The following is a 55,738-nucleotide window of genomic DNA, read 5'->3' on the forward strand; positions in this document are numbered from 1 at the left end:
TCCTCTGCCTTCATTTTTAAGCTCTTTAAGATAGATGTTTTGTCTTTTTGCCTCATCATAAGCTTCATCTTTTGTTATAAACTCAACTTTTGCTCTTTTGCCAAATTCGATAAGAGAATTTAAATTTAAGATATCTTTTTCAAAGGCAACCGCGATCCCCGGCTCACTGCTAGGCGCGCTTTCTTTTATCAAAAAAGCTTGTGCAAATTTAATAACCTCATCTCTTTGAACTTCGTTAAGATAGGTGCTAAAGCACATTGAGCTGTTGTGCGAAGTGTAATTTACTCTTTCGTCAATTAGCAACTGATGGCGACTTATAAAAGAACATTCACAAAAGCGGTCATTTATAAATTCAGCTATATTTTCAGTAAGCATACCAGTGGATTTAGTATATCCTATTTCATCGGTATCATCAATGGCAATATAAGTTTTATACTTCAAGTTTATATCCTATTTTATATTTTAAATTATAGAATTTTAGTAATTAAATTTAGATAATAGAATTTAAAAGAATTAGGCATATAAATTTATAAGCCTAGGATAAAAGCGAATTATTTTTTAGTATCTTTTTTTAGATCGTCAGGCGAGATAGGCTTGCCAAGCAAGAAGCCTTGAGCGTATTTGATACCGAATTTTTTAACTTCGGCTAAAATTTCAGGAGTGCTTACAAATTCAGCTACTACATTGTAATTTTGGCGATTGGCAAAATCGATGATGGTTTGCATTAGATACCTGGCGTTTTTATCAAAAGGAAGCTTTTTGATTATAGAGCCGTCGATTTTAATAGTATCTATATCAAGCTCTAAAATTCGGTAGTAGTTTGAGTAGCCGCTACCAAAATCGTCAATTGCGATTTTAGAGTTGTAGCTGCTTACTTTGTGGATAAAATCATTTACCGCTTCATAGTCATCTACACCTTCGGATTCTAAAATTTCAAAATAAACATGCTCAGGATACGAGCAAATTCTAAGCTTTTGTTCTATAAGATCACGAATTTGGGAATTGATGATGTCGCTATTTGAAAGATTCATCGAAAATTTAAGATCGGGAAACCTTTCAACCAGTCTAAATACATGACCTATGACTTTTTTAGTTATGTCGTTATAAAGAGAAATTTTCTTAGCGATATCCAAAAATTCCCCAGGATAGCGCATCTTGCCGTGTTCGTCGATGAGACGCACAAGAACTTCGTAATATTTAACCTTAGGATTTTTTACGTTAAAGGATATGTCATATACGCCTTGACACTCCACGATAATGGTATTGTTATAAATAGCGTATTCGATAGTTCTTGACATGATTTGGTTTTGATAATACTGCTGCTCTATGTGGCTGTTTTCGGTGTAGTAATAAACATCTTCACCTCTATACTTAGCCTCGTGGTGAGCAAGCATAGCTTGAGTTAGGCGGTTTGTCTGAATAGTATCTTGCGCCAAACTAACGCCGATAGTGGTTTTTATGTTCGGGATAAACTCTTTTTTATCATCGACTACGATATAAAGGTCGTTAGCTACGAAATAATCTTTAATCCTGCTTATATCTCTTTGGACATTATTACCGTCATACCAGATACAAAATTCATCAAACTGCACTCTATAAACGCTTGCATTTATCTTATAAGTATCAATACAAAGCTGGATTGTATTGGCAAATGAAGTGATAATAAGCTCTATCGTCTTTGTCTTGTAAAAGAAGCGAAAATCCATAAAGTTATTGATATTTATATAGATGATCATACCGCTTGGATGCTCCGTAAGCCTTTGCGTAAGACCAAAATAGCTACCAAATCCAGTGAGCCTATCATAAAGAGCCTTGTTTCTAAGCTCGATATCTTTTTTCTCAAGCTCTTTTGCGTTTAAAATTTCTTGAGTTCTATCAAATTTTACCGACAGATAGCCTTCTCTTTTGCCCTTTTCATCAAACAAAGGAGAGAACATAACTTGCTCATAAATCAAATCGCCGTTTTTTGACTCCGTTACATACTCATTGCATCTCCAAATTTTATTGCTTTCTAAAGTTTTGATGATATCTTCGTAAAATTCATTCACGTGAGTATGGGATTTTAGTATGTCGGTGCTTTTTCCTATAACCTCTTCGGGCTTATAGCCGGTAGTTTCTTCAAAAATTTTATTTACATATTTAATTTTTCTATCTGTATCTATAAACATAACCGAACTAAATATATTATCGATGGCTTGATGCAGGTGGTTTGATCTTTTTAATATTCTTTTGCTTTTTAAAAATGTAAAAAATATCAAAATTATCGATATGGCTATGAGTAGGATAAAAATTCTGGTCATATTTTTTAAATTCGAGATGGACTTGTTGATATATTGCTGACTTTCTACAACAAGCTTATCAAGTTGCTCTTGCAAATTTAGTCCATAAATTTCATTTAAAGTTATCTGCGCCTCTTGATAATACTCTACAAGCTCCTTGGCTCCATGCAGGAAGCTTATGTCGTGCTTATTAAGCTCCGCTCTTTCAAAATACTCGCTTAAAAGCTTGTATGGTTTTTTTAAATTTGCGTTTATATCATATCTAAAGAGCAAAATGCTAGGCATAACGCTATCAAAATAACTGCTTCTATAAAGATCTTTAAAGATTATATCGTCATATATGAATTTGGCCAGTATAGCAACGGAGTTAAAATTATCTATCAAATTTATTTTTTTATCGAAAATTTCCTTGACTCTTTCTATGGTTTCAAGATTTACCGGAACTTCGTTAAAGGATTTATGCTTTTTAGTATATAAAATTTCATTCACGATACCGCTAAAATCATTAGTTAGCTGCATCATTTTATCGTGATCGGCTTGCAAAAACGTCTTATCTAGTATAAATTTAATCTCTTTATTTATCCTAACCAGATCGGTTATATAGTTGCTCCACCTATAACCTTCCAAAACATCTTTGTTTGCCTTATAGGTTATCATAGCACCCATAAATAAAATCAGCGCCAAAGACAAAAACAGCAATTTTAAAAATATAATTTTGTTTTTCATTTTAAAATTTCAGGCTTTTCGCCGCTTAAAGTAAGTAAAAATTTATATATAAATTCCATCTCTTCATCAGTGATGTCCTGAGATACCTGAAGTCCTGAAACATGCCTGATCGCCTCTTTTAAATTATCCTGCTTACCGTTGTAAAAATACGGAGCCGTTTTAGCGATATTTCTAAGTCCGGGTACCTTATAATACCCCGTCTCGGCTTTAACTGAATTATCGTCAAGCTGGACGTTATAATATACATTTGCGCCCAAATTTCTGCCGCTATGGCAGTTTATGCATCCGACTTTTTTAAACAGTTCAAAACCTCTTTTTTCATCACTACTAAGGGCGTTTTCATCGCCTCTTAAAAACTGATCGAACCTTGCATTGGGAGTTATAAGAGCTTTTTGAAATTCCGCTATAGCATCAACTATATTTTCAAAAGTTACTCCCTCATCATAAACGGCATAAAACTGGCTTCTATATTTAGCGTTGGAGCTTACTTTTTTTACCACGAATTCCTTTGTGCTTCCAAGCTGATTTAGATCGGTTATGCTCTCTATGACCTGATCTTTCATATTTCTTACTCTACCGTTTTTGAAAAACAAAAAATTCGACGCGGCATTTAGCACGGTAGGAGGATTCATATAGCCGCTTATGGAAACTTTGATATTGTGATCTATCGTACCGCTTGTATTCCAGTAAAGATTATGACATCTTTCACAGGATATAGTTCCGCTTGGGCTAAGTCTAGTATCGTAAAAAAGGTTTTTACCAAGCTGCGCTTTTTTATAGTCATATTCAATAGACTCAATCGGAGTAAATAGCTGATTGCCTGCAAAAAGCGACATAGACATTAAAAATATCAACAAAAACCTCAAAATACTCTCCGACAAAAAATTATCCGATTATATCCTAAAACACCAAAAGTTTCATTGAAGAGCTGATAGTTTCTGTTATTTTTCCGTTTATACTTTGCTTTTCAAGTTCGTTTTTAAGGGATTTTTCATTAAATTTAATTTCGCCGATTTCTAAATGCCAAGTAACATTTTCGTAAGCTTCCTGCAAACTCAAATCCTTGCTTCTTACCTCTTCAATAATCTCTGATTTGAAAGGAATTTTTTGCATTTGCAAGTGATACTCAAACCCGCTTGCTCTATCAAACCACCCTTTTCTCTCGCCGTAAATTTCATAAAATTTATTGATTAAGTCCGAATTTCTAGGCTTGTTCCACCACAGATAAACTCTTTGCTTGCCTGCACTTGTAAATTTATCAAAATCCTCCACGGTTGCGATCGCAGGACTCATCGTGCTAAAAGCTATATCGTAAATTTGATCAAGCTTAAAACTTGTCCAATCGCTCTCAACTATCCTTAAATTTGAGATACCGAATTTGCGAGCGTCATCGCTCATAACCTCAAGCATCTTGGTCGAGAGGTCAAGACCTGTTACGTTTTTACACATTTTAGCAAGATGAAGAGTTTTCACGCCTGTTCCACAACCCACATCTATAAGAGTTTTTTCTTTAAAGTCTATTCCGTATTTATCTAACTTATCAAAAAATTCTTTTTGAAATTCGTTAAGTTCGCCCTCATATCTTGAGTAATTAGCCGCTTTTTTATCCCAAGAGCTCTTCATAAAACCGCCTTTTTAAAAATTTGAGTTACAATTGTATCAAACAAAAGGACAAATATGAGAATTTTTAGCTACAAATTTAAAGTAGGCAAAGAGGCCATAGACATAAACAACCACGCAAACAACGCATACTATCTTATCTGGATGCAAGAAGCGGCTTTTGCGCACTCAAATTTCGTAGGAGATACATTTGAAGAGCAGCTTAAAAACAACTCGACTTGGGTTATAAAACGCAACGAAATCGACTATTTAGAGCAAATTTATTTAGGCGACGAGATCGAGATAAAAACATGGACAAAGCAGGCTAGAAAAGTTAGTTCAAACAGATTTTACGAATTTATAAAAGACGGCAAGATCATAGCTAAAGCCATAACCACTTACGTATATTTTGACCTTGACAAAAAGCGTCCAAAGGCGATCCCGGGTCATCTTGCGGAGCTTTACGGCGAAAATGAGGAAATTTAAAAGCAATCGTCGCAAATTCCCTTTACGACTACGCTTTTAACGTGGCTTTGGTTTAAATTCGGCATATCGATATTTGTCATCTTTCTGCAAACATCACAGACAAAATACGCCTTTGCTTCGCCTGCAAGCTCATAGAAATTTTTATGGTTGTTTTCGTTTTTTACGATAATGCCTTTAGCTTCAAAAATCTCCATCGAGCGGTAAAATGTCGTTTTATTGGCCTTAATTTTGCTTAGAATTTCATCGTACCCAAGCGGAGTATCGGCGCGAGATAAAATTTCTAAAATTTGCAACCGAAGCGGAGTTGCCTTTATATCGTTTATCCTTAAGAGCTCTTGAGGCGACATCTCATCCTTTCGTTTAATCTCAAAAGCTATCATACTAAAATTTATATAAAAAAGCATTAATTCGCAACTAAGTTGCTTTTGCTATACTTCCCTAAAAATTTTGAAAAAAGGTTTAAGATGAAGAAAATTTTAGCTTTTTTATGTTTTGGCGCGCTTGCATGCTTTGCAAAACCCGTCGTTAGCGTAAGTATATTACCTCAGGAATTTTTCGTAAAACAGATCGCAGGCGACACGGTTGAAGTAAATACCATGGTATCTTTAGGAACCGATCCTCACACTTACGAGCCAAAGCCAAAGCAGATGAAATCTCTTGAAAACAGCAAACTTTATTTTGCCATAGGCATTGAATTTGAAGAGGTTTGGTTGCCGAAATTTCAGCAGTCGTTTCCAAAGCTAAAATTTATTTTTACTCAAAAAGGGATAGAAAGAGTCGCTATGCAAGAGCATGAGCATGAGGGGCACGCGCACGATAAAAAAGAGCATTGCCACGAACACAACGGAAAAGTGCATTGTCATAGCCACGACGGGCTTGATCCACACATCTGGCTTGATCCGGTGCTTGTAAAAACTCAGGCTAAAAACATCCTAAACGGACTTGTTAGAGTTTTTCCCGAGCACAAAGAGCTTTATAACGCAAATTATGAGAAATTTCTCGTTAAGCTAGACGAGCTTGACAAATTCATCAAGGACAAGCTTGCAAATCTTAAAAACCGCGAATTTATCGTGTATCACCCATCTTGGGGATACTTTGCAAAGCGCTATGATTTAGAGCAAATTTCTATAGAAGTCGAGGGCAAAGAGCCAAAACCTGCAGAGCTTGCAAACCTCATCAAGGAGGCAAAAGAGCACGGCGTAAAGGTCATCTTCGTAGCGCCTCAGTTTTCTAAAAAATCGGCAAATTTAATCGCAAAAGAAACGGGTGCAAAGGTAGTTGAGATAGATCAGCTCCCGCTTGATTGGGAGGCTGAGCTTAAAAAGACAGCCGAAATTTTCGCTAAGAGTCTTTAATGATGAAATTTGGGCGCATACTGGCCGCACTTACGCTTTTTGCGTCCATTGCCTACTCGTGTGCGCTTTGTGCGCTTTACACACCCACAGCTCATGCGCAGATCAAATTTGACGCATGGAGCGACACGATTAAAACAGCTACGATAACATGGACGTTTTCAGAAAATTTCACCGAGCTAACCATGCAAGGATACGACGAGGATGCCGATAAAAAGCTAAACGAAAAAGAAGCTTGGAATGTCCAAAAGTCCTTGCTTGACTACATCGTGCCGCGCGGGTATCTTACTACGGTTAGCTTTTATGACGGCGAGGGTGCGAGCGAAAATTTATTCGTCAAAACAAAGAGCCAGCGCGTTTATATCGAAGAAAACAGGCTAAATTTCGAGTATGTTTTAGAGCTAAATTTAGAAATTTTGCCTCGCCGTGTGGTTGTGTTTGAGATAATCGATCGCGAAGGATTTTTTAACTTCAAAATCGCAAATAACGAGCCTTACAGGATAACCGAATCCATTTTCATAGTGCCAAATTCAAATTTAAACACCGTGTTTTTTGAGATGAGCGAGCAAAAACCTAAAATTTCAAACAAAGACAAGCCTGAGCTTAGCTCGCTTGTAAAAAACAAAAATTTAGAAGAGATTGACGCGATAGACGAAGCGAAATTTAACTCTCTTGCTAGAACCACGATAGGATTTTTAGACAGACTAAAAGAGCTCATCAAAGAAAACTCAACCGCATTTGAAGCTTCGAAATTTGCCCTCATCATGCTTTTTAGCTTCGTCTACGGCTTTTTGCACGCAGCGGGCCCGGGACATGGCAAACTGCTTACGACATCGTATTTTGCGGCAAGCGGAGGCAGCTACTTAAAAGCTTTTGGCTTCTCGCTTAAAATCGGCATTTTGCATGTGCTTGGCGCGCTCATGTTGGTTTGGATTACCATGAGTTTGCTTGAAAGTTTTGCGGCAAACGTAGCAAATTCCGCTGCAAATTTGACGACTAAAATTTCAGCCCTGATCATCATGGCGATCTCTGCTTATATGATATTTACGAAGCTAAAATCGCTCAAGCCAAAGGTTCATAACTACAAATTTAGCCCTCACAAGGCAGACTGCGGATGTGCGGCTTGTAAAGCAATGGAAGTTAAGCCAAAGAGCCTAAACGAGTGGTTTGTAGCGCTTGCAGCCTCGCTTGTGCCGTGTCCTGGAACTATCATCGTCTTTATACTTGCGTTTAGCTTAAATAGCTGGCTTATAGGCGTGATGAGCGGCGTTTTTATGGCGCTTGGCATGAGCGTAGTTATATTTATCGCGGCAGTCTTTGGCACGAAGGTAAATGCGCTCTCAAAATATAAAAATTTAAAAATTTACTGCGAATTCCTAGCTCTTTTAGTGATGTTTGGCTTGGGAGCTTTTATGTTTTTTATCGCAGGCAGGATATCGGTTTTATGAACGGAGTTAAGATAGAGAATTTATCGTTTGGATACGATGAGAATTTGATATTTGAAAATATAAATTTAAGCTATGATATCAAGGATTTTCTAGCTATCATAGGTCCAAACGGCGGGGGCAAATCAACCCTACTTCGCCTTATGCTAGGGCTTTTAAGACCTAAAAGCGGCGAGATAAAGATATTTGATAAAAACCCAAGCGAGGTTAGCAAAACCATAGGATACGTCCCTCAAAACATCTTCATAAATGCAAATTTTCCGATGAGGGTTTTAGAAGTGGTGCTTATGGGGCGAATCGATAGGAAAATTTTCGGCTTTTATACAAAAGAGGATAAACTAGAAGCGATGAAAGCGCTTGAAAAAGTCGGCATGAGCGAGTTTGTAAACTCCCGCATAGGCGAGCTCTCAGGCGGTCAAAGACAACGAGTTTATATCGCAAGAGCACTTTGTGCAAAGGCTAAAATTCTCATGCTTGATGAGCCAACCGCAAGCATCGACACCAAAGGACAAGCTGCGATTTACAGCCTGCTTAGCGATATAAACAAAGAAGGAATCGGTGTCATCTTGATAAGCCATGACGTAAATATCGCACTTAGCTTCGCTACGAAAGTTGCTTACGTAAATCACAAAATTCACATGCACGACATCGCGCCCGATCGATCCAAGCAAGAATTCATCGCTCATCTTGCACACGAGCATAATCACTTTTGCGATGTCGAGATCGCGCTTAAGGAGTGTGGTTGCAAGAGCTTAAACAAAGGGCAAAAATGCTAGAAGCGCTAAATTTGGAATTCATGCAAAACGCCCTTATGGCAGGGCTTTTAGTAAGTATCGCGTGCGGAGTTATCGGCTCGCTTGTAGTTATAAATCGCATGGTTTTCATCGCAGGAGGCATAGCGCACGGAGCTTACGGCGGACTTGGGCTGGCGTTTTATTTTTCGCTTGAGCCGCTTCTTGGAGCAAGCGGATTTGCGATATTTCTAGCACTCCTGATAGCTACTATCACGCTAAACGATAAGAGCAAAATGGACTCGGTTATCGGTGCACTTTGGGCGTTTGGAATGGCGTTTGGCATCATCTTAATCGATCTAACGCCCGGATATAACGTAGATCTCATGAGCTATCTTTTTGGCTCTATTTTAGCGGTGCCTGATAGCGATTTAGCCTTTATGGCGGCGGTTGATTGCGTCATCTTGCTTATAGTTACGCTGTTTTACAGGCAGTTTGAAGCCCTTAGTTTTGATGCGGAATTTGCCAAACTTCGAGGAGTAAAAACCACACTTTTATACTATGTGCTAGTCTGCATGATGGCGCTAAGTGTCGTGATGACGATACGCGCAGTGGGGCTTATCTTAGTCATCGCCCTACTTACCATACCGCCTTATATAGCGCAAAATTTCTCTAAACGCCTTGGCGCAATGATGCTAAACGCCACTCTCATCTCGGCTGCGTTTTGCATATCGGGGCTCTGGCTTAGCTTTGAGGCAAACTTAACAAGTGGAGCAAGCATAATACTTATAGCCTCAATCTGCTTTTTTATATTTACGGCTATAAACAGACACTAAATTTGGTTAATTTTAAAATTTGCGCTTGTAAGATAACGAAATTTAAGCTTTTTGACTCTTGTAGTAGCTTCCCACTTCACTGATTATAATTCCAAAAAGTATAAGCAAAGCTCCTAAAATCTGCCACGAGCTTAAAATTTCCCCGCCAACAAAATACCCAAAAAGCCCCGCACTAACAGGCTCAAAAGTAAAGATAAGAGCGGTTTTCATAGGAGTTGTGTAGCGCTGCATCGCCGACTGAACAAAAAATGCAAAGACGGTCGCAAACACCGAAGTTATGATAACGGCTTTAAAAAATGCATAGTTAGCCACAGGCAAAACGCTATGCGTATCAAAAACAAGAGCCGCAAAAAGACATAGAGCGGTTACTACCAAAAACTGCATGCAAACCATCTGATAAAGCTCGCATTTGCGCACAAAAACGCCCGTAAATATGATATGAACAGAATAAGCAACGGCACAAAGCACGGAGAGAATTTCTCCTCTGCCAAACCCAAGCTCGCTATCGCTTAGCAAATACAGCCCAAAAGCCGATAAAAAGGCTCCTATAAACGAATAAACATAGACTTTTTGCCTAAAAAACAGAAATACTATAAAAGGCACAAAAACTACATTTAATCCCGTGATAAAAGCGACGGTCGAGCTAAAAGTGTATTTAAGAGCAAAGGTTTGAAGCGCAAAGCCCGCAAATAAAAACACGCCTAGCAAAGAGCCGAATTTAAGAGAATTTGGGTCAAATTTCTTAACAAATTTAATCGAAATCAAACCCATTAACAGAGTTGAGATTAAAAATCTCCAAAATAAAATGACAAAAACGCCGTTGCTCTTAAGCGCTTCAGCCATCGGTAAAAACGTCACGCCCCACACGACGGCAACGACTACAAGAGCAAGATCGGCGCCAAATTCCTTTATCTTTTTCGTCATATTATGGGTTTAAATTTAAGCTAAAAGTTATTTAAAGATATTTTCAATAGCTTTTTTGCCGTAACCCACAGGATCGCTTCTAAGCGACTTTTCATTTTCGCTCATCACTTTAAATAGCCCATCAAGCGTCTTTCTCGTGATGTATCCGTTTAGATCCTCGCCATCGTTTGTTACATATTCGCCCATTCCAAGGCTTGAGGCAACCGATTTAACCGACTTCATGCTCTCCGAGCCGCCAAGAGAATTTTTCACAAATGAATTTAGCCCGTTATAAGCGGTTGCAAAGCTGTTTTGACTCATCATCTTTTCAATTATCGGCTTAAATATCTTTTCAAGCTCCTTGCTTGAATTTTGTTGCAAAAATTTACTAAAACTATCATTTCCGCCGTTCATGATCTTTTTGACATCGCTTTCACTCATGTTTTTTATAGTTTTTGAAAAGACATCGGCAGCTCCAGAAACTGCGCTACTTGCGGCTTTATTTATGGAAGCAACCAGCTCGTTTGCCCACTTGTCGCCGCCAACTTTCTTTGCCAAATTTGCAGCCGTTTGCAAGCTTGGCGGAAGCGGAATTTTAGCCGCGGCATTTTTGATAAATCCGTCATTTGAAAGCTCTTTTACGGCATACTCAAGAGCCGAGCTTACCATGCTTTTATAATCGCTCTTTGTAGAGGCTTGATTTACGGCTTTAAGCCCGTCTCCAACCATCTTACCCCAATCCGTACCAAAAGCGCTTAAAGCAAAAAATAGTGCTAAAATCACGATTTTTTTCATAATAATATCCTTTAAATTTAACCCTGCAAGCATAAATTCGGCTTGGCAAGTAGATAAAATGATATTAAATTTTGGCTTTTCATCACTTGAAATTTATCTTTATACGCTAAATTTGCGCTCATAAAATATCAAATTTTAATTCCATCAAATAAAGCCGAATTTTAATCTTAAAAAAATTAGTTTTAATGTAAAATTAGCCTTTTTCAGGAGAATTTATGGAGCTTTTATTATTAGCTTTCGCCCTTGCCATGGATAGCGTAGCGCTCAGTATCGCAAGCGGTGCAAAATGCCGCGCATTAACCGTTTCAGGGGTCATTAAAGTCTCTTTTATATTTGGCTTTTTTCAAGCTCTTATGCCTTTTTTGGGATATTTTTTAGGGCTAACCTTCGTAAGCTTCATAGCTTCCATAGATCATTTTGTCGCATTTGGCATACTTTCGTTTTTGGGTATCAAAATGATACTTGAAGCAAGAGAGCATAAAGACGAAGCCTGTTTAAATGACCTAGGACTAAAAGTCCTAACTATGGGCGCAATAGCCACAAGCATCGATGCGCTGGCTGTCGGAGTGACGTTTAGCTTTGAGAATATAGATATCATTTATACTAGTATTTTGATAGGATCTATCTGCTTTATACTATGCGTTTTAGCGTGTTATGCGGGCAAATTTTTGGGTATAGTTTTAGAAAAAAAGGCTCTTATTTTAGGCGGAGTTATACTCATAGGTATAAGCGTAAAAATTCTCATCACCCATCTTTTAGACCATGGGTTCTTGGCTCATTTAAAGCCGTTTTGATTTTACGCTTACTATTTTATAACTCCGCACTAACAGCTCGAATTTAGCCTATGCTACCGAATTTTCCGCTGTTATAATCATCAATAGCTTGGCGAATTTCATCTTTTGTATTCATCACAAACGGTCCATATCCGACAATCGGCTCATCTATAGGCTCGCCCGAAAGAAGCAAGATTTTTACATCTTGTCCGACTGCTTTTACTCTCACTTCACCGTCGCCTTTTTCAAAATTTACCAGCTGAGCCTCGCCCGCTCTTTCATTGCCGTTAAAAACAGCTTCCCCGCGCAAAACAACCATAGAAAGCGAATGTGAAGCAGGTACGTTTATAACCGCTTCTTTGCCGGAATTTATCATAACGTCCCAAACATTCATCGGCGTAAATGTGCTTGCCGCTCCGCTTACTCCATCAAATTCGCCAGCTATGATCCTTGCTTGTCCCGCACCGTCTGCAAATTTGATCACAGGAATTGATTCGCGCGATAAGTGCTGGTATTTTGCAGGAGTGTTTTTATGCTTTTTAGGTAAATTTACCCAGAGCTGAACCATCTCAAATAGACCGCCCGAACGGCTAAAATCCAAAGAGTGAAACTCCTCGTGCACTATGCCCGCACCCGCCGTCATCCATTGCACGTCGCCCGATTTTATAACTCCGCCGCCGCCACTTGAATCCTTATGTGCGACCTCGCCGCTATAAGCTATCGTTACAGTCTCAAATCCTTTATGCGGATGGTGTCCGACTCCTCTTGGAAAGTCCGTTAAATTCGGTTTAAAAACCTGAGGTGCAGCGTAATCAAGCATTAAAAAAGGATCAGTGCCACGATCTTCGCCCATGTGACTAAAAAGTGGCTGAACTAAAAATCCGTCTCCGACCCAATGTGCACTATTTGATTTGTAAATTTTATTAACTTTTCTCATTTTTTATCCTTTATTTTATTTAAAATTGCGGTATTTTAATGCAGCCTCGTTAATATATTATTTAAAATCGGTAAATAAAAATTAAGATTATTAATCAAAACTTAAACAACTCTATTTATTAACGCATATCTATAAAATTTCACCCAAATTTGAATATAATTGTAAAAATTTAAGCGCAAAAAGGCTCGAAATGTTTAATTTTATATTCTCTTGGAAGTGCTATTTCTTACTTTTGATAATCGGAGTTGGCGGATATCTCGCCGTGCCATACCTTGACGCGGCAGGCGCTCACAATGAAACGATAGAAGTGTTTAAGATACTAACTATGGCTATGGTAATGGGCATTGCCATATACCTGCTACTTGCGATTTGGGTGATACTTTTTAAAAGTATCAGATCTTAAAGCAACTAGTTTATATTAAAGCGTCTTTTTTAAAAAGCCATATATTTGGATACGAATTTAAAATTTGATATGAATTTTCAAGCTCTTTGCGTTTAGAGCTAAATTTAACTTGCCCGATTAAATTTAGCCGACTAGTTAGCCAAACTAGGAGTTTAATCCTTACTAAATAAATAAAAGCAATGCGAATTTATAAAAACGAAAAACGATTAAATTTCTATTTCAATTCCCACGGGGCAATGATCGCTTCCCGTTATATCACTAAGTATAAATGCGTCCTTAAGGCGATCTTTAAGGCTTGCCGAAATGAAAAAATAATCAATCCTCCAGCCGACATTTTTAGCTCTAGCGTTAAATCTATAGCTCCACCACGAATAAGCATCCTCTTTGTCGCCGTGAATGTGTCTAAAAGTATCGATAAATCCGTGCTTTATAACCTCATCTATCCACGCTCGCTCAATCGGCAAGAAGCCTGAAGTCTTAGAATTCGCCTTTGGATTTTTAAGATCTATCTCGCGGTGAGCGGTATTAACGTCTCCGCAAAATATCACGTCCTTGCCCTCACGCACAAGCTCATTGCAGTAGGCTAGAAATTTCGCATAAAAATCCATCTTATAAGCAAGCCTTTCATCATCCTTTTGCCCGTTTGGAAAGTATATGTTAAAAAGTACGATATTACCAAACCTATGCTCCAAAACTCGCCCCTCATCGTCGTTAAAAAACTGAGATTTTAGAGTAGCTAACGGAAACTTACTAAGGCTCATCACGCCCGAATACCCTGCTCTAACGGCCGAATTTACGCTTACATCGCTAAATCCGAGCTTGTAAATCTCGCTAGGCACATCAGCTTCTTTTACTTTTATCTCTTGAAGTCCTAAAAAATCGGGCTTATACTCATCAATCCAATTAAATCCGTCTTTGCTTGCGACCGCGCGAAGTCCGTTTACGTTCCATGAAATCAGTTTCAAATTCAGTCCTTTTTAATTGCAATTATACGCACTCAACCTAAATTTAAGAGTCTATTTTGATATAATTATTCAAAAATTTAAGGTCTAAAATTGAGAAATCAACCAAAATACAAATTCTTTAAAAATTGGAGTTACGCGATCGCAGGACTAAAGGAAATTTTTAAAAACGAAAGCAGCTTTAGGCTTGAAATTTATATATTTTTGCCCGCTTTTATCTCTCTTTTGTTTTGGAATTTCGGCGCGATTTTAAATTTATTTTTGATTTTTAGTATGGTTTTGGTTCTGGTTTGCGAGTGCATAAACTCAGCAATTGAGCGTATAGTAGATCTTGCAAGCCCTGAAATTCATCCTCTTGCAGGTGCGGCAAAAGACGCGGGAAGCGCTGCGGTAATGATATGCAACACGCTTTGCGCAGGAGTGTGGATATATGCGATTTGGGATAAATTTTGAACTCGCTTGAAAGAGAAATTTTTGGCACTTTAATCGGCGAAAAGAAATTTGAGATAATTGAGTTTTTTATCCAAAATTTAGATGAAAACGGATTTATAAATTTCACAATTGCAGAAATTTGCAATGCTACAAATTCAAGCAAACCGACAGTCATAGAAACGATAAAACTACTTGAAAATAGAAAAATTTTTAAGCGAGTAAAAAACGGAGTTTATGCGTTTAAAAATTTAAAATCTTCATAGGATCTATATTTACAATTTCAATAAAAATTATTTTGATAATAATTTTAGAAATTATTAATATACAAAATGATAAAATCTCTCACTTTTTTTAATAAGTAGATAATATAAAAATGGTATTTAAATATATGAGTTTGATCAGCAAAAAAATGATATATAAAATTCACGCCTATATCTCACTTATATTTTTTATACCGCTTGTTATTATATGTTTTAGCGGTTCATTGCCGGTTTATAAAGATGAGATTGACCACATACTAATACCTCAAAAGATAAAAACGTACGGTTCAAGCCAAAAAGAAAGGCTTGATTTTGACATACTTTTAAATTTCGTATCTAAACGCCATGAAAATAGTCAAATAGTAGGCTGGCATATAAACAAAAACACAAATACGGCTGATAAAGTTTGGCTCGTTAAGCACGGAGAAAAAGAATGGAGCTATCTATATATAGATGCTTTTAGCGGAGAGATAAAAACCGAACCAAATCCTTTATATAGCGGGATTACTGGAATCATACTAGGAATTCACGCAAATCTGCTTTTGGGGAAAAACGGTAAAATTTTTGTAGGTATTATCGGAATTTTAATCTTTATAATTTCAATTACTGGTTTTGCTGTCTATAAAAATTTTTGGAAAAATTTATTTAGATTAAGATTTGCTAAAGTCGCTATTTTTATGAGTGATATACATAAATTCATAGGAGTTTTTTCAACTCCTATCTTGCTTGCAATATCACTAACTGGAGCTTGGTGGGAATTAAGATTTTTATTTCTTCCAAAATTTGACAACTCAAATTTTATTATAAACGAACAAATTTATAATAAAAATTTATCGGTTGAAAGTATCATTAAAAGAGCCAAATCGGATCTGCCTGGCTTTAAGCTCCATTATATAGGTTTTCCTGCTTTTAATGGTGCAAACATAACTCTTTACGGGTATAAAGATGGACAAAGCTTCTTATATGATGAATATGCCAGTCAAATCACGTACGATAAGAATAGCGGTGAATTGTTATATATCAAAGACATTGATAACGCAAATTTTAAAGAAAAATTTCTGTCATCTTTTAGAAAAGCTCATTTTGGGTATTACAACGAAACTACCAAATTTATATGGTTTTTGATAGGACTTACACCATTAATTTTAACTATTTCCGGACTTTATTTATGGATCAAAAGAACAAATTTAAAAGGAGAAAAAGATGAAAAGCAGATATCTGTTTTCTAGCATAGTTGCTATGAATTTGCTATTAGCCTCGCAAATTTTAGCCGATCAAAACAAAGTATTAGAAGGTACAGAGGTTACTATCGAGCAAAGACGAGACGATATAAACTATAACTCCAAAGAACTTGTCAAAGGAACTACTAGACTCAACTTAACTTCTCGCCAAACACCGCAATCCGTTCATGTAATAACTGAAGCCAAGCTAAAAGACCTAAATATAAACGACTATCAAGTTTTACTTAGAAATGTACCGGGTGTTACTCTTAATAAATGGGATGAGCGTGTATATCCTAGAGCACGTGGTTTTGCGATAGATTATTATCTGCTTGATTCCATGCCAAGTTTTGGTGGTTTTAGCTTAGGAGCAAACGATATGAGTATGCTACCTTACGAAAGAGTAGAAGCAGTAAAAGGAGCCAACGGTTTATTGTCTGGCGCAGGAAATCCTGCAGCTAGTCTAAATTTTATACGCAAAAGAGCCGACTCTAAAGAGCTTAAGGGAAATTTTAAACTAAGCGCAGGCTCATATGATAAATACGGTGTTTCCGGAGACATACAAACTCCGGTAAACGAAGACGCTAGCATAAGAGCAAGGGCATCGTTTAGTCATGAAGACTCACGATCTTATATGGATTATTATAACCGTAAAAATACAGCTGTTTACGGTTTAGTTGATGCCGATATAGGCGACAGCTCATGGATAAGTCTGGGGAGCTTTTATCAGGAATTAAAACGCCATGGAGTTCGCTGGGGAGGAATGCCTGCATTTTACACCGACAACAACAGAAGAGAATTTAGCAAAAATCAAATTTTCTCTCAACCTTGGACAAGATGGGATATCAAAACTCTTGACTTTTATGCCGATTTTAGACATTACTTCGAAAATGAAGCAAGCTTAAACTTGTCATACTCTTTTAGAAGAGCTAATACAGATTCGAATTTACTCTATTACGGAGGAAAGGTAGGTCTAGACAATATAGGTAATATAAGTGGTCTTAGCGTTTATGCAAACAAAAGAGAGGAAAATATACACAATATCGACTCGTATGTAAATTTGCCGTATGAAGTGTTTGAATTACCGCATGAGTTTGTATTCGGTGCGATGTATAATAACTACAAAAAAGATGCAGATAGCGTAAGCAGCTACTGGAATAGTAAAAACACTCCTGCAGGAATTGCTTACACGGCAGAAACGATTATAAATTTTAACAATCTATATTTAAAAGATCCACGATTACCCTACATAGATCAAAACAATGCCGACAAGACAGTTCAAAAAGCAGTATATTTTGCTAATAAATTCTCATTACGAGATGACTTGAAATTTTTAATCGGTGCAAGAATGAGTTACTATAAATACAAAATTACGGGTGGGGTAAGCAATAGAAATTTCACTCAAGAAGTTACTCCTTATTTTGGAATAGTATATGATATAAACGATAATCACTCCATTTACGCAAGCTATACAAGTATCTTTAAGCCTCAAACTGTTAAGGATATCAACGATAAATACTTAGATCCAATTCAAGGCAAGGATTACGAACTTGGAATTAAAGGCGAGTATTTTGACGGAGCACTATCGGCTTCTTTTGGAGTATTTAAGATCATTCAAGACAAGCTTGGCGCAAAGACAGGTCTAAAAATTGCAGGCACGACTACAGATGCCTATGAGGCTAAAAAAGGCGTAACAAGCAGAGGATTTGAGTTTGATTTAAATGGAGAGATAAATAGAAATTTGAGCCTAAGCTTTGGTCTTGCACATTTTGAAGCCAAAGATGCCGAAGGTAAAAAATTCGATACCGAAGCAGCTAGAACTACTGCAAATTTATTTGCGAAATACAGTATAGAAAACTTTAGAATAGGAACAGGTTTGCAATATAAAAGCAAGATATATACAGGTAGCGGAAATAATCAGATTACACAAAAGGCTTACACCTTATCAAACTTAATGCTAGGCTATAAAATAGGTAAAAATTTTGATATACAGCTAAACATAGATAATTTGTTTAACAAAAAATACTTTGAAGGCATAGGTCAAAACAAGATGGTCTATGGCGATCCTAGAATGTTTAATCTAAGCTTTACATACAACTTTTAATCTCTTTAACCGCCTAAGACTTAATCTAAGGCGGTTATATCACAAATTTAAAATTATCAAATACAAACTAGATATAACTTAAGTTAAATAATAGAAAAAAGTAACTAATAGTTTAATATAATTTTTATATATGATAAATTTATAACCCGGCAGCAGCTATAGCTTCGGCTTGATGATGAGCGATAAGAGGCTCTATTATCTCGTCAAAAAGCCCACCCGCCATGATCGCATCTAAACGATAAAGAGTTAAGTTTATACGGTGGTCGCTTATGCGATTTTGAGGGAAGTTGTAGGTGCGAATTCGACCGCTTCTATCTCCTGTGCCTACTTGACTCTTGCGCTCGCTAGTCTCTTTTGCAAGGCGCTCAGCCTCTTGCATCTCATAAAGGCGAGCTTTAAGCACTTTCATAGCAGCTTCTTTGTTTTTATGCTGGCTTTTTCCGTCCTGATTGGTTACGACAAGTCCCGTTGGAATATGTGTGATACGCACGGCACTATCGGTTGTGTTTACGCTTTGTCCGCCGTGTCCGGAGCTTCGCATAACGTCGATTCTTAAGTCGCTTGGATTTATCTCCACTTCGCTATCTTCAACCTCCGGCATGATTGCGACAGTAACGGCCGAAGTATGGACTCTTCCCTGACTTTCAGTCTCAGGCACACGCTGAACCCTATGTGTTCCGCCTTCGTATTTTAGCCTTGAATATGCGCCGTTTCCTTTTACGAGCAATATTATCTCTTTAAACCCGCCCGTGTTGCCTTCGCTTTGGCTTACTACTTCAAATTTGTATCCGCGAAGCTCGGTATAGCGCACATAGGCGTTAAAAAGATCGCCCACAAATAGTGCTGCTTCATCCCCACCGGTTCCTGCACGAATTTCAAGGAATATGTTTTTATCGTCGTTTGGATCTTTTGGAAGAAGTAGAATTTTTATCTCTTCTTCAAGCTCGGCTTTACGGATTTCAAGGCTCTTTAGCTCATCTTTAGCAAGCTCGCCAAGCTCAGCGTCATCAAGTAGAAGTTTGTTTTCGTCAATGTCGGCTAAAATTTGCAAATACTCTTTAGAGGCATTTCTGATATCTTCTATACTTGATTGCTCTTTGGAGAGCTTGGTCATATTTGCGATATCTTGAGTAATTGAAGGATCGCTTAACAGACGAGAAAGTTCGTCATAGCGATCCAAAAACGGTTGCAGTTTATTAGCTAACATTTAAAATTTAGTGATTAAGCAGCTGTGTTTAGAGTATTTACAAGCTTCGCCAAGCGTCCAACACGGCGTGAAGCTGTTTGTTTTTTCAAAAATCCTTTACTAACAAAGCTGTGCAGGCTTTTATTAGCTTCTTTTAGCGCTTTTAAAGCAGTCTCTTTATCGCCAGCTTCTACGGCTACACGTACGGCTTTTGTGATATTCTTAAGTCTTGTGCGATAAAATCTGTTTCTTTCGGTTCTTTTTATCGTCTGTCTAGCTCTTTTTTCAGCAGATTTATGGTTTGCCATAATATACCTTTTTCATAATTTTAGTCCGTGATTATATAAAATTTAGTTTTAAATAGCGCTTAATTTAAGTGAAATTTAAAGCAGTCAAAATTCACGTATTTAAATTTGTGAAATTTTGATAGAATACAACAAATTTTATCATAGATAAGGCAAAACAGCTTTTAAATCATGAAGGATAAATATGAAACTATTCGGTACCGACGGAGTTAGAGGCAAGGCGGGAGCTAAACTATCTGCGCAAACTTCCATGAGGCTGGCGATGGCTGCTGGAATTTATTTTCGTAAATTTGCTCAAGTTACTAATACCATCTTACTTGGCAAAGACACTAGAAGAAGCGGATATATGATAGAAACAGCCATCGTTGCGGGGCTTACCGCGGTTGGCTATAACGTGCGCCAAATCGGTCCTATGCCTACACCTGCGATTGCGTTTTTAACCGAAGATATGCGCTGTGATGCGGGCATCATGATAAGCGCGAGCCACAATCCATACTACGATAACGGTATCAAATTTTTTGATAAACACGGCAATAAACTAACCGAAGATGCCGAAGCCGAGATAGAAAAAATTTATTTTGACGATGAGTTAATCTCTCAAAGCCAAAAACATATGCTTGAAATCGGCGCTTCAAAGAGAATCGATGACGTTATCGGTCGCTACATCGTTCATATCAAAAATTCCTTTCCGAAATCTTTGACTTTGCACGGAATAAGAGTCGTTTTAGACGTAGCAAACGGCGCTGCTTACAGAGTGGCTCCGACGATATTTAGCGAGCTTGGCGCGGAAACCATCGTGATAAACGATGAGCCAAACGGAAGCAACATAAATCTAAACTGCGGCGCGCTCTATCCGCAAAATTTAGCAAGCGAAGTCGTGAGATTAAGAGCTGATATCGGACTTGCTTTTGACGGAGACGCCGATAGGCTTGTCGTAGTTGATGAAACGGGTGAAGTGGCAAACGGAGACGCGCTTATTGGAGTGCTTGCGATGTATCTTCATAAAAACAAAGCCTTAAAAGGCGGCGGAGTGGTGGCTACGGTAATGAGCAACGCCGCACTTGAAGACTACCTTACAAAGCATAAAATAAAGCTGCTTCGCGCAAACGTAGGCGATAAATACGTACTTGAGATGATGCAAGAAAACGGTATAAATTTTGGCGGCGAACAAAGCGGACACATAATCTTTTCAGATTACGCCAAAACAGGCGATGCTCTCGTGGCTGCGATGCAGTTTATCGCTTGCATGCTAACTCAAGGCAAAAAAGCAAGCGAAATTTTAAGCGAGATCAAGCCATATCCGCAAATTTTGCTAAATTTAAAAGTCGCAGATAAAAAACCTCTTGAGAGCATAGAAGGACTAAAAGCACTCGAAGAAAATCTCAAAAAAGACGGAATCAGACCTTTATTTAGATACTCGGGAACCGAAAATTTAATCCGCCTTCTGCTTGAAGGAAAATGCCCCGACAAAGTGCAAAAACGAATGGATGAAGTGGAAAAATTCTTCACTAAAGCTCTAAATGCCTAGAGTTTTCATTAAATTTTTTATAGCTTTTTTTGTCGTTTTTATAGCCGATCAGCTCATTAAGCAAATTTTCTTAAACGGCTTTACCTGGCAGGGAGAATACTTCTCTTTGGTGCTTGCGTTTAACAAAGGTGTTGCCTTTTCGATTTTTGCAAGCCTTGGCGAGTGGCTTAAATTCATCCAAGTAGCTCTTATCGTAGCCGTTTTTGCATATCTTGTCTGGCAAAAAGAAATTTTAAAAGATCACACCATAGCTATTGGAATTTTGCTTGGTGCGGGCAGCTCAAACATTCTTGATCGCTTCGTGCATGGCGGAGTTGTGGATTATGTTTATTGGCATAAGTGGTTTAGTTTTGCTATTTTTAACCTTGCAGATGTTATGATTGACGTTGCGGTTTGTATTATCTTGTGGCAAAGCTTTAAAAAGCCAAAAGGTACGGTCAAATAAAAGCCGAGCGGGTACTAGCAAACGCGTAAAGTCGCATTTAAATTTTATAAATTTGATGCAAATTCGCTTAAATTTATAAAACTTAAAAAGGATGAAAAATGGGAAACAACGTATATATCGCTTATGCGCTTTGGCTGTTTTGCGGCTGGTTCGGGGCGCATCGCATATATCTTGGCAAATTTATCAGCGGATTTTTTATGATGACGCTGTTTTTTATGGGCTCGATGACATATTGGATACTGATAGGTTGGCTGTTTTGGCTGATTTGGGGTATTTGGTGGCTGTTTGATATATATCTTACGGGTGTTCATGTAGAGAAAAATTTGCAAAAAGACGAACTTAAACACGAGCTTAAAAAGCAAGATCTCGAAGCTCAGCTCAAAAGGCTTTATGAGCTTTACGAAGAGGGCAGGATAAGCAAAGCCGAATTTGAAGCTAGAAAAGAAATTTTATTTAGATAAAAGGAGAGTAAATGGCGGAATACTATAATCTCATTAAGTATTTTCACTACTTGGCGTTCATATCGTGGATGGCAGTGTTGTTTTATCAACCGCGCCTATACGTATATCACGCAGAGCATATGGATAAACCCGACTTCGTAAAGGTGGTCGAGGTTCAAGAGTATAAGATGTATCACTATGTGGGCTGGGTTTCTATCATCGGCACGTTTTTAACGGGAATTTTGATACTTGTGGCGATACCTGACCTGCTTAAAAGCGGATATGTGCATGTAAAGCTTACCGTAGTCGTGCTGCTAGCGATATACCATCTTGATCTTGGCAGATACATGAAACTGCTTCGCGAAAAACGCTGTAACAAGTCAGGTATGTTCTTTCGTGCATACAACGAGGTGCCTACTATAGCCATGGTCATCATCATCTGGATGATGGTCTATAAACCGTTTTAAAATTTAGCGTCTTAGGGCGCTAAATTTATCTTTTTTTACTATAACTGTTTTATTCTTACTATCCAATCAAATAAGTAAAATTCTCACATTGCTAAACAAGTTTAATAAATTTACATAAAACAATCTCACGCTGCTTATCAACATTACCCGGACACCCTATAACTGATCGGAGCTATTATTTGAGTATCACGGCTAGGCTTTGGGAATTTGGCTGAAATTTCTTTGATAGTTTTAATCGCCGCATCGTCTAAAATTTTATGCCCCGAACTATTTTTTATCTTGATATCTTTTATCTGTCCGTGTGGAGTAAGCGTGAATTGTGCTACAACTTTTCCGCTAATTCCAAGTTCTAAAGCCTCGTTTGGATAAGTAGCGTATCTTGAAATAATACTTGCTATACTATCATCGCTATCATTGCTATCATCGATATCGCCGCTTAAAAATTCGCCGTTTTGGCTAAAAAAAGCAGTCGCCTTTCCCTTTTGCGCCTCTATCTCGCCACTGCTTAAAAAGCTGATTTTGGTAAATTTCACAGGCACTAAGACCTTGCCGTTTCTATCCGCAACTCCCCAGTTTAATCCATCCAGCGCGATTAAAACAAGCCCGCTCTTATGTAAAAAGACATGTTCGTAAATCGCAGGGATTATAAACTCGCCATTTTTATCAATCAGCCCGTGCTTGCAAATCTTATCGCAACCATCAACCACTACGGCGACTTCATCGCTAAATTCATAAGCCAAATCATATCTAGGCGAGATAATCTCAAAGCCGTTTTTATCGGTGTAGCCGAATTTTCCGCCTGACTCAAATGGCGAAATTTCAGCAGCAATAACAAAAGCGGCTAAAATCAAAAACGCAAAATAAGCTTTAAATTTCATCTGTTAATGCGCTTTACTAAGCCCCATTTGCCATCTTTTTGGGCTGCAAAAATATCCGCTTGTACGTGATATGCCATATCATAAATTATCGGCAAAACTATCTTGTTATTTTTGTCTATAAAGCCCTGTTTGCCGGATTTTTTAACCCAAGCGATCTCGTCTTTAAAATTTGCGATAGCTTCGTATTCAAGCGGGATTATAAATTTGAAATTTTTATCCACTACGCCGTATTTACCGCTTTTTGCAACTACAGCTAAACCGTCTTTAAAGATATCGGCATCATCAAATTCAAAATCCATGACAAATTTCCCGCTCATATCCGTAAAGCCAAATTTACGGCTTGCAACTACGCCGTTTAAGTGCCTTTTGTATTTTTGAACCATGACAAAATTTTCGCCTGATATCGTTGCGTTATCAAATTTTAAAGGCACAACTTCCTTGCCGCTAGTATCGATAACACCCCATTTTTCGCCTTTGCTAACTTCGGCAAAGCCGTTTTTAAAATCCGCAGCCGTGTCGTAAATTTTATCTATCACGAGCTTGCCTGTTTTATCCATATAGCCTTGCTTGCAAAAGCCGACCCTGGAAAGTCCGTCGTTAAAAGCGCCGGTTAAATAATCGCCCTGCAAGACTGCGTTTAAATTCTCATCTATAAATTTCGCCCTCTCCTCGCCACGCTTTCTAGCTATAAAAAGTCCGCTTTTATCAACGATAATATGCTCTTCGTATTCTACGGGCAAGACAATCTTGCCGGAAGTGTTTATAAGACCCGCTTTTCTATCTTTATACTCAAAAATTTTGGCGAATTTATCATCTATCCAATAAGCTTGATCGTATATTATAGGCGTTACGATTTTTCCGTTTTTGTCTATAAAACCCTGTTTGCCGTCTTTTGACACCTTTGCGATGCCGTTATTAAACAAAAAGCCGCTAACGCCTTTATTTAAAAGAAAAACAGGCTCATACTCCATGGCGATTACGACCTTGCCTCTCTTATCGATGAAGCCGTATTTTGCGGTGCTATCTGTTATCTTGGCAACTATGGCAAGCCCTTCTTTGAATTGCGAAAGATAGTCGTAAGCAAACGGCAAAATTTCCCTTCCTTCTAAATCTATAACGCCGTATTTGCCGTCTTTTTTAACGCTTATCAACCCTTCTGCGGAAAAAGAAAGCTCATCATAGATAAAAGGCGCTATGATTTTTTCTGTTTCTGCCGCCTGCACAAAAAGCCCCATACTAGCGATACCCGCCATGATAAATTTCATTATTTTCAATCACTCGCCCTCCGCTTCAAGTCTATTTTTACACTTTGAAATAAGCTCGTTTAACTCCTCACGCAAAAGCCCTTTGACCACCATATAATTTGCGTCTAAAAACTCAAATTTATCTTTAGGCAAATTTGATATAAAATCATCATACCTAATCGTGCCGATGACCTTATAATCCTCTAAATTCTCGCTATCGCCATCAATCGCCACTAGCGATATAACCCACTCAATCTCTTCATTTTTTATATCAAGATTTATATTTTCAACCATCGGTTCATAAGGCAAGATAGTATCAAGCTCTTGCGTAAGGGCGTAACTGCCCAGCACTGCGCCGTCGTCTTTTTTGTAAAATGCCTGATTGGCGCTAAAAGCGTCATGGTATTGAGTGCGCTTGATAAGCTCGTCAAATTCTTTTACCGCATCGCTGCCGGCTAAAATTTCTTCAGCCATCTTAGAGCTTATGGCAACAGGTCTATAAACGCCTTGCATATACATCATATCATGGTCTCTTAGCGCATTTAACCCCGCTTTTATATCGCGTTCGTAGTCAAATTTCTCTATCTTATCAGGGCTAAATTTCTCATCCTCTTCGCTTACGATATCGCTTCCCATGCGATGGGCCAAATTTTTCATGTATTCAAGAGCTATTTTCCAATCAAAGCTCGTGCTTGGCGTGAGAATTCGAACGCTATAGCTTTTGATTTCGGGCTCATAAGATAGCTCAAACCCGCGCCCGCTTACTCCGTCAACCCCCAAAAGCAAGCAGGTATAATCACTCAGCTTTGAAGAGTAAAAGCTCTCCACGTCAAAGTCCTCCCCACTCTCATCAAAGCTAAATTGCGTGATATTTGGCGAGATGTTAAAACACTCTTCCACGCTTAAAACATCTGCATAAGAAAGGAATTTCTTCTTGTTTTTAATGTTAAAACTTACACTCACGGCTTACTCCTTAAGTTTATTTATGATTTTAGCGGATGAGGCTTGCGAATTTAGACTTAAATTTTGCCGTTTGCCTTATCCACGGCGGCATTTACTGCCTCTATCACGGCTGATCTAAAACCTCTTTCTTCAAGCACTCTAAGCGCTTCTATCGTAGTTCCCGACGGCGAGCAGACCTCATCTTTAAGCACTGCGGGATGCTTGCCGCTTTTTAGCACCATATCCGCACTTCCTGCGATGCTTGCCGCAACTATATCGTAAGCCTTGGCGCGAGGAATTCCGTTTAGCACTCCCGCATCGGCTAAAGCCTCAATAAATACAAATACATATGCAGGCAAGCTTCCTGCAATACCCACAAACGCCCCCATGAGCGACTCGTTTATCTCATGCGCCGTTCCGAAGCAAGCAAGTAGGTTCATCACGCTATCTTTTTCTTGAGCGCTTAAATTTTCTCCGAAACTTACCGCCGTCACACCCTCGCCGATCGCCGCAGGAGTGTTTGGCATGGTTCTTACTATCTTTTTGTTTTCGCCGATTATGCTCGCTACTTTTTCTATGCTGAAATTTGGCGCTAAAGTAATGATAATCTGCTCTTTTATATCTTTTTTGATCAAATTTAAGAGATTTTCATAACAGTTTGGCTTAACGGCAAGCACGACTATATCTGCGTTTTGCACTACTTCACGCTCATTAGCAAGCGGAGTGATGCCAAATTTGAACTTTAAATTCTCGTTTTTGCTTCTATCATAGACGAAAATCTCCGCCAAATCAGCAAATTTAGAATTTGCAACTGCCGCTATCATCGCGCTTCCCATATTCCCCGCGCCGATAAATCCTATTTTCATCTTTTCTCCTTATTTATCATCAAATTTAGCTCTTTAATAATATCTAAAATATCTCTTATTTGCGCTTGAATATTATGAGCCTTTTTTACACTTACTGATTTGCTAAATATAGAGGTTTGAAATTTATCGGAAGAGTCATTTAAAAATAGATAAAATTTATCATCCACAAAAGCCGCACATAGGCTAAATTTATCGTTTAAATTTTGCATCAAAGCAGATAGGCGCTTCATAAAAGAATATGTTAGAAAATCTCTTGCTTTAGTCTCATCTTCCGTAAATACGCAAAACTCACCTGCAAAATCAATATTATCGACAGATCTTTTATCGCTAAAACGCTCAGCAGCAAGCTCTTGATTAACTATTATAATTTGATCTTCAAACTCCTTATTAAGCTCGCAAATCAAAACGCTACCACTAAAATTATCATTGGCAAATCTTTCGTAAATAATAGCGGCAATCGATAAAGCAAAAAGCAACATATTTTCTGCGCATAAATAGGAATTATTAATATTTTTTGCCTCGCTAAAATAAAATTTTATCCCGTATAGTTCACCGCTTATCTGATCCTCTCCTTTGATATTAACACGCCTAAAAATGCCAACTTTTTTAAATTCGCTTTGCTTAACTCCTTCCCAATGCTCATATTTTAAATTTAGCTCAAGATCGGTGATTGCTGTCTTTACAAAAACATCTTTATAAAAAAGCAGATAGTCGTTTTCGCTATTTAGCAACACATACAAGAAGTATAAACAAGATACAATAAAAACAATACCACAAATTGTACCTATTATAATCTTTACAACTGTCGTACTTGCGAAAGACCAGGCAAAAAATATCAAACATACAAACAGAGCAAATAAAACCGATATTTTTATAACTGTTTTTTGATATTCGATTTGCTTTTGTCTAGTAAGCAAAATGGCTTGATTTAAATCCATATTTATCCTTAAATTAAAACAATCAAATCAAAAATCAGGCTAAGCACAAAGCAAGCAATCGTACATTTTTAGAAGCGGTTTTTGATTAGGCAAGGCGAAATTTAATTTTTAAGTGCAGACTAAACACTTAGTCTACTAAGCTTGAAAATAAAATTTCAACTTGGCGTAAGTATAAAAAAACCAAGCCTTATTAGCGAATTTGGCCGTTTCCTCTAACGACATATTTAACCGTCGTAAGCTCTTTTACGCCCATCGGTCCGCGTGCATGAAGCTTTTGCGTACTGATACCTATCTCCCCGCCAAAGCCAAATTCTCCTCCATCACTAAATCGCGTAGAGGCATTAGCATACACAACCGCACTATCAACCGCATTTAAAAACTTCTCGATATTTTCATAATTTTGGCTTAAGATACTATCAGAATGCCCGCTTGAATGCGAATTTATATAGCTTATCGCTTCGCTAGTGTCCTGCACCGATTTTACCGCCAAAACAAGGTCTAAAAACTCCTCTCCGAAGTCCTCCTTGCTCGCAAGGCGCACATTGCTAAAACCGCCAAAATTTTCATATAAATTTCTATCAAGTCTTAGCTCGACATTATCAAGTTTAGCGATCAAGCTAGGCAAAATTTCATCGGCTATCTTTTCGTGTAAAAGCACGCATTCAACGCTATTACAAGTGCTTGGACGCTGAGTTTTGGCGCTTTTTATAATCTCTATGGCTTCGTTTAAATTCGCACTCTCATCAACATAGATATGACACACTCCCGCACCCGTCTCTATGACCGGAATCGTTGCGTTTTGGATGATAAATTCCTTTAAATTTTTACCTCCGCGCGGGATTAGGACATCGATAAATTCGTGCATTTTTATCATTTCGCTTACGGCATTGCGATCCGTGTTTATAATGAGCTGCACGGCATTTTTAGAAAGAGAGAATTTGTCTGCGACTCTATTAAACAAATTTACAAGAAATTTATTCGAGCTTATCGCATTTGCAGAGCCTCTTAAGATAACGGCGTTTGAGGATTTAAGCGCCAAAGCGGCAGCATCTATAGTGACGTTTGGACGGGATTCGTAGATGATGCCAAGCACGCCAAGAGGCACGCGAATTTTGCTTATCTGCATGCCGTTTTTATGCCTCCATCCATCTAAAATTTCTCCGATAGGATCGGGAAAATTTGCAAGCTCTAGCACGCCTTGCGCCATCGCTTCGATCCTAGAATCACTCAGCTTAAGTCTATCAAGAAGCGCCGCGCTCAAACCTGACTTTTCGCCGTTTTCAAGATCGATCAAATTTGCCGCTTTTATCTCCTCTTTGCAAGCTAAAATTTCACTTGCGACGGCTCTTAAAATTTCATTTTTTGTGCTTGCACTTAAGTTTAAAAGCTCGGTGCAAGATGCTTTTGCCTTTTGACAAATTTCTAAAATTTCACTCATTTTATCTCCTAAACCAACATCAAATTATCAATATGCACGACATTATCATCGTATTTGTGTCCCAAAATTTCCTCTATATCTTCGCTTTTTCGCCCTTTGATGAGCGCGATTTCGCTTGATGAGTAGTTGCTGATACCCTTTGCTACAAGCTTGCTTCCTGTGGTTATCTTCACTACCTGACCGCGCTTGAATTCTCCTTGCACCTCGCAAATGCCTACAGCCAGCAAGCTCTTGCCGTTTTTTAACGCTTTTAAGGCTCCGTCATCAATTATCAGATTTCCCTTTTGAGACGTGCCGTAAGCAAGCCAATATTTGCGTGAATTTATCTTTTTATCTTGGCGTAAAAAGAGCGTTCCCACATCTTCGCCATTAACTGTGCGCACGATATTTGCAGGATCTTCTCCGCTTGTGATGATCAAATTTGTGCCGATTTTAGTAGCCATTTCAGCGGCAATAATCTTCGTTTTCATTCCGCCGGTGCCAAATTTGCTCCCCTCGCCCTCAGCCATATTTTTGATGCTCTCGTCGATATTTTCTACCGAATTTATGAGTTTTGCGTCTTTAAATTTGCTCGGATTTTTATCATAAAGCCCGTTAATATCGCTTAAAATTATAAGCAAATCGGCATCAACCAAACCCGCCACAAGGGCCGAAAGAGTGTCGTTATCGCCTACTTTCAGCTCGTCGCTTACGACAGGATCGTTTTCGTTTATAATTGGAATTATCTTTTTATCAAGTAGAGCGTTGCAGACGTTTCTTGCGTTTAGATACCTTTGACGATCGCTAAAATCGCCCCTTGTAAGCAAAAGCTGCGCGATAGTCTTTGAATGCGACCAAAAAAGAATTTGATAAAGATGCATTAAAGCCACTTGTCCCACACTTGCAACTGCTTGTTTTTCGCTTAGAGCTTTTGGTTTTTGAGTTAAATTTAACTGTCCCATACCCGCTCCGACCGCACCTGAGGTAACGAGTAAAATTTCATATCCTAAATCGCTAAGCGCACTTAAATTCGCAACTATTTTTTTAATCTTATCCTCATTAAGCTTGCCGTCGCTTTTAGTAAGCGTTGAAGTGCCGACCTTAACGACGATTTTGCGAACATCTTTTAAGAGCTTTTTTCTGTCCATCTCAAACCTTAAATTTGGCTTTTAAATTTATCAAAAGTATAGTATGGCTATGCTTTTAAAGCCTTAAATTTAGCCGTGAATTTTCAAATTTCAATCATTTAAGTAAGACTGATAATCAAAAAATATGCTTAAATAATATTAAATTATTTTTTATCATATTTTAGCTAACATCATAAAAGCTGAAATTTATCGCTGAAAGGGGCATTTATGAGGTTTTTATTAGCTGTTTTTATGATTATAAATTTGGCGTTTGGCACTAGCGTCATAAAAGATATGCGCGGTGTAGAGGTAAAGATCGCCGAACCGCTTACGAAGATAGCGACTATCGATGATGGCTTTGTCGAAGGCGTAATGACACATCTTGGTGTGATTGACAAGGTTAAGGTTATCGGCTCTTGGTCGATGAAAAGAGACTACAAATACTCCTTCACAAGGCGCTCGGGCGAGAGCTACACGCTTCGCGGCTGGAACACGATGAAGTATCTTCACCCTTGGCTTGATGAACTAACCTGCATAAATTCACCGCAAGGAAACGTGATAAACTTTGAAAATTTAGCCAACGAAAATCCGCAGCTCGTCATCCTTCGCGTCGGTGACTGCACACTTAGAGGCTCAAACAAAGACGCGGTTGAAAAGACAATATCAACCATAGAAGCCCTCGGTCTTCCGCTTGTAGTGATTTATGCTCCTCAAGGAGCTGAAATTTCGACGATGAAAGAGGAGATGAGAGTTCTTGGCGACGTGTTTAATCAAAGGCAAAAGGCGCTTAAGCTATTTGAATATCTTGACAGCACTCAAAAGCTCATCGAGGAGCGAACAGCCAAGCTAAAAGATAGCGAAAAGGTAAGCATGCTTTATATGGGGCTTAATCCAAACGTCCGCAAAAACGGCGGTATGGCGACAGCTTACGGAGTAAATACGCCCGAATCTTTCATCATACAAAATGTCGCAGGTGCTAAAAACGCATTTACGGGCGATGGCACAAACGTGATCTTAAGCACCGAGCAGCTTTACGCGATAAATCCTGATGTGATCGTGCTTCCTACATCAAACGGCTATCACCCTGCAAGTGAGCTTCTAGACTCTCCTGACTTTGAAAAGCTAGGTGAGCTAAAAGCGGTGCAAAACAAGCGCGTATATGCGATGCCTTGGTCGCCGATGAACTGCGCTAGACGCGTTGAATACCCTATCGACATGCTAATCATCGCAAAAGCTGCGTATCCAAAGCTATTTAGTGACATAAAGGTTCATGAGTTCGTGCTTAAATTTTATAAGGACGTTTACGGCGTAGATGATGCTACGGCTAAGGCGCTAAGAAGCGAGCAAATTTTAGACTGGACCGTGGAAGATGACTTCTAGCGAGCATGCTAAGTCTAAATTTGAATCAAAATATGTATTTTTAATATTTCTCGTCGCGATACTTGCCGTTTGCATGGTCGCGGCACTCATGCTTGGGGATTATAAAATTTCCGTTAGCAAGATAATCGGCGTGCTTGGACTTAAGCTGTTTGACTTAGAGGCTTCAGGTATCAGCAGGATCGATCAGATCGTAGTTTTTGATATCAGGATGCCTCGAATTTTAACCGCAGCCATCATCGGCTTTGCCCTATCAAACGCGGGTGCCGTGTATCAAGCCTGTTTTAGAAATCCGCTTGTCGAGCCGTTTATCCTAGGAGCTAGCTCGGGAGCTGCGCTTGGAGCGGCATTTGGGATCATATTTGCTGGATTTTTCCTAAGCATAACGGCAAGCGCGTTTATGTTTTCGCTTTTGGCGGTATTTTTATCATACACTTTGGCGCGAAACGGCGGCATAGTGCCTGTGGTGGGGCTCATACTTTCAGGCGTGATCGTAGGCTCGATATTTTCGGCAGGCGTTTCCATCATCAAGTATGTAAGCGAGGATGCACAACTTCGCGAGATAACGTTTTGGATGATGGGTGGCTTATACTACTCCAAATGGGACGCGCTTGGCGAAATTTTAGCAGTCGTTGCGGTATGTTTTGCGGTTTTAAGCGCGCTTTCTTGGAAGCTAAATTTGCTCTCTTTAGGAGATAATCAAGCAAAAAGCCTTGGCATAAATCCCGAAAAATACAAATTTATCTTTATCGTCATAGCTACGCTCATGACGGCAACCTGCGTGGCAAATGTCGGCATAATCGCATGGATAGGGCTTATCATGCCGCATGCGGCAAGACTTCTAATAGGACCCGATAACCGCTGGGTGCTACCGATAGCTGGGCTTTTGGGTGCGATTTATCTGCTTATATGCGACACCTTAGCGCGCACGATAACGATGGCTGAAATTCCCGTTGGTATCATCACTTCGCTTGTGGGCGCGCCGTTTTTGATAGTGCTTTTAAGAAGCAAGGCAAAGGAGCTTTTAAAATGAGTTTTTCAAATATGCTTGAAGCTAAAAATTTATCGTTTAGTTATGGGGATTTTGCGCTTAAAAACATAAATTTAAGCGTTAAAAGAGGCACGATCTGCGGACTGCTTGGAGCAAACGGAAGCGGTAAGAGCACATTTTTTAACTGCTGCATGAATTTCTTAGAGCTTAAAGAGGGGGAGATCTTCATTAACTCGCAAAGCTCAAACCGCAAGGACTCATCTTGGCTGGCTAAAAATATCGCTTACGTAGCTCAAAATTTGGAGCTAAATTTCCCATTTTACGCAAAAGATATCGTGCTCATGGGGCGCTCTCCTCACATAAAAAGCATATTTGGTCCAAGCAAAAAGGATAAGCAGATAGTGCGCGAGGCTATGGAATTTATCGGTATATCAGAGCTTGCCGATAAGCGCATGAGCGAACTTAGCGGCGGGCAGCGCCAGCTTGTATTTATCGCGCGTGCTTTGGCGCAAGAGACGCCTTTGATGCTGCTTGATGAGCCCACATCCGCGCTTGATTTTAAAAACCAAATTTTGCTTTGGAAAATTTTGCAAAAGATCGCAAGCGAGGGCAAAACGATCATGATATGCACGCATGAGCCAAACCATATATTATGGTTTTGCGATGAGGTCGTGGCGTTTGACAAAGGCGAAGTGGTAGCTAGAGGCAAGGTAAAAGATATCATAAACAATGAGTTTTTAAAGCGAATTTACGGCGATACTTGCAAATTTAAAAGCCTCAAAGAGCGCGATATAATATTTCCGAATTTATGATTTTAACTTCTAAATAGGTACAATTGGCTTTAAATTTAGGAATTTAAAGTGAAAGAGAAAATTTTAGTAAGCGCCTGCCTGCTTGGCGTAAACTGCAAATACAACGGCTTAAACAACCAAACAGACGAACTTGAGCGCAAATTCAACTATCTTTCTTCAAACTATGAAATTTTATCCGTCTGCCCCGAAGAGCTTGGCGGGCTTGCAACTCCAAGAGAAGTAGCTGAGATAAATGGAGAAAAAGTCTTTACAAAAAGCGGCAAGGACGTAACCGAGCAGTTTTTAAAAGGGGCTAAAATTTGCGCCGATCTAGCCTTAAAAAATGGCTGCAAATTCGCCGTTTTAAAATCTAAAAGTCCAAGTTGTGGAAATGGCTCTATATACGACGGAACATTTAGCAAAACTCTTAAAACAGGCGATGGCTTTACCACAAGAGCTCTAAAGCAACTCGGCGTAAAAATTTTAGATGAAAATTTCAGCTTAGATGATATAAAAAAGTAATTTTGTAGCTATCTAAACTGCAAATTTAAAGAGATTGAGACGCCGCTTGGACGTCTCAAATTTAGTTATAAATTCTCTCCTGCAATCATACCAAAGACTATGCAATCGGTTATTGCATTACTTCCTAGGCGGCTTGCTCCGTGAGTACCGCCTGTGATCTCGCCAGCTGCGTAAAGCCCTGCGATAGGTGCGTTGGTATCAGAACTTATGACTTGAGCTTTTGTGTTTATCTTAAGTCCGCCCATAGTGTGGTGAGGTTTTGGCGATAGGCGTATCGCGTAGTAAGGACCGCTCTCTTTGATGCCCTCGCCTTTTAGCTGATCTACTTTCTTGCCAAATTCATCTTTGCCTGCTTTTACGCCTTCGTTATATTTAGCAACACTTGCTTTTAGCTCATCTGCCGGAATTGAGTAATTTTTCGCCAGATCATCAAGAGTGGCAAACTCTTTCATCACTCCGCTTGTCATGGCCTTTTCAACAAGCTCAGGGTTAAGTTCTCTAAAGCCCTCTTTAGTCGTAAATGTCACAGGGAAAGCCTTAGGATCTTTTACCAGTATCTTAAATTCAGCGTCCGCTCTGGTTTTCCTATCGGCCAGCTCGTTCATGAAGCGCTTGCCGGTCTTCACATCAACCGCTATGCCGTATTTAAACGTACCTTGCTGAGTGAGGATCGGGGCTGAGCCAAAGCCTCTTTCATCAGGGCTTGCCCAAGGACCAAACTGAATCCAATCAATATGCACAGGCATAGCGCCTAGCTTTAGCGCCTTTAAAAGCACGCCTGCGGTTGCGCCTTGGTGGTTTGTAGAATCAACGTTATCAGGGATTCTTGGATCTTGCAGTTTTCTTAAAATTTTATCGTTGCAAAAGCCGCCTGAAGCTAGCACTACACCATCTTTTGCTTTAAACGCTTTTTTCGTTCCGCTTGTGTTTTCAAGGTCGTCGCTAAAGAGTTTGCCGTCAAATTTATACTCCTCTCTTGCCGTTACTCCTACGACTCTACCGCTGTCATCTACGATAAAATCATCCATCTTGGTTCTTTTTAAGAGCTTGCAACCATCAAATTTTTCAAACGCCGTAGCTAGAGGCTGAACTATGCCCGAGCCGCTATCGTTGGTAGTGATCATCGATCTTGCGACACTATGTCCGCCCATCCAAGCGTTGTGGCTGTCTTTAAACTGTGCTCCGTGCTTAACTACAAATTCCAAAGCGTCGTTTGCTCTTGCGGCAATGGTATCAAGAAGCTCGGTGTGATTTATGTTTAGTCCCGCTTTTAAGCAGTCTTCTTTAAAGAGTTCAGGCGAGTCCTTTATGCCGTTTTTTTCTTGAACCTTATTCATCGGAACCGCCATAACTCCGCCGTTGATAGCCGAATTCCCGCCTACGCGTCCCATCTTTTCAATAACAAGAACCTTCTTGCCTCGCTCGGCGGCTTTAACTGCAGCCGCAAGCCCCGCAAAACCCGAACCTATAACGACGACATCAAATTCCTCATCGAATTTAACATCTTTTTGCGCTACGGCAGCCTGTGCATTTATACCGCTAAGTGCGAGAATTCCCGCCGTGGCGGCACCAAATTTCACAAAATCACGTCTTGATAGAGTGTTTTGCATATCGCCTCCTTGTTTAAGATGAAATTTCATGAATTTTAGCAGAATAATGTTTTAATTAATATAATTTTAAATACAAAAATTAAATTTACTTTACAAAAAATATTTTAAAAATTTAAATCATTAAATGAAAAAAGTCAAAATTATATTTTTAAATAAATATTTGTTATAAAAAAATTAGTTTTTACTTTTTATTTGGCTTTTAATTGCGCTTGGCTATAATCCTACCTTTTTTTATAAATTTTAACAAAGGGTAAATTTGAGATCAATTGCGAACAAAATCACACTTATTTTAGTGCTAGCTTTAGTGCTTTGTTTTTCGGCTTTTTCGTATTTTAGCTACGATATAACAAAAGATAAAACTATTTATCTAATGCATCAAGCTCAAGATCAAATTCTAAAAGACGTTGCAAATATCTTTTACGATAAAGAGCAGTTTATCAAGCATATGGGCGAATTTATAAGTAATAAAGACTACAACGATGAGCAGATGACTAATTACCTTAAAGTCGCCAAAGAGCTAAGCGGAAGTATGCTTGCGTATGCGGGATATGAAACATCTATGATGTATAGATCAAACGGCAAAACTCAAAGTGCGGCCGACGGATATGACCCACGCACAAGAGGCTGGTATAAAACTGCAAAAAGCCTAGACAAAGCAGCCTACGCAGAGCCCCATATGTCTGTTAGCGATAAAAAAATGGCAATAGCTTTCACGGCTCCGATTAAGAAAAATGGCGTTTTTGTGGGTGCAACCGCTATAAATTTACCGCTAAGCGACATGATAAGCAAAGTAGTAAGCATAGGCAAAACCGACCACAGCTACGTCTATATAATGAACTCGGAAGGCAAAATTTTAGTCCATCACGTCGAAAAACTTATCGGAGAGACGACAGAGGCTACTAAAAATTTAGTAAATTTGGTAAAAAATAGCAACTATAATGGCAATCAATTTATAGACTACATAAATTCAAGAGGCGAGCGCACATACGCTAAAATAGCCAAAATAAACGACAGAGGATGGCTTGCGGTATCTACTATATCGGGCAAATTTTTAGATGACAGCATAAGTCAGATAGTTTACTCTCAGGCTATTTTGGCATCAATATTTATCACTATACTATCGTTATTGGTGTTTTTTATAATTAAAAAATCCCTTAAGCCTATTAAAATGATCCAACAGGGCTTAAATCAATTTTTTAAATTTGTAACTCATGAAACTACAAGTGCGGATAAAATAACGCTTCACACAAAAGATGAATTTGCCCAAATGGCTGATAATATCAACTCAAATATCGATAAAGTAACTGCCGGCATAAGCAAAGACGCTTGCATGATAGAGGAGATAAACACCACGGCTACAACAATGATAAATGGGCACCTGAACTCAAATTTGGTTTGCGAACCAAATAATCCCGAACTCAAACAGCTAAAAACTCTTTTAAACACGCTATTTAGTTCATTATCACAAAATTTAAAAAACGTAACAAACGCTCTAAACACATATTCTAACAACGACTTTACTCCTCGTATAGAGTGCAACGTAAAGCTTGAAGGCGAACTAAAAGCAATGATAGATGGCGTAAATAATATGGGCGAAGTTGTTTCATCTATGTTAAAAAATAGCCTTGATAACGCAAATAGTTTAAACGATAAGGCTGTATTTTTAACAAATATCGTTCAAAATTTAGACAACGGCGCCAGAAAGCAGGCTTCAAATTTACAAGAAAGCGCGGCAGCGGTTGAGCAGATGAGCGCTTCAATGAGCTCCATCGCTCAACGTTCAGGAGAAGTGATAAGGCAAAGCGAAGATATACAGCACGTAATTGATATCATTAGAGATATTGCGGATCAAACAAACCTGCTTGCGCTTAACGCAGCCATAGAGGCCGCTCGTGCCGGAGAGCACGGCAGAGGCTTTGCTGTGGTTGCAGATGAAGTAAGAAACCTTGCCGAGCGCACTCAAAAGTCGCTTGGCGAGATAGAAGCCAACATCAACGTACTTGTTCAAAGCATCAATGATATGAGTGAGAGCATAAAAGAACAAACAGGAGCCATCTCTCAGATAAACGGCTCGCTAGTAGAGGTTGATACTCTTACAAAGAATAACGTTCAATCAGCTAACGACACAAAAACAATTGCTAACGAAGTAAAAAAGATAGCCGATGAGGGATTAGATCAGGTTAGAAAAAATAAATTTTAGTTTTTAAAGAGTCGAATTTGGCTCTTAAAATTTTGATTTTGTATTTGAAATTTGAGCTTAAAAAGCCAAATTTCAAATAAATTTTAACTTTAACTTGCTACAATACACACCTACTTGATGGTCGCGTAGCTCAGCTGGTAGAGCACTACCTTGACATGGTAGTGGTCGGAGGTTCAAGTCCTCTCGTGGCCACCATTTCTTCCATTCTTTACTTATTCTTAGCATTAACTTCATTTTTATTTTTTAAACCAATAACGTGCAAAACCACTGTTTACATATTTAGTTGTTTGTATGCTACTCAAATGTAATTCGTTGTAATTTCATCAAACGATTTGAATCAAAGTATCGCATTTCTAAAAATACATAAAATTATCCAATTATATTTATTGAATTAACACGAGCGCAAATCTATAACTCAAGCAAGCAAAATGCTTATATTAAGTAACAACCAAGACGAATTTAGCACTGAAAAATAAATAATGCAGGGCGAATTTTAAATTTCGCCCCGCTTAAATTTGTTTTATTGTCCAGTCGAATTTGTTTCCTTATTTGCAGGCTCAAAAGTCGGGTGTGGTGGCAAATTTAAAGTCTCATTTGATTCTTTTTGCACAGGTTTTGCCACCCCTGTGATATCAGCTTGAGTAGCCTCTTTTCTTACTTCTTGAGCAGGCTTATTTACAGATTCTGAAATTTTCGCTTCGGAATTCTGCGCAGGCATACTCTCGTTTGTATCAACAGGAGATATCTCTATTTGCTTTGGCTGCTCTGCAGACGAATTTTGTGAACCAGTAGCAGGTTCGTCATCGCTCATGCTTTGAGCCCCATATCCCTCCACCGCTCCAACTAGCTTAAAAGCGTATTCAAGAGGATATTTGTTAGCATACATAGATATTTTTGATGTAAGCGAGCCTCTTTTATTCATCCCCATAGCCTCTCTAAAAAGATTCGTCGGAGAATTTGGATCATAAGCTGCTGTTTCTTTGTAAGTCGCACTCAAAAACCCTTCTAAATAAGGTTTATTTAGAGCCTCTTTTAACCCTTGAAGATCTGAAATTTCTCTATTGCCGGTTGCGCTTTTCAAAGTCTCGATATCTTCAAAATCAGCCGCTTTTACATACATAAACAGCCCTCCGCCCGAAGGTAGATCCATATCCATCTTTTTATTTAAAAAGAAAATATTGTCGTTAATATCAATCTCTTTATTTGGATCAACTCTTGTATTTGAAACCGCAGAAGCGATACTAAGACCCAAGATATTATGGTTAATATCATAATCCATGTTTGTCATAGCTCTTATTGCATGACCTAAATCACCAAGATCTCTTGTTCTTGACCAGTTGAACAATATAGTATTATAAGAAATCTCTAATTTTGTCTGATGTGGTTTATTTGCAGTGCCGAAAATTTCAACAGCTGCATAAGCATTTGCTACAAAAACATTGTTTCTAATTACTATATTACCCCTTCTGTTTCCAAGCAAAATCGCATAGTTGGGACTATTTAAGAAAAAGCAGTTTTGTATCGTAATATCACTGTTAGCTCTTCCTTTTATAAGAGGGGTAGAAGCTGTTTGATACGATGACATTCCTTTTCCGGGCGGAATCATTAGCACGCCCGTTTCTACGCCTTCTGGTTTACCGTCTTTTTCATGATAGCTGTTGGATTCACCTTTATCAAATATCAAGCCGTCTATAATGATATTTGAGCCTTGTAAATTTTCAGTTTGTATATCAAGTAAAGGTTTTGAGCTTGAAGTAGCGTTAGCTGCGTTTGTAGGCTGGATAAGCACAGGATACTTTACTACGTCGCGCTTTGAGAAATCTTCACTATATCCGCCAAGCAATGTTATGGATTTCTTAAGCTCAAGGTAGCCTCTATCCATAGTACCAAAATAACGACCTGTCGCTATGTGAACAATATCTCCTTCTTGAGCTATATCAATAGCCTTTTGGATATTTTTTACAGGAGAGTCTTTTGTCCCTAAATTTTTGTTTGAACCTTTATCCTTGGATACATAAATTTCAGCACCTAGTGCAAATACCGCAGCAAGCGAACAACTTAGCAAAAACGAAGATACTAGTTTCATGAAAACCTCCTTGATATTAAAGTTTATTTAAGTATAACAAAAATTTGAAATTTATATCTTTAGTTTGGTCTTGTATTTTTAAAAATTTTGATATTAGTGTAAAAATTTGTTACTTGAATTAATAATTATCAAGAAGGCGGCATGAAACTTTAAAATAGCATTAAATAATCTTAAATTATTTTTTAATATATTCAAATTTGATACCCAAGTAAAAGCAAAAACTCGTGGAAAGGCAACCACTCCTTTCCACAATAATCGGGAGAAAAATGAATCAAAACAATGCAAAGACGAGATATTGCACGATCCATTTACGATTCAAATACTAACACCAAATATCTTAAAATATAATTAATTATATTGATACCAATCAAAGTCTTACAGTGAGTATCTTTATTTGTAGCAAGAAATCAAATTTAAGTTCAAATTTGATTCTCAATAAACCGTTAGCAAATCAAATATTAAGAAAAGCTTAAATACATTTTAGATAAAATCATTCATCATTCTTTTGGTGTTTAAAAGAATATTCGGTAAAAAAGGAAAAATATGAGCGATATAATCGCATACAAACTAAACGGAGAGATAGTCGATACTCAAAGTATCAAGGATTTAAATTCGGCAGAGCCTATTTATTTTGATAATTCAAAAGAGGCTTTAAGCGTTATCAGACATAGTTGTGCGCATCTTATGGCGGAAGCCATCAAAAGCCTCCATCCGGAAGCGAAATTTTTCGTAGGTCCTGCAATAGAAGACGGATTTTATTATGATTTCAGAGTTGATAGCAAGATCGGAGAGGCGGATTTAGAGGCGATAGAAGCCAAGATGAAAGAGCTTATCGAAGCTAAAAAAGACATCGAAAAAACCTGTTTTACAAAAAAAGAAATAAGCGATAGATTTATAAACGATGACTTAAAACAAGAGGTTTTAAAGCGCATTCCGGACGGTGAAGTTACTATGTATTCTCAAGGAATTTTTGAAGATATTTGTCGCGGACCTCATGTGCCAAATACTAAATTTTTAAGATTTTTTAAACTTACTCGGGTTGCCGGAGCGTACCTTGGCGGAGATGAAACACGCGAAATGCTTACTAGAATTTACGGCACGGCATATGCAGACAAAGAGAGCTTAAAAGAGCATATTCGTATCATAGAAGAGGCTAAAAAACGCGATCATCGCAAGCTTGGCACCGAGATGAAGCTATTTACCTTTGACGAAGAGGTAGGCGGAGGTCTTCCTATATGGCTACCAAACGGCGGAAGACTAAGAAGTAAACTGGAGCAAATTTTATACAAAGCTCACAGAGATAGAGGCTACGAGCCTGTTAGGGGGCCTGAGCTTTTAAAAGCCGACGTATGGAAAAAGAGCGGACACTACACAAACTACAAAGAAAATATGTACTTTACGACTATTGACGATGCGGAGTACGGCATTAAGCCTATGAACTGCGTCGGGCACATCAAAGTTTATCAGAGCGAAATTCGCTCTTATCGCGATTTGCCTGTTAAATTTTTTGAATACGGAGTAGTTCATCGCCACGAAAAAAGCGGAGTTTTGCACGGACTTTTTAGGGTAAGAGAATTTGCGCAAGATGATTCGCATATCTTTTGTTCTCCCGATCAAATCAAAGAAAACATACTGGAAATTTTAGCATTCGCTGGAAAGATAATGGAAAATTTCGGCTTTGAATACGAGATGGAAATTTCAACAAAGCCGGCAAAAGCGATAGGCGATGATGAAATTTGGGATGTGGCTACAAAAGCCCTTAAAGAAGCGCTTGATGAAAACGGATTTAAATATGGAATAGATGAAGGCGGCGGAGCTTTTTACGGACCAAAAATCGACATCAAGATAACAGACGCTCTTAAACGAAAATGGCAGTGCGGAACGATTCAGGTTGATTTTAACCTGCCTGAGAGATTTGACCTTGGATATATAGATAGCAACAACGAACGCAAACGTCCTGTTATGCTTCACCGCGCGCTACTTGGAAGCTTTGAGAGATTTATAGGAATTTTGATAGAGCATACAAGCGGAGAGTTACCGTTTTTCATAGCTCCTACGCAAGTTGTCATAGTTCCTATCAACGACAGCCACTTAGACTATGCTAAACAAGTTGCAAAAGAGCTTAGAAAAATCAATGTCGATAGCGAAATTTCAAGCAAGAACGAAAGCCTAAATAAACGCATCAGAAGTGCAGAAAAACAGCGCGTACCTATGATAGTAGTTATAGGAGATAACGAAGCTCAAAACCGCAGTATAGCGCTACGCGACAGGCATAACAGAGAGCAAAAAGATATGAAACTAGAAGAATTTATCATTTTATTAAAGGAGAAACTTAGTGAGGTGCATTTTTGAGTAAAGAAAATGAAGTATTGCTCAACGAAGAGATAAGAGCGAGTGAAGTAAGATGTGTCGGCGATGACGGCACAAGCTATGGCATCATCTCAAGAGATGAGGCTTTAAAAATCGCTGAAAAACAAGGTCTTGACCTAGTGCTAATAGCGCCTGATGCAAAACCGCCTGTTTGCAAGATAATGGACTATGGAAAATTCCGTTATCAACAGGAAAAAAAGCAAAAAGAAGCTAAGAAAAAGCAGAAAATTATCGATGTAAAAGAGATAAAACTATCGGTAAAAATCGCACAAAACGACATAAACTACAAGGTTAAACATGCTATTGAATTCCTTGAAGATGGAAAGCATGTTAAATTTAGAGTATTCCTAAAAGGTCGCGAGATGGCGACTCCTGAAGCCGGAGTTGTTATGCTCGAAAAAGTTTGGGATATGATAAAAGATATAGGAAATAGAGACAAAGAGCCTATCATCGAAGGTCGTTATGTCAATATGCTTGTAACTCCAAAGAAAGCTTAATTCACAAAAGCCCTTTTTAAAGGGCTTTTCTTTTTATTATTTATTGCCGTTTGGTATGATAATCTCTTTTAAAATACGATTTTCCTCTTCTATTCTTCTATAAAGTATAAAAGCGTAAACCGGCAAGATAATTACCGCAGAATAAAATGCATGACAAAGCATCGCAAGCCCGATAAGCTCAGGCACGATATTTAAGAAATAATTAGGATGCTTAACCGTCTTAAAAAGGCAGTGGTTATTAAATTTATGCTCTTTTGCGACCATAAGTTTAACCGTCCAAATTCCGTCCAAAAGAGAGATAACAACATAAAGCATAATCATAGAAAATACAATAAGTCCCGCTCCTATAGCGCTTTGAGTATCAAATTTGGCTTTTGTTACTATCGCTTCGATAAAGCACGACAGATAAAAAACTATATGCAGTATCGTAAGGATCTTTGAATTTTTTACGCCATACTCTATTCCTCCGTTTTGTAGTATAGATCTTTCGTTTCGAATCGATATTTTTAAAAACAAAAGTCTAAGCGCAAATACCGCCACAACAGCAATCCAAATATAATATTCCATACCATTTAACCTTTATTAATATAAAAAAGCCAAAACGATAGCAGTTTATTTAGCAATTGTCAATAAGCAAAAATTTTAAGCTATCTTTTTAGAAAAAACAACTAATATTCCAAGAAAAAATAGGAGAAAAAATGATTCAAACAAGATATGCGCACGAGCGCGGGCAAGGCGGTGGCGGAGGATGGCTTGATAGCAGACACACATTCTCTTTTGCCAATTATTTCGATCCAAATCACATGGGATTTTCACACCTTCGAGTTATAAACGAAGACTTCGTAGCTCCTGATAGCGGCTTTGGGACACATCCTCATAGAGATATGGAGATACTATCTTACGTACTTAGCGGGCAAATAGCTCATAAAGACAGTATAGGAAATGTTAAAACTCTAAGTGCGGGCGAATTTCAGATAATGAGTGCGGGAACCGGCATAGCTCATTCAGAATACAATCCAAGCAGCACCGATGAGCTGCATTTTTATCAAATTTGGATAGTTCCAAACCAAAAAGGCGTCAATCCAAGATACGAACAAAAAGAATTTGCGCCAAAAGAGGGAGCGACACTTCTGCTTTCGCCAAATGCCGATGAAAATTCATTTAAAATTTATCAGGATATGAAGCTTTTTAGATATCAATACAAAGCAAATTCAAGCGAAGAGATCAAGCTTGATATAAACAGAAAATACTGGCTTCAAGTCGTAAAAGGCGAATTAAGCGTAAATGATACTAAGATAAAAACAAGCGACGCTTTGGCGATCACCGAAGAGAGCGCGCTTCATATAGATACTTTTAGCGAGGTTGAATTTTTACTATTTGACTTGGTTTAATTACAAATTTGGCAGATTGGCTCTGCCAAATTTAACTTCTATAACTCACATTTGTTTTTGATATTATCTCTTTTATCCCCTCAAGAAGCCTTAAAGAAGCCTCTATCTCGCTCTTTCTAGCCGATATGCTTTCTATGTTTGCGCCTACGCTTACGCCTTTTGCGAGGCTATATTTGTAAAGAAAATTAAAAAGCTCCAAGCTTAAATTTACCGACGCACTCAGTATATCTTCGCTATTTTTAAGCCTCTCTTCAAAATAATGCGGGATACTTATACCAAGCCACTTCATAAATTCAAGCGTCTTAACGCTGCCGCAAGGAGTGAATGTAAATATTATCGGCACCTTTTGAATGCTAAGCTTAGAATAATCATCTATAAATTTCTTCGCATTTTCAAGATCATAAACAGCCTGAGTGATAAAGTATTTACATCCGTTTATGGTTTTACTGGCTACTTTTAGATGCTCGCTTGCGTTTTTAGCATGTCGCTCCGGTATGCAAATGCCGCCAAGAAACAGATCAAATTTGCCCTTTTTTGCTATATTATACGCATCATCAAGCCTTAGACTGATATCTTGCTCTTTTGAGCTGGCACCCACAAAAACATTTAAATTTACGCTTTGGGTTTTTAAATTTTGCTCAAATTCAACCTTGTCGTATTTACCCACAACCTTATAAATAATAGCCTCAACGCTAGTTTTAAGGTAATTTTTATAATACTCCTCGGGCTCAATGGTCTTTATAAACTCAAAAATACGCTCGTTTTTATTTCTATTGCTCTCGTCTTGCAAATCATAAAGCACGATTCCATCGACATCTATGCTCTCTATCCTATCTCGCCAAATTTTAGCTATTCGGTTGCGCTCGGACTCTTCTAAATGAATTTTTGGCGGGGTTAGCCCATAAAGCAAAATTCCCGACTCACAGTTTAAAATTTTATCCTTTAGCATACAAAAGCCTTTGATTTAAGCCCCGAAAAGGAGCTTAAATTTATAAACTTCTAGCGATCTTAACCGCTTCGATCATGTTTTTAAGGCTAGGCTTAACCTCTTCCCATTTGCGAGTCTTAAGTCCGCAGTCGGGGTTTATCCACAGCTGCTCTTTTGGAAGCACTTCAAGTAGCGCCTTGATCTGCTCAACCATCTCGCCAACCTCAGGCACGCGCGGACTGTGGATATCATAAACGCCCGGTCCAACCTCTTGTTTATAACCGACCTCTTTAAAAATTTTAAGAAGCTCATTGCCGCTTCTTGCAGTCTCTATCGATATCACGTCAGCATCCATCGCCTCGATCGTCTTGATGATGTCGTTAAATTCAGAATAACACATATGAGTGTGAATTTGAGTTTTAGCATCCGCCGAGCTTACCGACAGTTTGAAACAATCAACGGCAAATTTCTCATACTCGCCTATATTTTCGGCTCTTAGCGGATAGCCCTCTTTAAACGCAGCCTCATCAACCTGAATGATCTTAATGCCGGCGTTTTGCAAATCCGAAATTTCATCATAGATACAAAGTGCAAGCTGCTTGGCAATCTGGCTGCGAGACTTATCGTCACGCACAAACGACCAGTTTAGGATTGTTACAGGTCCTGTTAGCATACCTTTCATTATCTTTTTGGTTTTGCTTTGAGCGTAGCTTATCCACTCGACCGTCATCGGATTTGGCCTGCTTACATCGCCAAATAAAAGCGGCGGCTTTACACATCTGCTACCATAGCTTTGAACCCAACCGTTCTCGCTAAAAGCATAGCCTTGAAGCTGTTCGCCGAAATACTCAACCATGTCATTCCTCTCAGGCTCGCCGTGAACCAGCACATCAAGCCCGATCTCTTCTTGAAATTTCACGCACTCATCGATATACGCTTTGATATCGGCTTCATAGACTTCTTTTGTGATAAGTCCTTTTTTATAAGCGTTTCTTACCTGCCTAAGCTCTGATGTTTGAGGAAACGAGCCTATCGTAGTTGTCGGTAAAATTCCATAATCCAAAGCCTCTTTTTGCACTTTTATACGCTCGTTATACGGCGTATCGCGCTCAAATTTAGTTAAATTTGCAACGCGGCTTGCAACCTCTTTTGAGTGAATCAGCTCGGAATTTGCACGAGTGGCTACGGCTTGTTTGTTTTCAGAGTAAATTTTAGCCTCGCACTCGCTTAAATTTTCGCCATTTGCAAGCTTGGCGATGATCTTTATCTCGTCAAGTTTTTCAACCGCAAAGCTCAGCCAGCTTTTGATTTGAGGATTTAGCTTCTCTTCGTATTTTAGTGTATAAGGCACATGAAGAAGCGAGCAGCTGGTGCCTATGTAAAAGTCTTTTCCGTTTAACGCAGAGGCGATCTCTTTTACAAATTTAACCTTCTCGTCAATGTTGCTTTTCCAGATATTTCTACCGTCAACCACACCGGCAAAAAGTACCTTGTCGCTGTTTGCTATGACGCTAAGCGCAGATTTGTTTTTATCCGTATGAACAAAGTCAAGTCCGATACCGTAAATTTTAGTTTTAACCAGCTCATTTACCGCTTTTAAAGCATTTTCAAAATACGTCATAAATACGATTTTAACGTTACTTGCCACACCGGCAAACTCATCGTAAATTTTTATAAACCTAGCAAGCTCTTCGTCTTTGTCCGTTACAAAAATCGGCTCGTCAAACTGAACTAAAATTTCATCATCAAGCTTTGAAATTTCGGCTATCAGCTTTTTGTATTCATTAGTAAGGCTATCAAAATGCTTAAACGCACAACTTCCGTCGGTCGTCTTTGAAAGAGCCAAAAACGTTATGGGTCCGATTAAATTTATCTTACCCTTAACCCCGCTTGCTTTAGCCTCGTTGTATTCGGCGATGATTTTACTTGAATTTAGGCTAAATTCGCTATCCGAACAAAGCTCAGGCACGATGTAGTGGTAGTTTGTGTTAAACCACTTTGTCATCTCCATAGCAACGCCGATTTTATTTCCTCTAGCAAGCGCGAAATACTGTTCCAGTCCGCTTAAATTCGCAAATCTCGGCGGAACGCAACCAAAAGTAATGATATTATCAAGCACCAAATCATAAAACGAAAAGTCATTTACGCTAATAGCTGAAATTCCTGCGTTTTTTTGATAATCCCAATGTCTGGCTTTAAGCTTTTTTGCGGTATCTTGAAGCGTTGCTTCATCGGTTTTACCCGCCCAAAAATTTTCCAAAACTTTTTTTAATTCTCTTTGCTCTCCTATTCTTGCAAAACCTGTTACAAAACTTTTTATCATAATTTTTCCTTCTAAAATCTAAATTTCAATGTAAAAATTTATATCTCAAATTTTGAGTTATAAAAAACAATGGCCAATGGTTAAAATAAATGTTAAATGTGTGATTTTAGAGGCACATGGGCGGATGACATCCGCTTTTTCTGAGTGAGAAGTGAAATTTGTAGTATTCATTGCCGTAAATTTTAGCGGCAAATTTCAAAAATTGAGAAGCTCTATTTCTAAAAACGCAGTTGCAATGCAACGGACATCCGCTTAAAAACGGGTTGATTCGTATAATTAAAAAAGTGTAATTATTTAAAAAACTCTTCGCAGCTTTGATTTGATCTTTTAATCTAAGCCCGAATTTAAGAAGCCTTAAGCATGGGACATGACATTTTGTAGTCCTTTAAAGTGAATTTGAAGTGGCATTATAAAGATATTTTTATAAAAAATCAAGAGCAAAAGCTGCAAAACAGATAAATTTAAATTTTTTAAAGAAATTTTGGGTATAATCTCGCTCTTACCTAAGCGTAAGAAAAATTTTAAAAGGATTTAGTAATGCCAAAGATGAAATCTGTTCGCGGCGCTGCTAAGCGTTTTAAAGTGGGTAAAAACAAGATTAAAAGAGGCTCAGCATTTAGAAGCCATATTTTAACTAAAAAATCTCGCAACAGAAAAAGAGATTTAAGAAGCCCTCAATACGTTGATAGCACAAATGTCGCAAGCGTTAAATCAATGCTTTGCATGTAATTTAAGTTTTTGACACAAGGTCATTCAAACTCCCCCGATTTTAGGGGCAAGATTCGCTCGGCGAACGCCAATTTGTAAAAAGGATAAATATGGCAAGAGTAAAAACAGGCGTAGTTAGAAGAAGACGCCATAAAAAGGTATTAAAGCTAGCTCGTGGCTTTTACAGCGGAAGACGCAAACACTTTAGAAAAGCTAAAGAGCAGTTAGAAAGAAGTTTAGTTTACGCTTATAGAGACAGACGCGCTAAGAAACGCGATTTCCGCCGTCTTTGGATAGTTAGAATCAACGCTGCTTGCAGACTAAACGATATCAGCTATTCACGTTTCATCAACGGTCTTAAAAAGGCTAACATACAATTAGATAGAAAAATTTTAGCCGATATGGCTATGAATGACCCAAAAGCTTTTGCACAGATTGCTTCTCAAGTAAAGGCTGCTTTAAAATAGTTTCACGTTTCTCGCTCGTTTGAGCGGGAAATTCTTTCAATTTCAAAGCTTCACAATCATAATTTAATATTTATAAGCAGCTATCAAAATATAAATTTTCTGTTTCTTAAATGTAAAAATACACAATTACAGCAAAGAAAATTTCGTCACTATCGTTGTTTTAAAATGATGAATTAAAGATTTAAGCATGAACAATTTTTATTTATCCGCTATGCTAATTCAATTAATCATACTTTGTTAAATCAAGCTGATTTATAAGCGTCTTTAGCATCTTTACATACTCTTCGCCAAGCTCTGAGTAGTTTTGCATAGTTTCAGCTGCACTAAGTCCGCTAAAAAGCCTACCGCTTCTTGCAAATTCCGCCCGCGATAACCTAAAATTTTCATATGCGATGTTTGAGTTCAAATTTAGCGCATACATCTGGACAGACTCTTGCAAACTACTAAAAATTCTAATCTTGTGTCGCTTGCCGCGCGCCCTATCAAGCGGCACAAGTCCTACTTCTCCCCAAGTATAATGCCCAAAGATATTGTTTGCCTCTTTTGTAAATCTACTCTCGCCCCAACCGCTCTCGATAGCGGCTTGAGCTATGGCCAGCGAAACGGGAATTTCTCTTATCCGCACCAGATACTCATTAACATTAAAAATATGCTTTATATTATGCTCGCTTGCGATTTTAACTAGCTGCATATAATTATCCTCATCAAGCTCACGCAGCCCCTGCCTCCAAGCTTGAACAACAAAAGCTACGCAAAATTCGCGCTTTGAGGCTATAACACTATTTACATTTACGATAATTGGCCTAATTTCAGCTATAAAAGCTTCTTTTTTCGCTTTGCCTTTTAAGGTGTAGTATTCATCGCTAAAGCCGGCATTTAAGCTAGTTACGATAAGCAAGACAAGCCAAATTTTACTCCATAAAATTCGCATCAAAGCAGTGTCTTACCTTGCCCTTAAAAAATATCTTTTCATCCTTTAGCCTTAAACCAAGCTCTTCACCGCTTTTTGGAAAAACGCAAATTTGCTCTTTTAAGCCTAAATTTTTAACTCCTGCGTAAAAGCACGCCGCCATTCCCGTCCCACAAGCGTTTGTTTCAGCCTCTACTCCGCGCTCGTAGGTTCTAACAAACAAATTTTCGCCTTCAATTTTGGCGAAATTTACGTTTGCATTATGATCTTGACGCATTTGACGAGCCAAATCCCGATCGAAGTCATTTAAATTCTCACAAAAACTAACAAGATGAGGAACGCCCGTATCGTAAAAATACCACTCTCGCTCCAACTTACTGAATTTATCGGCTATCTTAAGAGGTTTTGTTAGTTCAACTTCTACTATATCGCCCTTTACGCTACCACTAACGCTTCCTGCGCCCGTAGATAGAGTTATCTCCTCTGTGTTAGTTAGTTTGTTAGTAAATGCATACAAAAGCGCTGCTCTTGAGCCATTCCCGCACATCGCCGCATAGCTTCCGTCACTGTTGTAAAATTCCCATTTTACGCCGTTTTCAAAAGGAAGTAAAACGATAAGCCCGTCAGCTCCTACGCCGTTAAATCTATCGCATAAAATTCTAGCTAACTCGCTTCGATCTTCGCTAACAAAGGTGTGAAATACCACAAAATCATTTCCGCTTGCGTTATACTTCGATACTCTCATACATGCCTTTCAAATTTCTTAAAAACCCATCAACTTGGGCTTGCAAATCCTTTAAATTTCCGCTATTGTCTATAACAAAATCAGCCATTTCGCGCTTTTTTTCTATATCCATTTGAAGCTCTATTCGATTTTTAGCCTCTTCATGGCTTAAGCCGTTTCGCTTCATAATGCGATCTATTAAGGTTTTTTCAGGAGCGTAAACAACTACTACATAATTAAATTTCGCCTTGCCAAGACCTTCGAAATAAAGCGGAATATCTACAAAATAAGGCAAATTTTTAACTTCAAGCTTGTTGCAAAGCTCATAAATTTTCGCATCTATTCTTGGATGAAGTAAATTTTCAAGCCATTTAAGCGCACTCTTGTCATTAAATACGATTGCGCCAAGCTTTTTTCTATCAATTTTATTAAAGGACAAAATTTCCTTGCCAAATTTTCTTACAACCTCATCCTTGCAAGCTTCAAGCTCCTCATGAGAAATTTCATCTGCGTCAATCACTTCAAAACCATACATCTTAAGCAGGTTTAAAAATGTGCTTTTGCCGCTTCCTATCGTGCCTGTAACCACGAAAGCATGGTTAAATTTCATCAAATTTCGCCTTTGATTTTTAATTCGATTTTAGCAAGTTTTAGCTAAAATTAGGCAAATTTCAAAAAGGGATAAAATGATAAGCTATAAAGACGCAGGAGTTGATATTGATGCCGGAAACAGCTTCGTAGAAAAGATCAAACCATACGTAAAATCAACCTTTACACCATTAGTTTTAGGCGGTATCGGGTCGTTTTCAGGAGCTATAAAACTGCCAAGCGGATACAAAAACCCAGCTATATTAGGAGCTACGGACGGAGTCGGCACAAAACTAAGGCTTGCGATTGATGCGGATAAATTTGACACAGTCGGGCAAGACTTGGTTGCAATGTGCGTGAACGACCTTATTTGCAACTTCGCCACGCCGCTTTTTTTCTTAGACTACTACGCAACCGCAAAACTTGACATAAATAGCGCGGCGCAAGTGGTAAAAGGGATCGCCGAGGGTTGTAAACTAGCTCAGTGCGCACTCATAGGCGGAGAGACTGCCGAGATGCCTTCGATGTATGAGGGCAAGGACTTTGACCTAGCGGGCTTTGCGGTAGGAATGGCGGAAATAGACGAGATCGATAGAAGTAAATTTGTCCGCGAAGGAGACGTCATAATCGCACTTCCTAGCAGCGGTCTTCACTCTAACGGCTTTTCGTTAGCAAGGAGAGTTGTTAGTGAGTTAGGGCTTAAATTCGAGGGTAAAATCGGCGATAAAACACTTATAGATGCGCTTTTAGAGCCTACTAGAATTTATGTAAAAGAATTTTTAAGCCTAAAAGATAAAATAAACGCCCTAGCACACATAACAGGCGGTGGTTTAGTCGAAAACTTGCCTCGCGTTTTCCCTGACGGACTTGGCGCAAAGATAGAAAAATCAGCTATCAAAACGCCTGAAATTTTTAAAATCATCGCTCAAAAAGTAGAGCCATCCGAGATGATGAGAACCTTTAATATGGGCATAGGCATGGCGCTTGTAGCAAGTCCCAACAACACTCAAAGTATCTTAGCGCAATGCGACGGATACATCATCGGTGAAGTTGTTAAGGGCAAAGGTGTAGAGTTAATATAAGTTTATAAATTTTAGTTCCAAAAGATAAAGCGCTTATTTTTATGCTCTTTATCTTTTGTATTTACTGCATACAAATTCGATGCATTGCCAAAAATTTGATGTGTTCTTACTTTTAACAAATTTTCTAGCTTTTAATCTTGTTTAAATTCTGCTCACTTACAGGCACGTTTAGCATAGCGTAGTTTGCATACCTGACATCTTCTATAGAATAAACCGCCCAAGGATTGTGTTTTTTGATTAGGGGAACTATCTCTTTGATTTTACTACGATCTATAACGGTAAATACGATATTTACTTCGCCGTCATTTCCTATGGCATCAACTGTTGTAACGCTATGCCCGCGAGATCTTAGTTCATTTGCCAAGGTGTCTGCTTTTATTTTCGTGATAATTCTTACCGCAACGCTTCCAAGCGCTATTTTATTCTCTATATAAATTCCAAAATAATTCCCAAGAGCAAATCCAAGCGCATAAGCGATATAGTTTTGCCAGTGATCAAGATGCTGCATGACTTGAGTTATAGCCATCAGCCAGACCATGATCTCAAAAAACCCGAGTATAGGCGCTATCAGCCTTTGACCTTTTGAGACAAAGATAATTCTAACGGTGCTTATCGTAACATCAATAATCCTAGCAAGGCAGATAAGCAAAGGAATACCTGCAACCTCAAACCAAGCACTCTGAGTAATAACCGACAAATCCATATCAACTCCGATTAAAATATGTAATTATACTTTCTTTTTAATTTTTATTAGCCACTCTTCAAGCGTCTTTTCAAAGCCTATGCCGTTGCTTTCGTAAAATTTAAGCGGTTTTGCCAGATACTTTTGCTCGACCCAGCCGCCAAAACTATGCGGATACAGATAGTCTTTCGCCTCAGGAGAAGTATTTATAAGATAGGGCGGGATTTTAAGAGGCGGCTCATTTTTGACATATTTTAAAGCGTCATTTATCGCCTTGTAGCTTGAATTTGACTTTGGGGAACAGGCTAGATAAACAGCGCATTGCGCTAAGATTATACGCGCTTCGGGATAGCCGATTTTACTAACCGCAAGCATAGTGTTAGTGGCTAAATTTAAGGCATTTGGGTTAGCATTGCCCACATCTTCACTTGCAAATATCACCATCCTGCGAGCTATAAAATCAGCGCTTTCGCCGGCGTCAATAAGCCTTGCAAGATAGTATATAGAAGCGTTTTCATCGCTTCCGCGCATGCTTTTTATAAAAGCGCTTGCCAAGCGGTAGTGCGTGTCATCCTCGCTAACTCCTTCGCTAACAGCGTTAGCACGAAGCGTTTTTAAATTTTCAAGAGTTATATCAGGACTTAAATTTAGCACAAATTCAAGCAAATTTAAAAAACTTCTCGCATCTCCGCCACTACTTTTAAACAAATACTCTTTAGCGTCATCATCTATTTGAAATTCCACCTCATCACTCACTCTCTTAAGCAGTTTTTCAAAATCAACCGAATTTAAAGGCTTAAACTCAAAAAGCATCGAACGGCTTCTGATGCCCGAGCTAAGAGTAAAGTATGGATTTTCGGTGCTTGCGCCTATTATGATCGCCTTGTAATTTTCCATAGGGATTAGTAGCGCTTCTTGCTGAGTCTTGCTTAGGCGGTGAATTTCGTCAATGAAAAACAGCGGTTTATTTAAAGCGTTTTCATAGTTTTTTAGGATTTTGCGAAACTCGTCTATCTTTAAATTTCCGCCGTCAAATTCATAAAAATCATAGCTCATCGCTCCAGCAACGACTCTTGCAAAGCTGGTTTTGCCGCATCCCGCAAGCCCATAAAATATACTATGCGGGATCTTTTCATTTTCGATAAATTTTTTAAAAATCTCTACGATATCTTTTTGTCCGCAAATTTCATCGAGCGTTTTAGGTCGAAATTTAAGAGCAAACATAAACTTCCTTTTTATAATGGCAGGCTTTTTTGTTTTGTTGATTATATTAGAATTTGTATTAAAGTGGGTTTTAGGGGACAAAAAGAGAATTTGAAGGCAAATTTATGCCTTCAAATTTGAGTTAAAATTTCTTTTCAAAGTCGATATAGAAATTTCTGCCTTTACCGACCATGGTGGTAGTTTTTGTCTGAGAATGGTTAATATATTTTTTATTAAAGATATTATTTACACCGAAATTGACTTTAAATCCTTCTCCAAAAATTTTGTTTTCAAAGTTCTTTGGCACCCAACTACCTTTAAAATCTATAATGGTAAATGAACTATCGACATACTCGTATGTTACGCCTCTTGCAATAAGTGATTTTTCATCTCTCTTCGGAGCAAAATAATATCTCATGCTAACTCCGGTCGAAAGCCCCCAAGGAGAGTATAAGTAATTTCCGCCGATTACTAACTTATCGGTATATGCTCCGATTCTTTTACCTGTTTTGTTATCTTTAAGCTTCATGTGATCATAAGCAAGATTAAAACCAAAATTTGAGATAGCATACTTCGCTTCGATCTCAAATCCGCTTCTTTTAGCTTCGTCAATATTATCGTATTTTGCATATCTTCTGCCAGGAGAATCAGGATCAAAAGGAGGATTTCCAAGATCTGGTATAGGCTCTAAAGAGATCATATCTTTGATTTTTCCGTTATAGTAAGTCGCTTTAAAATAAAGCCTGTCGTCATTAAATAAATTTTCCTTATCTATAGAAAAGCCTAGCTCATACTCTTTTGCTATTTCAGGTTTTAAATTCGGATTTGGTATATACCAATAAGGTACGTTTATAGGACCTTGCGATGATGTTTCATGCGGGGTAGGACCTCTAAACGTTTCTGCGTAACCCGCCAATAAATTTATACCGCTAAACACCTCATAGGCAAGTCCTATTTTAGGAGAGAATCTACTCTCGCTATATTTAGGGCGATTATCTTTAGTAACGGCTCGTTCAAACCTATCATATCTGCCGCCGATAGTGAATTCAAAATTGCCGACATTAAATATATCTTGAAGATAAAGTCCGTAGTCTTTATATGAATTCGGATGAGAGTTTGACTCTCTTAAAACTCCGCTTGATAAATACGCGGAGTCCTCACGACGATGTTCATGCTCTGCACCTACAACAAGTCTATGCTCTAAACCGCCAGTATTGAAAAAGCTTTCATTTTTTAGATTTATGCCCCATCTTTTTTCGGTATTTATATAGTCAACTTTACCCGATGTTCTGTCGTAAGATGCTTCCGTGTTATAATATTGAGCCGAAAAATTTACCCAAGGATTATTTATCGGCGCAAATTTATACACTGCACTATAATCACGCTGTTTTATCTTACCGATAGTCGAGTCATCATATCTATACAGCGACTGCCAGCCTGTAGCTAAATTTTCATGATAATTAAACACACTTAAATCAAGCTCGTGTTCATCTGTTATATCCCATTCAACTTTACCAAAAACCGTATTTATACGCTCATCACCCGAAACAAATTTAACATTTTCGGTTCCGCCGTCAGCTAGTTTCATATTACCGTGATCTGCATGTTTACCGTAAATCAAAAATCCTAAATTTTCTACAGGCTTAAACGCAAGTGCGGCGCGGTTTGAGTTCATATGATTGCTCTCTTGGCGATGCCCGATCATAACACCGTAGTTTTTATCACCTATTATAAAGTCATCTACGCTCTTTGTCTGCATACTTACGATACCGCCTATGGCACCGCTTCCGTGAAGAACCGATGAAGCGCCTTTGACAACCTCAACTCGCTTTAACAGATCGTTATCCACGCGAAAAGTTGAAATCATATTTGAATAAAGCGATGCCGAGCGTTTAACGCCGTCTTGTTCTATTATAACCCTCTCTTCGCTTTGATAGCCAAATCCTCTGATGGCAAATTGCTGTCCGGCCTGTCTTCCAAAATCTCTACCTGTATCTATGCCCGGAATTTCATTCATAGACTCTATCAAAGAGGGAGTTTTTGATAAATTATCTTGCGTTAGCACGCTGACTTGTCCCGTGTACTTAGCCACATCGGTTTCGCTTCTGTTTGCGGTAACGGATACCATATCAAGTTGAGCCGTACCTGCCGTAGAATTTGTATCCATGTGTTTTGTGCGAACATTTTTTACATCCGCACCTTGAACCAAAGAAACAGACGCACCCAAAAGCATGATAGCCGCTATCTTGCTAAATTTATGCA

Annotated in this window: 55 protein-coding genes, 1 tRNA gene and 1 pseudogene; 28 read left to right on the top strand and 29 right to left on the bottom strand. The window is 38.5% G+C overall.

All coding sequences use genetic code 11. From position 1 onward, the window contains the following. The 4 genes from CDOM15925_RS07995 to CDOM15925_RS08010 form a co-directional block, all read right to left on the bottom strand. Positions 1 to 441: hypothetical protein (locus CDOM15925_RS07995; RefSeq protein ID WP_211436714.1), on the bottom strand; the 441-nt coding region annotated here is incomplete at its 3' end. Between the two features lie 110 nt (positions 442 to 551). Beyond that, positions 552 to 3,005, bottom strand: a complete 2,454-nt coding sequence (locus tag CDOM15925_RS08000) for an EAL domain-containing protein (protein WP_169942889.1) — start codon at positions 3,003 to 3,005, stop codon at positions 552 to 554. Further along, positions 3,002 to 3,871: a cytochrome-c peroxidase gene (locus CDOM15925_RS08005; protein WP_249934717.1), complete on the bottom strand. Its 870-nt coding sequence runs from the start codon at positions 3,869 to 3,871 to the stop codon at positions 3,002 to 3,004. The genes CDOM15925_RS08000 and CDOM15925_RS08005 overlap by 4 nt, the downstream gene beginning before the upstream one ends. Before the next feature lie 34 nt (positions 3,872 to 3,905). Then, positions 3,906 to 4,628: a class I SAM-dependent methyltransferase gene (locus CDOM15925_RS08010; RefSeq protein WP_169942890.1), complete on the bottom strand. Its 723-nt coding sequence runs from the start codon at positions 4,626 to 4,628 to the stop codon at positions 3,906 to 3,908. Positions 4,629 to 4,682: 54 nt separating this feature from the next. On the opposite strand from CDOM15925_RS08010, the gene CDOM15925_RS08015 reads away from it, so the two are divergent. Then, a complete protein-coding gene (locus CDOM15925_RS08015) occupies positions 4,683 to 5,090 on the top strand; it encodes an acyl-CoA thioesterase (RefSeq protein ID WP_169942891.1) in 408 nt (135 codons plus the stop codon). On the opposite strand, the gene CDOM15925_RS08020 is transcribed toward CDOM15925_RS08015, so the two are convergent. Beyond that, positions 5,087 to 5,437 (bottom strand): Fur family transcriptional regulator, encoded by a 351-nt coding sequence (locus CDOM15925_RS08020; RefSeq protein WP_169942892.1) that lies wholly within the window; start codon positions 5,435 to 5,437, stop codon positions 5,087 to 5,089. The genes CDOM15925_RS08015 and CDOM15925_RS08020 overlap by 4 nt on opposite strands. Positions 5,438 to 5,554: 117 nt before the next feature. Between CDOM15925_RS08020 and CDOM15925_RS08025 the strand changes: the two genes are divergently transcribed. From CDOM15925_RS08025 to CDOM15925_RS08040, 4 genes are read left to right on the top strand one after another with little or no spacing between them, the layout of a single operon-like run. Beyond that, positions 5,555 to 6,445 carry a metal ABC transporter solute-binding protein, Zn/Mn family gene (locus CDOM15925_RS08025; protein ID WP_169942893.1) on the top strand — a complete coding sequence of 297 codons (891 nt, stop codon included), beginning with the start codon at positions 5,555 to 5,557 and terminating at the stop codon, positions 6,443 to 6,445. Then, on the top strand, positions 6,445 to 7,890 hold the full coding sequence (locus CDOM15925_RS08030; RefSeq protein ID WP_169942894.1) for a HoxN/HupN/NixA family nickel/cobalt transporter: 1,446 nt from the start codon (positions 6,445 to 6,447) through the stop codon (positions 7,888 to 7,890). The genes CDOM15925_RS08025 and CDOM15925_RS08030 overlap by 1 nt, the downstream gene beginning before the upstream one ends. Further along, positions 7,887 to 8,663, top strand: a complete 777-nt coding sequence (locus tag CDOM15925_RS08035) for a metal ABC transporter ATP-binding protein (RefSeq protein ID WP_169942895.1) — start codon at positions 7,887 to 7,889, stop codon at positions 8,661 to 8,663. The genes CDOM15925_RS08030 and CDOM15925_RS08035 overlap by 4 nt, the downstream gene beginning before the upstream one ends. Then, positions 8,657 to 9,454, top strand: a complete 798-nt coding sequence (locus CDOM15925_RS08040; RefSeq protein ID WP_169942941.1) for a metal ABC transporter permease — start codon at positions 8,657 to 8,659, stop codon at positions 9,452 to 9,454. The genes CDOM15925_RS08035 and CDOM15925_RS08040 overlap by 7 nt, the downstream gene beginning before the upstream one ends. 42 nt (positions 9,455 to 9,496) lie before the next feature. Here the strand turns inward: CDOM15925_RS08040 and CDOM15925_RS08045 are convergent, their stop codons facing one another. Together CDOM15925_RS08045 and CDOM15925_RS08050 are read right to left on the bottom strand one after the other, a co-directional pair. Further along, on the bottom strand, positions 9,497 to 10,378 hold the full coding sequence (locus CDOM15925_RS08045; RefSeq protein WP_169942896.1) for a DMT family transporter: 882 nt from the start codon (positions 10,376 to 10,378) through the stop codon (positions 9,497 to 9,499). A gap of 27 nt (positions 10,379 to 10,405) precedes the next feature. Further along, entirely contained in the window at positions 10,406 to 11,152 is a 747-nt protein-coding gene (locus CDOM15925_RS08050) for a DUF4197 domain-containing protein (protein ID WP_169942897.1), read from the bottom strand. A gap of 215 nt (positions 11,153 to 11,367) precedes the next feature. Between CDOM15925_RS08050 and CDOM15925_RS08055 the strand changes: the two genes are divergently transcribed. Further along, on the top strand, positions 11,368 to 11,946 hold the full coding sequence (locus tag CDOM15925_RS08055; RefSeq protein WP_169942898.1) for a manganese efflux pump MntP: 579 nt from the start codon (positions 11,368 to 11,370) through the stop codon (positions 11,944 to 11,946). A gap of 43 nt (positions 11,947 to 11,989) precedes the next feature. On the opposite strand, the gene CDOM15925_RS08060 is transcribed toward CDOM15925_RS08055, so the two are convergent. Continuing rightward, entirely contained in the window at positions 11,990 to 12,862 is an 873-nt protein-coding gene (locus tag CDOM15925_RS08060; protein WP_169942899.1) for a pirin family protein, read from the bottom strand. Between the two features lie 190 nt (positions 12,863 to 13,052). Between CDOM15925_RS08060 and CDOM15925_RS08065 the strand changes: the two genes are divergently transcribed. Next, a complete protein-coding gene (locus CDOM15925_RS08065; protein WP_169942900.1) occupies positions 13,053 to 13,265 on the top strand; it encodes a hypothetical protein in 213 nt (70 codons plus the stop codon). A gap of 206 nt (positions 13,266 to 13,471) precedes the next feature. Here CDOM15925_RS08065 and CDOM15925_RS08070 read toward each other — a convergent pair whose 3' ends face one another. After that, a complete protein-coding gene (locus CDOM15925_RS08070; protein WP_169942901.1) occupies positions 13,472 to 14,230 on the bottom strand; it encodes an exodeoxyribonuclease III in 759 nt (252 codons plus the stop codon). 90 nt (positions 14,231 to 14,320) lie between these two features. On the opposite strand from CDOM15925_RS08070, the gene CDOM15925_RS08075 reads away from it, so the two are divergent. The 4 genes from CDOM15925_RS08075 (at position 14,321) to CDOM15925_RS08090 (ending at position 18,243) form a co-directional block, all read left to right on the top strand. Beyond that, entirely contained in the window at positions 14,321 to 14,680 is a 360-nt protein-coding gene (locus CDOM15925_RS08075; protein ID WP_169942902.1) for a diacylglycerol kinase, read from the top strand. After that, on the top strand, positions 14,677 to 14,922 hold the full coding sequence (locus CDOM15925_RS08080) for a replication/maintenance protein RepL (RefSeq protein WP_169942903.1): 246 nt from the start codon (positions 14,677 to 14,679) through the stop codon (positions 14,920 to 14,922). The genes CDOM15925_RS08075 and CDOM15925_RS08080 overlap by 4 nt, the downstream gene beginning before the upstream one ends. Before the next feature lie 146 nt (positions 14,923 to 15,068). After that, entirely contained in the window at positions 15,069 to 16,148 is a 1,080-nt protein-coding gene (locus CDOM15925_RS08085; RefSeq protein WP_249934718.1) for a PepSY-associated TM helix domain-containing protein, read from the top strand. Further along, on the top strand, positions 16,123 to 18,243 hold the full coding sequence (locus CDOM15925_RS08090) for a TonB-dependent siderophore receptor (protein WP_169942904.1): 2,121 nt from the start codon (positions 16,123 to 16,125) through the stop codon (positions 18,241 to 18,243). Before CDOM15925_RS08085 ends, CDOM15925_RS08090 begins: the two co-directional genes overlap by 26 nt. 139 nt (positions 18,244 to 18,382) lie before the next feature. Here CDOM15925_RS08090 and prfA read toward each other — a convergent pair whose 3' ends face one another. Continuing rightward, positions 18,383 to 19,450 (bottom strand): peptide chain release factor 1, encoded by a 1,068-nt coding sequence (prfA, locus tag CDOM15925_RS08095; protein WP_169942905.1) that lies wholly within the window; start codon positions 19,448 to 19,450, stop codon positions 18,383 to 18,385. A gap of 14 nt (positions 19,451 to 19,464) precedes the next feature. Next, the gene (gene rpsT / locus CDOM15925_RS08100; RefSeq protein WP_169942906.1) at positions 19,465 to 19,737 is read right to left on the bottom strand and encodes a 30S ribosomal protein S20; all 273 of its coding nucleotides are present in this window, start codon (positions 19,735 to 19,737) and stop codon (positions 19,465 to 19,467) included. Between the two features lie 181 nt (positions 19,738 to 19,918). On the opposite strand from rpsT, the gene glmM reads away from it, so the two are divergent. The 4 genes from glmM to hemJ all read left to right on the top strand — a co-directional run bounded on the left by glmM (position 19,919) and on the right by hemJ (position 22,614). Continuing rightward, the gene (gene glmM / locus CDOM15925_RS08105; RefSeq protein ID WP_169942907.1) at positions 19,919 to 21,262 is read left to right on the top strand and encodes a phosphoglucosamine mutase; all 1,344 of its coding nucleotides are present in this window, start codon (positions 19,919 to 19,921) and stop codon (positions 21,260 to 21,262) included. Next, positions 21,255 to 21,707, top strand: a complete 453-nt coding sequence (gene lspA / locus CDOM15925_RS08110) for a signal peptidase II (protein ID WP_169942908.1) — start codon at positions 21,255 to 21,257, stop codon at positions 21,705 to 21,707. The genes glmM and lspA overlap by 8 nt, the downstream gene beginning before the upstream one ends. 98 nt (positions 21,708 to 21,805) lie before the next feature. Further along, entirely contained in the window at positions 21,806 to 22,168 is a 363-nt protein-coding gene (locus CDOM15925_RS08115; RefSeq protein WP_169942909.1) for an NINE protein, read from the top strand. Positions 22,169 to 22,179: 11 nt separating this feature from the next. Next, a complete protein-coding gene (gene hemJ, locus CDOM15925_RS08120; protein ID WP_169942910.1) occupies positions 22,180 to 22,614 on the top strand; it encodes a protoporphyrinogen oxidase HemJ in 435 nt (144 codons plus the stop codon). Positions 22,615 to 22,757: 143 nt separating this feature from the next. Here the strand turns inward: hemJ and CDOM15925_RS08125 are convergent, their stop codons facing one another. From CDOM15925_RS08125 to proB, 7 genes are all read right to left on the bottom strand, one after another. Then, a complete protein-coding gene (locus CDOM15925_RS08125; RefSeq protein WP_169942911.1) occupies positions 22,758 to 23,492 on the bottom strand; it encodes a TonB family protein in 735 nt (244 codons plus the stop codon). Then, entirely contained in the window at positions 23,489 to 24,757 is a 1,269-nt protein-coding gene (locus CDOM15925_RS08130) for a WG repeat-containing protein (RefSeq protein WP_249934719.1), read from the bottom strand. Before CDOM15925_RS08130 ends, CDOM15925_RS08125 begins: the two co-directional genes overlap by 4 nt. Positions 24,758 to 24,766: 9 nt before the next feature. Continuing rightward, a complete protein-coding gene (locus CDOM15925_RS08135) occupies positions 24,767 to 25,699 on the bottom strand; it encodes a DUF4299 family protein (protein WP_169942913.1) in 933 nt (310 codons plus the stop codon). Positions 25,700 to 25,755: 56 nt separating this feature from the next. After that, the gene (gene proC, locus CDOM15925_RS08140) at positions 25,756 to 26,544 is read right to left on the bottom strand and encodes a pyrroline-5-carboxylate reductase (protein ID WP_169942914.1); all 789 of its coding nucleotides are present in this window, start codon (positions 26,542 to 26,544) and stop codon (positions 25,756 to 25,758) included. Next, positions 26,541 to 27,482 (bottom strand): DUF3137 domain-containing protein, encoded by a 942-nt coding sequence (locus CDOM15925_RS08145; RefSeq protein ID WP_169942915.1) that lies wholly within the window; start codon positions 27,480 to 27,482, stop codon positions 26,541 to 26,543. Before CDOM15925_RS08145 ends, proC begins: the two co-directional genes overlap by 4 nt. A gap of 190 nt (positions 27,483 to 27,672) precedes the next feature. Further along, complete coding sequence (locus tag CDOM15925_RS08150; protein ID WP_169942916.1) at positions 27,673 to 28,920, bottom strand: glutamate-5-semialdehyde dehydrogenase; 1,248 nt, start codon at positions 28,918 to 28,920, stop codon at positions 27,673 to 27,675. A gap of 8 nt (positions 28,921 to 28,928) precedes the next feature. After that, positions 28,929 to 30,047 (bottom strand): glutamate 5-kinase, encoded by a 1,119-nt coding sequence (gene proB / locus CDOM15925_RS08155; RefSeq protein WP_169942917.1) that lies wholly within the window; start codon positions 30,045 to 30,047, stop codon positions 28,929 to 28,931. A gap of 207 nt (positions 30,048 to 30,254) precedes the next feature. On the opposite strand from proB, the gene CDOM15925_RS08160 reads away from it, so the two are divergent. Genes CDOM15925_RS08160 through CDOM15925_RS08175 form a run of 4 tightly spaced genes read left to right on the top strand, consistent with a single transcriptional unit; the run spans position 30,255 to position 33,707 of the window. Beyond that, the gene (locus CDOM15925_RS08160) at positions 30,255 to 31,406 is read left to right on the top strand and encodes an ABC transporter substrate-binding protein (RefSeq protein WP_169942918.1); all 1,152 of its coding nucleotides are present in this window, start codon (positions 30,255 to 30,257) and stop codon (positions 31,404 to 31,406) included. Further along, entirely contained in the window at positions 31,396 to 32,436 is a 1,041-nt protein-coding gene (locus CDOM15925_RS08165; RefSeq protein ID WP_169942919.1) for a FecCD family ABC transporter permease, read from the top strand. Before CDOM15925_RS08160 ends, CDOM15925_RS08165 begins: the two co-directional genes overlap by 11 nt. Next, a complete protein-coding gene (locus CDOM15925_RS08170) occupies positions 32,433 to 33,206 on the top strand; it encodes an ABC transporter ATP-binding protein (RefSeq protein ID WP_169942920.1) in 774 nt (257 codons plus the stop codon). The genes CDOM15925_RS08165 and CDOM15925_RS08170 overlap by 4 nt, the downstream gene beginning before the upstream one ends. 48 nt (positions 33,207 to 33,254) lie before the next feature. Further along, positions 33,255 to 33,707 (top strand): 2-thiouracil desulfurase family protein, encoded by a 453-nt coding sequence (locus CDOM15925_RS08175; protein WP_169942921.1) that lies wholly within the window; start codon positions 33,255 to 33,257, stop codon positions 33,705 to 33,707. 65 nt (positions 33,708 to 33,772) lie between these two features. Here the strand turns inward: CDOM15925_RS08175 and CDOM15925_RS08180 are convergent, their stop codons facing one another. Further along, positions 33,773 to 35,317 carry a flavocytochrome c gene (locus tag CDOM15925_RS08180; RefSeq protein WP_169942922.1) on the bottom strand — a complete coding sequence of 515 codons (1,545 nt, stop codon included), beginning with the start codon at positions 35,315 to 35,317 and terminating at the stop codon, positions 33,773 to 33,775. A gap of 304 nt (positions 35,318 to 35,621) precedes the next feature. On the opposite strand from CDOM15925_RS08180, the pseudogene CDOM15925_RS10275 reads away from it, so the two are divergent. The 3 genes and pseudogenes from CDOM15925_RS10275 to CDOM15925_RS08190 form a co-directional block, all read left to right on the top strand. Next, positions 35,622 to 36,347 (top strand): annotated as a pseudogene (locus CDOM15925_RS10275) (cache domain-containing protein); the annotation flags it as partial. A 729-nt stretch (positions 36,348 to 37,076) separates the two neighbouring features. After that, positions 37,077 to 37,517 carry a methyl-accepting chemotaxis protein gene (locus CDOM15925_RS10280; RefSeq protein WP_502707286.1) on the top strand — a complete coding sequence of 147 codons (441 nt, stop codon included), beginning with the start codon at positions 37,077 to 37,079 and terminating at the stop codon, positions 37,515 to 37,517. Between the two features lie 119 nt (positions 37,518 to 37,636). Continuing rightward, positions 37,637 to 37,712, top strand: a tRNA-Val gene (locus CDOM15925_RS08190). Positions 37,713 to 38,037: 325 nt separating this feature from the next. Here CDOM15925_RS08190 and CDOM15925_RS08195 read toward each other — a convergent pair. Further along, the gene (locus CDOM15925_RS08195) at positions 38,038 to 39,603 is read right to left on the bottom strand and encodes a right-handed parallel beta-helix repeat-containing protein (protein WP_169942924.1); all 1,566 of its coding nucleotides are present in this window, start codon (positions 39,601 to 39,603) and stop codon (positions 38,038 to 38,040) included. A gap of 543 nt (positions 39,604 to 40,146) precedes the next feature. On the opposite strand from CDOM15925_RS08195, the gene thrS reads away from it, so the two are divergent. Both thrS and infC read left to right on the top strand, forming a co-directional pair. Beyond that, the gene (thrS, locus tag CDOM15925_RS08200; RefSeq protein ID WP_169942925.1) at positions 40,147 to 41,955 is read left to right on the top strand and encodes a threonine--tRNA ligase; all 1,809 of its coding nucleotides are present in this window, start codon (positions 40,147 to 40,149) and stop codon (positions 41,953 to 41,955) included. Further along, positions 41,952 to 42,470, top strand: coding sequence for a translation initiation factor IF-3 (gene infC, locus CDOM15925_RS08205; RefSeq protein WP_169942926.1), 519 nt, complete (start codon positions 41,952 to 41,954; stop codon positions 42,468 to 42,470). Before thrS ends, infC begins: the two co-directional genes overlap by 4 nt. 36 nt (positions 42,471 to 42,506) lie before the next feature. Here infC and CDOM15925_RS08210 read toward each other — a convergent pair whose 3' ends face one another. Continuing rightward, the gene (locus tag CDOM15925_RS08210; protein ID WP_169942927.1) at positions 42,507 to 43,037 is read right to left on the bottom strand and encodes an isoprenylcysteine carboxyl methyltransferase family protein; all 531 of its coding nucleotides are present in this window, start codon (positions 43,035 to 43,037) and stop codon (positions 42,507 to 42,509) included. A gap of 131 nt (positions 43,038 to 43,168) precedes the next feature. On the opposite strand from CDOM15925_RS08210, the gene CDOM15925_RS08215 reads away from it, so the two are divergent. Then, entirely contained in the window at positions 43,169 to 43,861 is a 693-nt protein-coding gene (locus tag CDOM15925_RS08215; RefSeq protein WP_169942928.1) for a pirin family protein, read from the top strand. 31 nt (positions 43,862 to 43,892) lie between these two features. Here the strand turns inward: CDOM15925_RS08215 and CDOM15925_RS08220 are convergent, their stop codons facing one another. Both CDOM15925_RS08220 and metE read right to left on the bottom strand, forming a co-directional pair. Continuing rightward, a complete protein-coding gene (locus CDOM15925_RS08220; RefSeq protein WP_169942929.1) occupies positions 43,893 to 44,810 on the bottom strand; it encodes a methylenetetrahydrofolate reductase in 918 nt (305 codons plus the stop codon). 40 nt (positions 44,811 to 44,850) lie between these two features. Next, positions 44,851 to 47,112 carry a 5-methyltetrahydropteroyltriglutamate--homocysteine S-methyltransferase gene (metE, locus tag CDOM15925_RS08225; RefSeq protein ID WP_169942930.1) on the bottom strand — a complete coding sequence of 754 codons (2,262 nt, stop codon included), beginning with the start codon at positions 47,110 to 47,112 and terminating at the stop codon, positions 44,851 to 44,853. Between the two features lie 537 nt (positions 47,113 to 47,649). Between metE and rpmI the strand changes: the two genes are divergently transcribed. Together rpmI and rplT are read left to right on the top strand one after the other, a co-directional pair. Beyond that, positions 47,650 to 47,841, top strand: a complete 192-nt coding sequence (rpmI, locus tag CDOM15925_RS08230; RefSeq protein WP_169942931.1) for a 50S ribosomal protein L35 — start codon at positions 47,650 to 47,652, stop codon at positions 47,839 to 47,841. Positions 47,842 to 47,930: 89 nt separating this feature from the next. Next, on the top strand, positions 47,931 to 48,287 hold the full coding sequence (gene rplT / locus CDOM15925_RS08235; protein WP_169942932.1) for a 50S ribosomal protein L20: 357 nt from the start codon (positions 47,931 to 47,933) through the stop codon (positions 48,285 to 48,287). 223 nt (positions 48,288 to 48,510) lie between these two features. Here rplT and CDOM15925_RS08240 read toward each other — a convergent pair whose 3' ends face one another. The 3 genes from CDOM15925_RS08240 to coaE are packed head-to-tail and all read right to left on the bottom strand — an operon-like array spanning position 48,511 to position 50,534. Continuing rightward, positions 48,511 to 49,218: a glucosaminidase domain-containing protein gene (locus tag CDOM15925_RS08240; RefSeq protein WP_169942933.1), complete on the bottom strand. Its 708-nt coding sequence runs from the start codon at positions 49,216 to 49,218 to the stop codon at positions 48,511 to 48,513. Continuing rightward, a complete protein-coding gene (gene dapF, locus CDOM15925_RS08245; RefSeq protein ID WP_169942934.1) occupies positions 49,199 to 49,942 on the bottom strand; it encodes a diaminopimelate epimerase in 744 nt (247 codons plus the stop codon). Before dapF ends, CDOM15925_RS08240 begins: the two co-directional genes overlap by 20 nt. Then, on the bottom strand, positions 49,923 to 50,534 hold the full coding sequence (coaE, locus tag CDOM15925_RS08250; RefSeq protein WP_211436715.1) for a dephospho-CoA kinase: 612 nt from the start codon (positions 50,532 to 50,534) through the stop codon (positions 49,923 to 49,925). The genes dapF and coaE overlap by 20 nt, the downstream gene beginning before the upstream one ends. 73 nt (positions 50,535 to 50,607) lie before the next feature. Between coaE and purM the strand changes: the two genes are divergently transcribed. Then, entirely contained in the window at positions 50,608 to 51,591 is a 984-nt protein-coding gene (gene purM / locus CDOM15925_RS08255; RefSeq protein ID WP_169942936.1) for a phosphoribosylformylglycinamidine cyclo-ligase, read from the top strand. A gap of 124 nt (positions 51,592 to 51,715) precedes the next feature. Here purM and CDOM15925_RS08260 read toward each other — a convergent pair whose 3' ends face one another. From CDOM15925_RS08260 to CDOM15925_RS08270, 3 genes are all read right to left on the bottom strand, one after another. Beyond that, positions 51,716 to 52,294 (bottom strand): DUF2179 domain-containing protein, encoded by a 579-nt coding sequence (locus CDOM15925_RS08260; RefSeq protein WP_169942937.1) that lies wholly within the window; start codon positions 52,292 to 52,294, stop codon positions 51,716 to 51,718. A gap of 24 nt (positions 52,295 to 52,318) precedes the next feature. After that, positions 52,319 to 53,497 (bottom strand): replication-associated recombination protein A, encoded by a 1,179-nt coding sequence (locus CDOM15925_RS08265; protein WP_169942938.1) that lies wholly within the window; start codon positions 53,495 to 53,497, stop codon positions 52,319 to 52,321. A 121-nt stretch (positions 53,498 to 53,618) separates the two neighbouring features. Further along, positions 53,619 to 55,738: TonB-dependent receptor domain-containing protein (locus CDOM15925_RS08270; RefSeq protein ID WP_169942939.1), on the bottom strand; the 2,120-nt coding region annotated here is incomplete at its 5' end.

The sequence above is a fragment of the Campylobacter sp. RM15925 genome (assembly GCF_012978775.1).
GTDB classification, from domain to species: Bacteria; Campylobacterota; Campylobacteria; order Campylobacterales; family Campylobacteraceae; genus Campylobacter_A; species Campylobacter_A canis.

Coding starts and splice junctions, on each gene's coding strand:
- CDOM15925_RS08000 (WP_169942889.1), bottom strand. CDS start 3,005: ATGAAAAACAAAATTATATTTTTAAAATTGCTGTTTTTGTCTTTGGCG.
- CDOM15925_RS08010 (WP_169942890.1), bottom strand. CDS start 4,628: ATGAAGAGCTCTTGGGATAAAAAAGCGGCTAATTACTCAAGATATGAG.
- CDOM15925_RS08015 (WP_169942891.1), top strand. CDS start 4,683: ATGAGAATTTTTAGCTACAAATTTAAAGTAGGCAAAGAGGCCATAGAC.
- CDOM15925_RS08020 (WP_169942892.1), bottom strand. CDS start 5,437: ATGTCGCCTCAAGAGCTCTTAAGGATAAACGATATAAAGGCAACTCCG.
- CDOM15925_RS08025 (WP_169942893.1), top strand. CDS start 5,555: ATGAAGAAAATTTTAGCTTTTTTATGTTTTGGCGCGCTTGCATGCTTT.
- CDOM15925_RS08030 (WP_169942894.1), top strand. CDS start 6,445: ATGATGAAATTTGGGCGCATACTGGCCGCACTTACGCTTTTTGCGTCC.
- CDOM15925_RS08035 (WP_169942895.1), top strand. CDS start 7,887: ATGAACGGAGTTAAGATAGAGAATTTATCGTTTGGATACGATGAGAAT.
- CDOM15925_RS08040 (WP_169942941.1), top strand. CDS start 8,657: ATGCTAGAAGCGCTAAATTTGGAATTCATGCAAAACGCCCTTATGGCA.
- CDOM15925_RS08045 (WP_169942896.1), bottom strand. CDS start 10,378: ATGACGAAAAAGATAAAGGAATTTGGCGCCGATCTTGCTCTTGTAGTC.
- CDOM15925_RS08050 (WP_169942897.1), bottom strand. CDS start 11,152: ATGAAAAAAATCGTGATTTTAGCACTATTTTTTGCTTTAAGCGCTTTT.
- CDOM15925_RS08055 (WP_169942898.1), top strand. CDS start 11,368: ATGGAGCTTTTATTATTAGCTTTCGCCCTTGCCATGGATAGCGTAGCG.
- CDOM15925_RS08060 (WP_169942899.1), bottom strand. CDS start 12,862: ATGAGAAAAGTTAATAAAATTTACAAATCAAATAGTGCACATTGGGTC.
- CDOM15925_RS08065 (WP_169942900.1), top strand. CDS start 13,053: ATGTTTAATTTTATATTCTCTTGGAAGTGCTATTTCTTACTTTTGATA.
- CDOM15925_RS08085 (WP_249934718.1), top strand. CDS start 15,069: ATGATATATAAAATTCACGCCTATATCTCACTTATATTTTTTATACCG.
- CDOM15925_RS08090 (WP_169942904.1), top strand. CDS start 16,123: ATGAAAAGCAGATATCTGTTTTCTAGCATAGTTGCTATGAATTTGCTA.
- prfA (WP_169942905.1), bottom strand. CDS start 19,450: ATGTTAGCTAATAAACTGCAACCGTTTTTGGATCGCTATGACGAACTT.
- rpsT (WP_169942906.1), bottom strand. CDS start 19,737: ATGGCAAACCATAAATCTGCTGAAAAAAGAGCTAGACAGACGATAAAA.
- glmM (WP_169942907.1), top strand. CDS start 19,919: ATGAAACTATTCGGTACCGACGGAGTTAGAGGCAAGGCGGGAGCTAAA.
- lspA (WP_169942908.1), top strand. CDS start 21,255: ATGCCTAGAGTTTTCATTAAATTTTTTATAGCTTTTTTTGTCGTTTTT.
- CDOM15925_RS08115 (WP_169942909.1), top strand. CDS start 21,806: ATGGGAAACAACGTATATATCGCTTATGCGCTTTGGCTGTTTTGCGGC.
- hemJ (WP_169942910.1), top strand. CDS start 22,180: ATGGCGGAATACTATAATCTCATTAAGTATTTTCACTACTTGGCGTTC.
- CDOM15925_RS08125 (WP_169942911.1), bottom strand. CDS start 23,492: ATGAAATTTAAAGCTTATTTTGCGTTTTTGATTTTAGCCGCTTTTGTT.
- CDOM15925_RS08130 (WP_249934719.1), bottom strand. CDS start 24,757: ATGAAATTTATCATGGCGGGTATCGCTAGTATGGGGCTTTTTGTGCAG.
- proC (WP_169942914.1), bottom strand. CDS start 26,544: ATGAAAATAGGATTTATCGGCGCGGGGAATATGGGAAGCGCGATGATA.
- CDOM15925_RS08145 (WP_169942915.1), bottom strand. CDS start 27,482: ATGGATTTAAATCAAGCCATTTTGCTTACTAGACAAAAGCAAATCGAA.
- CDOM15925_RS08150 (WP_169942916.1), bottom strand. CDS start 28,920: ATGAGTGAAATTTTAGAAATTTGTCAAAAGGCAAAAGCATCTTGCACC.
- proB (WP_169942917.1), bottom strand. CDS start 30,047: ATGGACAGAAAAAAGCTCTTAAAAGATGTTCGCAAAATCGTCGTTAAG.
- CDOM15925_RS08160 (WP_169942918.1), top strand. CDS start 30,255: ATGAGGTTTTTATTAGCTGTTTTTATGATTATAAATTTGGCGTTTGGC.
- CDOM15925_RS08165 (WP_169942919.1), top strand. CDS start 31,396: ATGACTTCTAGCGAGCATGCTAAGTCTAAATTTGAATCAAAATATGTA.
- CDOM15925_RS08170 (WP_169942920.1), top strand. CDS start 32,433: ATGAGTTTTTCAAATATGCTTGAAGCTAAAAATTTATCGTTTAGTTAT.
- CDOM15925_RS08180 (WP_169942922.1), bottom strand. CDS start 35,317: ATGCAAAACACTCTATCAAGACGTGATTTTGTGAAATTTGGTGCCGCC.
- CDOM15925_RS10280 (WP_502707286.1), top strand. CDS start 37,077: ATGAGCTCCATCGCTCAACGTTCAGGAGAAGTGATAAGGCAAAGCGAA.
- CDOM15925_RS08195 (WP_169942924.1), bottom strand. CDS start 39,603: ATGAAACTAGTATCTTCGTTTTTGCTAAGTTGTTCGCTTGCTGCGGTA.
- thrS (WP_169942925.1), top strand. CDS start 40,147: ATGAGCGATATAATCGCATACAAACTAAACGGAGAGATAGTCGATACT.
- CDOM15925_RS08210 (WP_169942927.1), bottom strand. CDS start 43,037: ATGGAATATTATATTTGGATTGCTGTTGTGGCGGTATTTGCGCTTAGA.
- CDOM15925_RS08215 (WP_169942928.1), top strand. CDS start 43,169: ATGATTCAAACAAGATATGCGCACGAGCGCGGGCAAGGCGGTGGCGGA.
- CDOM15925_RS08220 (WP_169942929.1), bottom strand. CDS start 44,810: ATGCTAAAGGATAAAATTTTAAACTGTGAGTCGGGAATTTTGCTTTAT.
- metE (WP_169942930.1), bottom strand. CDS start 47,112: ATGATAAAAAGTTTTGTAACAGGTTTTGCAAGAATAGGAGAGCAAAGA.
- rpmI (WP_169942931.1), top strand. CDS start 47,650: ATGCCAAAGATGAAATCTGTTCGCGGCGCTGCTAAGCGTTTTAAAGTG.
- rplT (WP_169942932.1), top strand. CDS start 47,931: ATGGCAAGAGTAAAAACAGGCGTAGTTAGAAGAAGACGCCATAAAAAG.
- CDOM15925_RS08240 (WP_169942933.1), bottom strand. CDS start 49,218: ATGCGAATTTTATGGAGTAAAATTTGGCTTGTCTTGCTTATCGTAACT.
- dapF (WP_169942934.1), bottom strand. CDS start 49,942: ATGAGAGTATCGAAGTATAACGCAAGCGGAAATGATTTTGTGGTATTT.
- purM (WP_169942936.1), top strand. CDS start 50,608: ATGATAAGCTATAAAGACGCAGGAGTTGATATTGATGCCGGAAACAGC.
- CDOM15925_RS08260 (WP_169942937.1), bottom strand. CDS start 52,294: ATGGATTTGTCGGTTATTACTCAGAGTGCTTGGTTTGAGGTTGCAGGT.
- CDOM15925_RS08265 (WP_169942938.1), bottom strand. CDS start 53,497: ATGTTTGCTCTTAAATTTCGACCTAAAACGCTCGATGAAATTTGCGGA.